The sequence below is a fragment of the Alsobacter soli genome, assembly GCF_003004785.1.
Taxonomy (GTDB): Bacteria; Pseudomonadota; Alphaproteobacteria; order Rhizobiales; family Beijerinckiaceae; genus Alsobacter; species Alsobacter soli.
Map to the genome: position 1 here is coordinate 1 of NZ_PVZS01000014.1, position 55,068 is coordinate 55,068.

Here is a 55,068-nt window from a genome sequence, read left to right on the forward strand (position 1 = left end):
GCGGGCCGGGGCGGGGGCGGCGGGGCTGCGCGCTCGGGCTGGACCGGCCTGGCGACAGGCTCGGGACGCGCCGGACGGGCCGGCTCGGGCCGCGCTTCGGCGCGCAGCACGGGCTCGGGCCGCATCGCGGGCTCGGGACGGAGGACCGGATCGGCGCGCAGGTCCGGCTCCGGGCGAATCACGTCGGGACGCCGCGGCGGGGGAGGCGGCGGATTGCGCTGAGGCTCGGGCGCAGGCCGCGGCGGCATGGCGGCGACGGGCGGCACGGGCGCGTTCGCGGCGACGGGCTGCGGCTCTGGCCGGGGCTCCGGACGGTGCTCCGGACGCTGGGGCTCGGGCCGGTGCGTCTCAGGGCGCGGCAGGTCCGGGCGAATCGTCTCGGGCCGCGGCAGATCGGGCCGCGTCGGCTCCGGCCGGGCCGGCTCGGGGAACATGTCGCGCGCCGCATGCCCGGCGCGCACAATGGTCGGCTCGATCACGAGGTCGTTCGGACCTCCGATCATCAGGAGGTGTTCCACGTTGTCCCGCCGGATGATCACCAACTGGCGCTGCCGGTCGAGATCATAGGCGTCAACCACGCCCAGGCGCGGCTGCCGGTTGCGGGCCACGCCGCCAGGCAGGTTCAGCCGGGCGCCTGCGACGCGCCGCAGCAGCAGCGCGAAGAGCGCCAGCAGGATGAAGATCACGACGAACGCCACGGCCCACACCGCCGGCGTCGGCAAGTTCATTCCGAATATCGATTGCAACGCTGAAACACTCCCAACACGCGCGCCTGCGGGGCCCCACCCGCAGCCTGAACATAACACGCATTTTTTCGCTTGCGTGCGTCAAGCCCCCAACACCCGCGCTCCACCGGAACTCGTTTACCGCCCATTAACCATGCGGGCGGCATTTTTTGCCCACCTGCCTCGGAGACCGCCATGAGCGGAATGGGACTGTCCCTCGTCGACCAGCTGAAAACGCGCATGCAGTGGCTGCAGACGCGGCAGAAAGTGCTGGCCGAAAACGTCGCGAATGCGGACACGCCGAATTTTCGTCCGAAGGACCTCAAACCGTTCGAGCTTTCCGCCGGGGGCGGCGGCGTCCGCCTGGAGGCGACCAGCCCGGGGCACCTCGGCGGCGCTGCGGGCGGCTCGGCGCCCGGCTCCCGCGGGGCGGCCAAGTTCGAGACCCGGCCTTCCGGCAACGCGGTCTCGCTCGAGGACGAGATGACCCGGCTCGCCGACACGCAGATGGACTACCAGACGGTGGCGAGCCTCTATTCGAAGAGCCTCGGCATGATCAAGATCGCCATCGGCAAGAAGGCCTGACGCATCATGGACTTCCTGCGCTCGCTCTCGATCGCCGCCTCCGGCCTCAAGGCCCAGGCCGGCCGCATCCGAATCATCTCCGAGAACATCGCCAACGCCGATTCGACGGCGCTGAAGCCCGGCGGCGAGCCCTACCGGCGCAAGATCCCCACCTTCGACCATCGCTTCGAGCGCGAGCTCGACGCGCAGACGGTCGCGATGGGGCGCGTCCGGCGCGACCCGAAGCCGTTCGAGGTGAAGCACGAGCCCGGGCACCCCGCGGCGGACCGCAATGGCGACGTGAAATACCCGAACGTCAACCCGCTGATCGAGCAGATGGACATGCGCGAGGCGCAGCGGAGCTACGAAGCCAACCTGAACGTCATCAGCAGTACGCGCCGCATGCTGGCGAAGACGCTCGAGATCCTGCGGGCGTAAGCGCCCGCGACCTGACGGAGACCCGCCATGGCCAGCCCCACCTTCGCGGCCGGCGCCTACGCCGCCACGCAGCGACTCGCGACCCCCACGGCCGGCAAGGCCGTCGCCGGCGCCCAGGGCGGAAGCTTCGCGGACGCGCTCACCAACGTGCTGCAGACGGTGGCCGACGCCGGGAAACAGGCCGACCAGCAGGCCGCCAAGGCCGCGGCGGGCAAGGCCGACATGGTGGACGTCGTCACCGCGGTGGCCGAATCGGAGACCGCTCTCGAGACGCTGGTGGCCGTGCGCGACCGCGTGATCTCCGCCTACGAGGAGATCATGCGGATGCAGATCTAAGGGGCTCGAGCCTCTCCCCGGGCGGGGAGAGGAAGACGCAGACGCCTCGCCGTCATCCCCGGGACTTTCCCGCGGATTGACGCGGGCGGCGGGGCGTGGATGGCCGGGACAAGCCCGGCCATGACGGGAGAGGTTCTTCGCCGTGTTCGTCGTCCCTGCGATTGTCGAGGGATCCACGCGGTCGGCGCGGGCGCGGATGGCCGGGACAAGCCCGGCCATGACGGAGAGAGGTTCTTCGCCGTGTTCGTCATCCCCAGGCTTGTCCCGGGGATCCACGCGGTCGGCGTGGGCGTGGATGGCCGGGACGAGCCGGCCATGACGGAGAGAGATCGAGTGCGGTTTGCGCCGTCATCCCCGGCCGGAGCCGCGGAGCGGCGGAGGGGAAGGGGATCCAGGGGCAACCTGGCGCCCCCTCTTCGGTGACGAGAGCCCGGCAGGCCCCCGCGCTGTCCTGCAAGGGCGGAACCGGGCAAGCCCGGCGCGGGCGGCCCTGGATCCCCTTCCCGGCGCTTCGCGCCGCCGGGGATGACGGGGAGAGGGCTGAGAGGCGTGTGCGAGAAGACGAAGCGGGTCTTGGGGCCCAAGAGAGCGGGGGCGCAGTGACGGGACCGGAAGTTCTGGATGTCGCGCGGGACGGCATCTTCACGTTTCTCAAGGTGGCGAGCCCGCTGATGCTCGTGGCGTTGGCCGTGGGCGTGGTGATCTCGCTCGTGCAGGCGCTGACGCAGATCCAGGAGCAGACGCTTGTCGCGGTGCCGAAGATCATCGTGCTGGGGCTCGCGATGCTGCTGCTTCTTCCGTTCATGGGCGACGCGCTGGCGGGATACATGACGCGGGTCGCGGCGCGAATCGCAACAGGCGGTTAAGGTGACCGCCGTCGCGCAGGCGGGATGGGGCCCGCCGCTCCCAGCCGGGACTGCGCGGGGCGGGGCTTGGATGTCGTTCACCTTCGGGCCGGGGATCGCGGCCCTGTTCATGATCGTGTTCGCGCGCGTCGGCGTCCTCGTGATGCTGATGCCGGCGCTGGGCGAGCGCATGGCCCCGGCGCGGGTGCGGCTGGCGCTGGCGATCTTCCTGTCGCTCGCCATGACGCCGACGGTGCGCGCCGCCCTGCCGCCGCAGGCGACGCAGGGCAATGCGGTGTTCACGACGCTTTTCCTGGAGCTCGCCATCGGGCTGATGATCGGGCTGTGCGCCCGCATCGTGGTGGCGAGCCTGCAGACGGCGGGCAACTTCGTGTCCCAGGCGCTCGGGCTCGGCTTCGCCGAAACGGTGGACCCGTCCCAGGGCGGCCAGGCGGCGGCGCTCGGCAACCTGCTCACCATGCTGGGCGTCACGCTGCTGTTCGCCACGGACGGGCACCACGTGGTGATCGCCGCCATCGGGGGCAGCTACGCGGCGCTGCCGCCCGGCGCGCCGCCGCCTCCCGGGGACGCGGCCATGCTGGCGCTCTCCACCATGGGCAAGGGCTTCGCCATCGCCGTGCAGGTGGCGGCGCCGTTCATCGTGTTCGGGGTGATCATCAACCTGGGGCTGGGCGTGCTGTCCCGGCTCATGCCGGCGCTGCAGGTGTTCTTCCTGGGCATGCCGGCGACGATCCTGATCGGCTTCGTCATCCTGCTCGCGTCCATCGGGCTGATGATGGGCATCTTCCTGCGGGAGGTCTCCGACTTCCTGGTCCCGTTCGCGACGCCGGGGTGACGCATGGCGGACACCGACCAGGAAGACCGCACAGAAGAGCCGTCCCTCCGGCGCCTGCAACAGGCGATCGAGCGCGGCGACGTCGCCAAGAGCCAGGAGATCAACACCTGGTTCGTGCTGGCCGGCGGCACGCTGGCGCTCGCCGCCGTGGGGGACACGGCGGCCGGGTCGCTCAAGGGCATGCTGCAGGGGCTGCTCTCCCAGGCGGGGAACGTGCCGGCGGAGCCGGGGGCGCTCAAGGCCTACGGGACATACGCCCTGTGGGCCGGGCTGTCGGCGCTGGCGCTGCCGCTGGGCGTGATCCTCTTCGCCGGGCTCGCGGGCGCCATGGCGCAGCACCGGCCGATGATCACCACGGAGCCGCTGGCGCCGCAGCTGTCGCGCATCTCGCCCATGGCGGGGTTCAAGCGCGTCTTCGGCAAGGAGGCCTTCGTCCAGTTCCTGAAGGGGCTGCTGAAGATCGGCGTGGTGGGGGCGGCGATCTACATGGCGGTGTGGCCGGAGATCGCCCGCATGGAGAGCTTCGCCACCCTGGACGTGGCGCTGCTGCTGCCGGCCGTGAAGGCCGAGGCGCTCACGCTGATGAAGGCGGTGCTGATCATCTACGCGGTGATCGCCGGGGGCGACTACGTCTACCAGCGCATCAGCTGGTACAACCGCCAGCGGATGACCAAGCAGGAGCTCAAGGAAGAGCACAAGGAGACGGAGGGCAATCCCGAGGTGAAGGCCAAGCTGCGGGCGCTGCGCGCCAAGCAGGCGCGCCAGCGCATGATGGCCAAGGTGCCCCAGGCCACGGTGGTCGTCATGAACCCGACCCACTTCGCGGTGGCGCTGCAATACGAACCCGGGATGCAGGCGCCGCAGTGCGTGGCCAAGGGCCTCGACGCGGTCGCGCTGCGCATCCGCGCGCTGGCGGAGGAGAACGGAGTGCCCGTCGTTGAAAATCCGCCGCTCGCCCGCGCGCTTTACAAGGCGGTTGAACTCGATCAGGACATCCCGGTCGAACACTACAAGGCCGTGGCCGAAGTGATCGGCTACGTGATGCGCCTGCGCCGGAGGCGCGCATGACGGCGGCGGACGGATGGACCATGGCTTCACGTGACCGGGCAGGACAGGACGCGATGATCGCAGGCGCGCCCGCCGCCGGGGCGGACCGGCCGCAGCGCTCCGGCAGCGCCGTGATGCTGCTGGCGCTCGCCGGCGTGCTGGTGGGCGCGGCCATCGCGCTGTCGCTGGTGGCGAGCGAGAAGGCGCAGCCGCTGATCATGGGGCTGCTCGCGTTGCTCGCCGTGGTGGGCGTCTTCGCCCTCTTCGCCGGGGCGGTCGGCATCGTGGAGTTCGCCGGCAAGACCAGCCGCAACGACCTGACCAAGTCGGTCGCCGACAGCGCCGCCGAGGGCCTGCTGGTGGTGGAGGCGGACGGGCGCGTCGCCTACGCCAACGGCGCCTACCTGCGCTTCGCCGGGGCGCGCAGCGCCGACGCGGCGCTCACCGCGGAGCGGCTGTTCACCGGCTCCGCGGACGTGTCGGAGGCCATTTACCGCCTGGCCCAGGCGGCGCGGGAGAGCAAGAGCGCCTCCGAAGAGATCCGCCTCTCGCCCCCGCTCGGCGCCCTGGAGGGCGTGGCCTGGTACCGCGTTCGCGTGCGCCCCGTGGACCGCCCCACTGGCCGGCGCGCCACGCTGTGGACCATCGCGGACGTGACCCGCGAGCGCGAGCGGCAGGAGAACGTCTTCCAGGAACTCCAGCACGCCATCGACTACCTGGACCACGCGCCGGCGGGCTTCCTGTCCGTCGACGCCGCCGGCGACGTCATCTACATGAACGCCACACTGGCGGGGTGGCTGGACTACGACCTCGCCCAGTTCGGCTCCGGCGGGCTGAAGCTGTCGGACCTGGTCCCCGGCGACGGCGGCGCGCTGCTCACCGGCGTGATGGGCGGCGCCGGCGAGGTGCGCACGGAGATCCACGACCTCGACCTGCGGCGCCGGGGCGGCCAGTCCCTGCCGGTGCGGCTGTTCCACAGCGTGGCCTACGCGTATGACGGCACGCCCGGCCCCTCGCGCACGCTGGTGCTCAACCGCTCCGCCGGCGAGGACGTGGCCGAGGGCCAGCGCGCCGCCGAGGTGCGCTTCGCGCGCTTCTTCAACAACACGCCGCTCGCCATCGCGACCATCGACCGGCACGGCCGCATCGCGCGCACCAACGGGCCCTTCGCCAAGCTGTTCGGCGGCGCCTTCAAGGGCCACGACGCCGCGGAGGCGCGCACCATCCAGGCCGTGGTGGCGGACCGCGACCGCGAACAGCTCACGGCCGCCATCGCGTCCGCCGCCCAGGGCCGTGGCGACATCGCGCCCATCGACCTGTCGCTCGCCGGGGAGGGCACCCGCTCGGCCCGCTTCTTCGTCACCGCGGTGGAGCACGAGGCCGAGGACGGCGAGGCGGGGATCGTCTACGCGCTCGACACCACCGAGCAGCGGGCGCTGGAAGCGCAGTTCGCCCAGGCGCAGAAGATGCAAGCGGTGGGCGAGCTCGCCGGCGGCGTGGCGCACGACTTCAACAACGTGCTGCAGGGCATCATGGGCTACGCCGACCTGCTGCTCGTGAACCACCGGCCGACCGACCCGTCCTTCCAGGACATCATGCAGATCAAGCAGAACGCCAACCGGGCGGCCGGCCTCGTGCGCCAGCTGCTGGCGTTCTCGCGCCGCCAGACCCTGCGGCCGCAGGTGATGCATTTCGGCGAGGTGCTCTCCGACCTGGGCATGCTGCTGAAGCGCCTCCTTGGGGAGCGTGTGGAGCTCGACGTGCGCCACGGCCGCGACCTGTGGCCGGTGCGGGCCGACCTCACCCAGTTCGAGCAGGTGATCGTCAACCTGGCCGTGAACGCGCGCGACGCGATGCCCGAGGGCGGGCGCCTCGCCATCCGCACCAGCAACGTGCACGCCACCGAGCCGGTGGCGGCGGGCGAGCAGGTGATGCCGGCGGCGGACTACGTGCTGATCGAGATCCAGGACAGCGGCACCGGCATCCCGCAGGAGATCATCGAGAAGATCTTCCAGCCGTTCTTCACCACCAAGGAGGTGGGCAAGGGCACGGGCCTGGGGCTCTCCATGGTGTACGGCTTCGTCAAGCAGTCGGGCGGCTACATCTTCTGCGACAGCGAGGTCGGGCGCGGCACCACGTTCCGCATCTACCTGCCCCGCCACAGCGGCGAGGAGCACGCCGAGGAGGCCCCGGCCGCCGCGGCCGGCGCCAAGGGCGACGCCAAGGCGGTCGCCCCGGCCAAGCCGAAGCCCAACGCCGACCTCACCGGCAACGGCACCGTGCTGCTGGTGGAGGACGAGGAGGCCGTGCGCGCCTTCGGAGCCCGCGCGTTGGCCCAGCGCGGCTACACCGTGCTGGAGGCCGCCTCCGGCGTGGAGGCTCTGCAGGTCTTCGACGAGCAGGGCGGCGCGATCGACCTCGTGGTCTCGGACGTGGTCATGCCCGAGATGGACGGCCCCTCGCTGCTCCGCGAGCTGCGCAAGCGCGACGGCAAGGCCAAGGTGATCTTCGTGTCCGGCTACGCCGAGGAGGCCTTCAACAAGAACCTGCCGGACGGGGAGGATTTCTCCTTCCTGCCCAAGCCCTTCACGCTGAAGCAGCTGATCGAGGCGGTGAAGACGGCGCTGGGGTGAGGCGGCGCACGCCCTCCCCGCGCGGGGCGAAGGTGGCGCGAACTCCCGGGCCGCGCCCGTAACGCTTTCATGCTTCCCCTCCACCGTCATCCCCGGGCTCGTCCCGGGGATCCACGCCTTCGGGCAGGACATGGATGGCCGGGACGAGCCCGGGGATGACGGCGGCGGCAGGTCCATGCGAGATCCGCGCCGAAGTTCCGTGCGAGTTTCATGCAATCCCGCCACCGTCATCCCCGGGCTCGTCCCGGGGATTTACGCCCTGGGGGCAGGGCGTGGATGGCCGGGACAAGCCCGGCCATGACGGCGGCGGCAGGTCTATACGAGATCCGCGCCGAAGTTCCGTGCGAGTTTCATGCAATCCCGCCACCGTCATCCCCGGGCCCGTCCCGGGGATTTACGCCCTGTGGGCAGGGCGTGGATGGCCGGGACAAGCCCGGCCATGACGGCGGCGGCAGGTCGATACGAGATCCGCGCCGAAGTTCCGTGCCGGCTCCATGCAATTCCCCCGTCATCCCTGGGCTCGTCCCGGGGATCCACGCCCTCGGGCAGTGCGTGGGTGGCCGGGACAAGCCCGGCCATGACGGCGGCGGCAGGTCGATACGAGATCCGCGCCGAAGTTCCGTGCGAGTTTCATGCAATCCCGCCACCGTCATCCCCGGGCTCGTCCCGGGGATTTACGCCCTGTGGGCAGGGCGTGGATGGCCGGGACAAGCCCGGCCATGACGGCGGCGGCAGGTCTATACGAGATCCGCGCCGAAGTTCCGTGCCGGCTCCATGCAATTCCCCCGTCATCCCTGGGCTCGTCCCGGGGATCCACGCCCTCGGGCAGTGCGTGGGTGGCCGGGACAAGCCCGGCCATGACGGCGGCGGCAGGTCGATACGAGATCCGCGCCGAAGTTCCGTGCCGGCTCCATGCAATTCCCCCGTCATCCCTGGGCTCGTCCCGGGGATCCACGCCCTCGGGCAGTGCGTGGGTGGCCGGGACAAGCCCGGCCATGACGGCGGCGGCAGGTCGATACGAGATCCGCGCCGAAGTTCCGTGCCGGCTCCATGCAATTCCCCCGTCATCCCTGGGCTCGTCCCGGGGATCCACGCCCTCGGGCAGTGCGTGGGTGGCCGGGACAAGCCCGGCCATGACGGCGGCGGCAGGTCGATACGAGATCCGCGCCGAAGTTCCGTGCGGGCTTCATGCAATCCCGCCACCGTCATCCCCGGGCTTGTCCCGGGGATCCACGCCCTGGGGCAGTGCGTGGATCCCCGGGACAAGCCCGGCCATGACGGGCTAGAGCAGCGAGGATCCTGGTCAGCGACGCCAGCGTGGCGCGGGTTCCGCAGCATCGGGCGGGTGGAGTCATGGTTGTAGTGGGTAGAACAAAAAAAGAACTTGCGAGCGAGAACAAAGCGTGATCAGATCGGCTTGTCTCGGTTGAGACTCGTTTCTCGCTCGTGCCATAAGGATCGCCTGCAATGTCGCAACCCTCTCTCCGACTCGTCGAAGGGCAATCCATGGACAAGGCCAAGGCGCTGGACGCAGCGCTCTCGCAGATCGAACGCTCCTTCGGCAAGGGGTCGATCATGCGGCTGGGCAAGAACGAGAAGGCGGTCGAGATCGAGACCGTCTCCACCGGCTCGCTCGGCCTCGACATCGCGCTGGGCGTCGGCGGCCTGCCGCGTGGCCGCGTGATCGAGATCTATGGCCCGGAATCGTCGGGCAAGACGACGCTGGCGCTCCACACGGTGGCCGAGGCGCAGAAGCGCGGCGGCGTGTGCGGGTTCATCGACGCCGAGCACGCGCTCGACCCGGTCTACGCCCGCAAGCTCGGCGTCAACCTGGAGGACCTGCTCATCTCCCAGCCGGACACCGGCGAGCAGGCTCTGGAGATCACGGACACGCTGGTGCGCTCGGGCGCCATCGACGTGCTCGTGGTCGACTCGGTGGCCGCGCTGGTGCCGCGCGCCGAAATCGAGGGCGAGATGGGCGAGGTGCAGCCGGGCCTGCAGGCGCGCCTAATGAGCCAGGCCCTGCGCAAGCTCACGGCCTCCATCTCCCGCTCCAACTGCATGGTCATCTTCATCAACCAGATCCGCATGAAGATCGGCGTCATGTACGGCTCGCCCGAGACGACCACGGGCGGCAACGCGCTCAAGTTCTACGCCTCCGTGCGCCTCGACATCCGCCGCGTTGGCTCCATCAAGGACCGCGAGGAGGTGATCGGCAACACGACCCGCGTCAAGGTGGTGAAGAACAAGGTGGCCCCGCCGTTCAAGCAGGTCGAGTTCGACATCATGTACGGCGAGGGCGTGTCCAAGGTGGGCGAGCTCATCGACCTCGGCGTCAAGGCCGGCATCGTCGAGAAGTCCGGCGCCTGGTTCTCCTATGACAGCCAGCGCCTCGGCCAGGGCCGCGAGAACGCCAAGGGCTTCCTGAAGCAGAACCCGGACGTGGCCGCCAGGATCGAGGCCCAGATCCGCCAGAACGCCGGCCTCCTGGCCGAGCGCATCCTCGACAGCGTCAGCCCGACGGCCGAAGACCTGGACGAAGGCGAGGCCTGAGAAACCGCCGTCCGGGCGATCCGCCCGCCCGAGCCCGCACGGCGCCGCTTCCCCCGAGCGGCGCCGGTTTTCGTTTGGAGAACACGCCTTTCCACCGTCATTGCGAGGAGCGCAGCGACGAAGCAATCCAGGCGCCGGATCCGATGAGCGACATAGCAGAGCGTTCAGGAGAAGTTCTGGATTGCTTCGCTTCGCTCGCAATAACGGTGAAGAGCGGCGCCGAGGCTCACCCTCCCCTTAAGGGGGAGGGTCGGCCCGCAGGGCCGGGGTGGGGTGAGGCAGGGCGTGGAGAGCAACGCTGCAGGTCCGGTCGCGCTCGCCAGGCGCAGGCCACCCCACCCCGCCGGACTGGGCCCGACGACCCTCCCCTCGAGGGGAGGGTGGGCACACGGCCCGTCCGGGCAGGAGCGTCCTCACCGAAAACCCTTGATCTTTCCGGCATTGCGGCCACGAAACCGGTTTCCATTGTGGCGGCGCATGCACTACAAACGCGGCGAGATCAGTCCAGCGGCCCGACGGCCGCCCACTTCGAGCGACACATGAGCGGCGTCAACGAGATCCGATCCACCTTCCTGGACTACTTCGCCAAGAACGGCCACGAGATCGTGCCGTCGAGTCCGCTCGTGCCGCGCAACGACCCCACCCTGATGTTCACGAACGCCGGCATGGTTCAGTTCAAGAACGTCTTCACCGGGGTGGAGAAGAGGCCTTATTCGCGCGCGGCCACGTCGCAAAAGTGCGTGCGCGCCGGCGGCAAGCATAACGACCTCGACAACGTGGGCTACACCGCCCGGCATCACACCTTCTTCGAGATGCTGGGCAACTTCTCCTTCGGCGACTACTTCAAGGAGCGGGCCATCGAGCTCGCCTGGAACTTGGTCACCAAGGAATACGGCCTCCCGGTCGAGAAGCTCATGGTCACCGTGTACCACGAGGACGACGAGGCCCACTCGCTCTGGAAGCGCATCGCCGGCCTGCCGGACTCCAAGATCGTCCGGATCCCGACCTCGGACAACTTCTGGGCGATGGGCGACACCGGCCCCTGCGGGCCGTGCTCCGAGATCTTCTACGACCACGGCGACAAGATTCCCGGCGGCCCTCCCGGCTCGCCGGACGAGGACGGCGACCGCTTCATCGAGATCTGGAATCTCGTGTTCATGCAGTATGAGCAGGTCGCGCCCGGAGAGCGCCTGCTGCTGCCCAAGCCTTCCATCGACACCGGCATGGGCCTGGAGCGCATCTCGGCCGTGCTGCAGGGCACGCACGACAACTACGAGACCGACCTCATGCGCGCGCTCATCCGCGCCGTCGCCGAGGCGACGGGCGTGGAGCCGGGCCGCGCCAGCCACAAGGTCATCGCCGACCACCTGCGCGCCTCGGCGTTCCTGGTGGCGGACGGCGTGCTGCCCTCCAACGAGGGCCGCGGCTATGTCCTGCGCCGTATCATGCGCCGCGCCATGCGGCACGCCGAGCTGCTCGGCGCCCGCGAGCCGCTGATGTACCGCCTGGTCCCCGCCCTGGTGCGCGAGATGGGCCACGCCTATCCGGAGCTGGTGCGCGCCGAGCCGCTGATCACCGAGACGCTGAAGCTGGAGGAGACCCGCTTCCGCAAGACGCTGGAGCGCGGCCTCGCCATCCTGGACGAGGAGACCCGCAACCTCGGGGCAGGCCAGAGCCTCAAGGGCGAGGTGGCCTTCACGCTCTACGACACCTATGGCTTCCCGCTCGACCTGACGCAGGACGCGCTGCGCTCGCGCGACATCGGGGTCGACGTGGAGGGCTTCAACGCCGCCATGGAGCGCCAGCGCGAAATGGCGCGCGCCGCCTGGGCCGGCTCGGGCGAGGCCGCCACGGAGGCCGTCTGGTACTCCGTGAAGGAGAAGGTCGGGGCGTCCGAGTTCCTGGGCTACGACACGGAGACCGCCGAAGGCGTGGTGACCGCGCTGATCCGCGACGGCCAGCCGGTCGACGCGCTCGAGGCCGGCCAGGACGGCGTCGTGCTCCTGAACCAGACGCCGTTCTACGCCGAATCCGGCGGCCAGGTGGGCGACACCGGCCGCATGCACTCGGCGGACGTCTCGGTCGTCGTGAAGGATACGCAGAAGAAGCTTGGGGACGTGTTCGCCCATTCGGTGACCGTGCAGAGCGGGACGCTGCGGGTGGGCGAAGCGCTGGAGCTCGAGGTCGACCACGACCGCCGGGGCGCCATCCGGGCGAACCACTCGGCCACGCACCTGCTCCATGAGGCGCTGCGCCAGGTGCTGGGCGACCACGTCGCCCAGAAGGGCTCGCTGGTGACGCCCGACCGCCTGCGCTTCGACTTCTCGCACCCCAAGCCGATCAGCGAGGAGGAACTCGACCAGGTCGAAGCCATCGTGAACCGCGTGGTGCGGGAGAATGATCCCGTGGTCACCCGCCTGATGGGCGTGGACGAAGCGATCGAGTCGGGCGCCCGGGCGCTGTTTGGCGAGAAGTATGGTGACGAGGTGCGCGTGGTCTCCATGGGCGGCCCGCGTCATCCCGGCTCCAACGCGCCGGCCTTTTCGGTGGAGCTGTGCGGCGGCACCCATGTGCGCCGTACGGGCGACATCGGCGTGGTCAGCATCGTGTCCGAGGGCGCGGTCGCGGCCGGAGTGCGGCGCCTGGAGGCCATGTCGGCCGAAGGAGCCCGCCGGCATCTCGTGGACGACAGCAAGCGCCTGAAGGGAATCACGGGGCTTATCAAGGCGCCGGCCGCGGAGGCGACGGACCGCCTCGCAGCGCTCCTGGACGAGCGCCGCAAGCTGGAGCGCGAGCTGGCCGAGGCCCGCAAGGCGCTCGCCATGGGCGGCGGCAAGGCCGGCGACGCGGCCGTGAAGGAGGTCAACGGCGTCAAGCTGATGGCCCGCGCGGTGGCCGGCGTCGAGATGCGCGACCTCAAGGGCCTCGCCGACGAGGGCAAGAAGCAGGTGGGCTCCGGCGTCGTGGCGCTGGTCGCCACGGCCGAGGACGGGAAGGCCGGCGTGGTGGTGGCGGTGACGCCCGACCTCACGGGCCGCTTCAACGCCGTGGACCTCGTGCGCATCGCCTCCGAGAAGCTCGGCGGCAAGGGCGGCGGCGGCCGGCCGGACATGGCCCAGGCGGGCGGCCCGGACGGGTCCAAGTCTGGTGAGGCGCTCGCCGCCATCGAGGCGGCGATCGGCGCGGCTTGAGGGCGCTTCGGCGTCATTCCCCCAAGGCCCGCCTCGCGCGGGCGCGCCACCGCGCCTACGAGATCCTGGAGCAGGCGGTCCCCGGCGACCGCCTCGCTTCCGCGGCGCACGCCTTCATCATCGCCTGGATCGTGGCGAGCGTCGCCTCCGTGGTGCTCGAGTCCGTGCCGCGCCTGCGGGCGGGCTACGAGCCGATCTTCGTAGCCGTCGAGTTCTGCTCGGCGCTCGTGTTCACCGTGGAATACGCCCTGCGGCTCTGGGCCTCGGCGGAGCATCCCGCCCTGCGGCACCTGCCTCACTGGCGGGCGCGCCTCCGGCATGCGCTGACGCCGGCTGGGGTGATCGACCTCCTGGCGATCCTGCCGTTCTACCTGGCCTATTTCGTCGCCGCGGATTTCCGCGTGCTAGTGGTGTTCAGGCTGCTGCGCTTCCTCAAGCTGATGCGCTACTCGCCGGGCATGCGCTCGCTGACGGAGGCGATCTACGCCGAGCGGCGGGCGCTGGCGGCGTGCCTGGTGATCCTGGGCAGCCTGGTGATCACCACGGCCGCGGTGATGCATCTCGCCGAGGCGGACGCGCAGCCGGACAAGTTCGGCACCATCCCTGACGCGATGTGGTGGGCGGTGATCACCCTGGCCACGGTGGGTTATGGCGACGTGGTGCCGATCACGCCGCTCGGCAAGCTCATCGCGGCGGTGACCGCTCTCATGGGCCTCGTGATGCTGGCGCTGCCGGTGGGCATCGTGGCGACCGCCTTCGCGGAGGTGATCCACAGGCGCGAATTCGTGGTGACGTGGGGCATGATCGCCCGGGTGCCGCTGTTCTCGGACCTGTCGGCCGAGGAGGTGGCGGCCGTGATGCGGCTGCTGCGCTCCAAGACGGCGCAGCCGGGCGAGGTCATCGTGAGCCGGGGCGAGGTCGGCCACAGCATGTACTTTATCGCCGGCGGGCAGGTGGAGATCGAGACCCAGCACGGCAAGCGGCACCTGCTGGGGGAGGGGCAGTTCTTCGGCGAGATCGCCATCCTGCGCAACGCGCGCCGCACGGCCACCATCCGGGCCGTGGTGCGCTCGCAGTTGCTGGTGCTGGACGCCGCCGATCTGCGCAAGCTCATGGACAATCGACCCGATATCGCTGCGCGCATCCGCCAGATCGCCAGCGATCGCGCCGCACAGGCCGAGGCCGCCCCGGGCAACCTGTCGGAGCATCCGTTCCACGACGTTTAGGCGTCGCTGCCCCGGACGATCCGCTCGCGATGATGGAGCTTCGCCCAGAAAAAAGGGAGCGCGTCGCCGCGCTCCCTTCGGATTCGGCCTGGACCTGAGGGTCAGGCGGCCATGGCCTTCTGGAGGTTCTCGTCGATCTTGTCCAGGAAGCCCGTGGTGGATAGCCACTTCTGGTCGGCGCCGACCAGCAGGGCGAGGTCCTTGGTCATGAAGCCGGCCTCGACGGTGTCGACGCAGACCTTCTCGAGCGTGCTGGCGAAGCGGGCCAGCTCGGCGTTGTCGTCGAGCTTGGCGCGGTGCGCCAGGCCGCGGGTCCAGGCGAAAATGGAGGCGATCGAGTTGGTCGAGGTCTCCTTGCCCTTCTGGTGCTCGCGGTAGTGGCGGGTCACGGTGCCGTGGGCGGCCTCGGCCTCCACGGTCTGTCCGTCCGGCGTCATCAGCACGGAGGTCATCAGGCCGAGCGAGCCGAAGCCCTGGGCCACGATGTCGGACTGCACGTCGCCGTCGTAGTTCTTGCAGGCCCAGACATAGCCGCCGGACCACTTGAGGGCCGAGGCCACCATGTCGTCGATCAGGCGGTGCTCGTAGGTGAGGCCGAGCGCGTCGAACTTCGCCTTGAACTCGTTCTGATAGATCTCCTCGAAGATGTCCTTGAAGCGGCCGTCATAGGCCTTGAGGATCGTGTTCTTCGTGGAGAGGTAGACCGGATACTTGCGCATCAGGCCGTAGTTCAGCGAGGCGCGGGCGAAGTCGCGGATCGAGTCGTCGAGGTTGTACATCGACAGCGCGACGCCGGCGCCCGGGAACTTGAAGACCTCCTTCTCGATCACCTGGCCGTCGTCGCCCTCGAACTTGATCGTGAGGCGGCCCTTGCCGGGGACCTTGAAATCGGTGGCGCGGTACTGGTCGCCGAAGGCGTGGCGGCCGACGACGATCGGCTGGGTCCAGCCCGGCACCAGGCGCGGCACGTTCTTGCAGATGATCGGCTCGCGGAAGATCACGCCGCCCAGGATGTTGCGGATGGTGCCGTTGGGCGACTTCCACATCTCCTTGAGGTTGAACTCCTTCACGCGCGCCTCGTCCGGCGTGATGGTGGCGCACTTCACGCCCACGCCGACCTTCTTGATGGCGTTCGCGGCGTCGACCGTCACCTGGTCGTTGGTGGCGTCGCGGTTCTCGACCGAGAGATCGTAATACTGGAGGTCGATGTCCAGGTAGGGGTGGATCAGCTTGTCCTTGATGTACTGCCAGATGATCCGGGTCATCTCGTCGCCGTCGAGTTCGACGACCGGGTTCGCCACCTTGATCTTCGCCATCGTGGAAAGCCTTTCCTCAACCTAGGGCGTGCGCGGAAAACGGCGGCCCGCCCGCAGGGGCCGGCCGGGTCGGCGCACCTCATAGCACCGCGACCCGGGGCGGCAAAGCGCGCCTTTGGTGGGGAATGGGCGCTGTTTGCAACTGGGCCGTGCGCCTGTGAGCCTGGGGGAAAAGGCCGGTTCAGGCTGGCCCTGCCTCCCTCCCCACAGGGGGAGGGGGAAGTCGCGGCGAGCGGCCTCGACTTGTTCTCGATTGTTTAAGGTAGGCGCTCGATGCCGGTTCGGTCGAGGCTGGCCAGGGCCTCCGCCACGCGCACGCCATCCACGGTCAGGTCCGGTGCGATCTCGGCCAGGGGGACCAGCACGAAGGCCCGCTCCAGCATGCGCGGGTGGGGCAGGGTGAGGTCCGGGCCGTCCTGCCGCACGCCCTCGTAGGCCAGCACGTCCACGTCGATGAGCCTCGGCCCCCAGCGCTCGGCGCGGATGCGGCCCATGTCGCGCTCCACCGCGAGGGCCAGGGCGAGCAGGTCGGCGGGGGCGAGATCGGTCTCAACCTCCGCGCACGCGTTCACGAACCAGTCCTGCGCCACCGGGCCCCAGGGCGGGGTGCGATAGTCCGACGAGCGGGCGACCAACCGGGCGCCGCGCGCCTCCAGGCGCCCCAGCGCCTCCGCGACCGCGGCGCGCTTAGCGGCGGCGTCCGGCCCGATATTGGCGCCGAGGCTGAGCCAGGCCCTAGCCACGGCGGCGCTCGATCTCGACCGACACGGTGTCGAGGATGTGCTGCACGGGCGCCTCGGGCTTCTCGACCTTCACGGTCACAGCCTGGACGCGGGGTTGGGCGGCCAGCACCTCGGCGGCGATGGCCTCCGCCAGGCCCTCGATGATGCGGAAGCGGCGCTGGGTGGCGATGCCGACCACGAGGTCCGCCAAGGCGCCGTAGCAGACCGCCAGGCTGTAGTCGTCCGCTTCGCCGGCCGCACGCAGGTCGAGCTCGCACACGAGCGTGATGAAGAAGCGCTGCCCCAGCCGCTCCTCCTCGGGCAGCACGCCGTGGCGGGCGTAAACCGCGAGGCGGGACAGGGTGATGCGGTCGGTCATCGGTCGGTTCCTCGAGAGCGGTCCGGGCTGTTGGCCTTTTTCGTCCTTGCGAGGAGCGGAGCGACGAAGCCATCCAGGGAGCCTAGCGGCCAACCCTGGATTGCTTCGCTGCGCTCGCAATGACGGTGGAGAGACATGGCGCGGTCTGTTTCACGCCGACGCGCGCCAGAGCGCGTCCAGGGTGCGGATGGCGTCCACGTGGGCCTTCACGTCGTGGGCGCGGATGATGTCCGCGCCGCCCGCCACGGCGGCGGCGTGGGCGGCGAGGGTGCCGAAGAGGCGGTCCTTGGGGGCGATGTCCTCACCGAGGACGCGGCGCAGGAACGATTTGCGCGAGGCGCCGACGAGCACGCGGAAGCCGAAGGCCTTCAGCTCCGCGACCCGGCGCAGGGCGTCCATGTTCTGCTCCCAGCTTTTGCCGAAGCCGATGCCGGGATCCAGCACCAGACGGTCCTCGCGCAGGCCGGCCGCCTGGGCGAGGGCGATCGTGCGATCGAAGAAGCGGCGGAACTCGTCGATGATGTCCAGGGAGGCGTCGATCGACTCGCGGTTGTGCATGGCCACCACGTCACAGTCGTGGTCCGCGGCCACGCGGGCCATCTCGGGGTCGCGCTGCAGGCCCCAGACGTCGTTGATGATCCGGGCGCCCGCGGCGAGAGCCTTGCGGGCCGTGTCTGCCCGGTAGCTGTCGATGGAGATCGGGACGGGCAGGGACGGGGCCAGCGCCTCGATCACGGGCAGCACGCGGCGCTGCTCCTCCTCCGGGCCGACGGGCTGGTGGCCGGGGCGGGTGGATTCGCCCCCGAGGTCGACGATGTCGGCGCCCTCGGCCGCCAGCTGCTGGGCGTGGCGGATCGCGACGGCGGGATCGAAGAAGTCGCCGCCGTCCGAGAAGGAGTCCGGCGTGACGTTGACGATGCCCATGATGAGGGTGCGGCCGGGGCGTCGGGCCGGGGCGGCGGGGGTCGGCATGGCTGTCCCAAGTGGCGTTCGGGCGGCTGCTTATCGGCTCAATCGGCGTTCCTGTCGAGAAGGACGCGCAAAACGGGCTCCCCTGAGGGCGTCCTCATCCTGTAAAGGCTTGCCTCGCCTGCCGCTGACGAGACCCCGACATGCCCGGAGCCGGAACCGACCACACCCGCCAAGCCCTCTCGGGCGGGCCCGCCATCATCCTGGTGGAGCCGCAGCTCGGCGAGAACATCGGCATGGCGGCCCGCGCCATGGCGAATTTCGGCCTGTCCGAGATGCGCATCGTCCGGCCGCGCGAGCGCTGGCTGAACCAGAAGACCCGCGCGGCGGCCGCGGGGGCGGAGTTCCTGCTGGACCAGGCGCAGGTGTTCGGGTCCCTGCAGGAGGCCGTCGCCGACCTCCATTTCACCTACGCCACCACGGCCCGCGAGCGCGGGCAGGGCAAGGAGGTGGTGGGACCGGCGCAGGCCGGGCCGGTCCTGCGCGGGCGCGTGGCGGACGGGCAAAAGGTCGGAATCATCTTTGGGCGGGAGCGCACCGGTCTCGAGAACGACGACATCGCGCTCGCGGACGCGATCCTCACTTATCCGGTGAACCCGGGCTACGCGTCTCTCAACCTGGCCCAGGCCGTGCTGCTGGCGGGCTACGCCTGGATGGCGGGCGCGGAGGCGCCGCTGCCGTTCGAGCGCAAGGAGAAGTGGGGTCCGGCCTCGCGCGACATGCTGCTCAGCTTCTTCGAGTACCTGGAGGACCAGCTCGAGGAGCGCGGCTTCTTCCGCCCCGCCCACAAGCGGCCGGTGATGAGCCGCAACCTGCGCAACATCTTCCACCGCATGCAGCTCTCCGAGCAGGACGTCCGGACGCTCCGCGGCATGGTAGTGCGCCTGGTGGAAGGCCCGCGCGAGCCGCAGACGAAAAAGCGCCGCGGCCCGAAGCAGACGCCGAAGGGGACGAAGCCGGGCACACCCGAGGCGCGGGGGGAATAGGGCGGCGCGGACGCAGGTCCCGGACCCCGGGAAAGTTCATGCTTCGGCATTCCGCTCTCAGCCGTCATCCCCGGCCGGAGCGCCGAAGGCGCGGAGGGTGAAGGGGATCCAGGGCGGCGCGCGGCGTGCTCCCCCGCTGCTACCTTCAAACGCTCGCGTCGGGGTGACCCGGTTCACGGCCGAATTTTTGGATCAGCCCCCTGGATCCCCTTCCCGGCCTGCTGCGCAGGCCGCCGGGGATGACGGTGGAGAGGTGGCAGGCTGGCGTCTGAAAGGCTTTCGCCCGTCATCCCCGGGCTTGTCCCGGGGATCCACGCGGAGCGGCCGGGCGCGGACGGCCGGGACCAGCCCGGCCATGACGGAGAGATTCGGCGCCGGACATTTTGGGGCGCCGGGAGGCTTTCGCCCGTCATCCCCGGGCTTGTCCCGGGGATCCACGCGGGACGGCCGGGCGTGGATGGCCGGGACAAGCCCGGCCATGACGGAGAGAATCGGCGCCGGACATTTTGGGGCGCCCGGAGGCTTTCGCCCGTCATCCCCGGGCTTGTGCCGGGGATCCACGCGGGACGGCCGGGCGTGGATGGCCGGGACAAGCCCGGCCATGACGGAGAGAATCGGCGCCGGACATTTTGGGGCGCCCGGAGGCTTTCGCCCGTCATCCCCGGGCTTGTCCCGGGGATCCACGCGGAGCGGCCGGGCGCGGATGGCCGGGACCAGCCCGGCCATGACGGAGAGGGGCACGCTGGAGGGTCTCGTTACCGCCCGTTAACGCGCGCCGGTTGTACTGGCTTCACCAACGAGCGTGGGCGCCATGCGGGTCGATCTTTGGGCGGGAATTCAGTATCACGGCGTCGCCATGTCCCCGCCGCGCGCGCCCACCATCCTCATCTTCGATTCTGGCCTCGGCGGACTCACGGTTTTCCGGGAAGTGCTGAAGGCGCGTCCTGACGCGCGGTTCGTCTACGCGGCGGATGACGCGGGCTTTCCGTATGGCCGGCTGGACGAGGCGACGCTGGTGGCGCGCGTGGTCGCCGTGATCGAGCGCCTTCTGGCGACCCACCAGCCGGACCTGGTCGTGATCGCCTGCAACACGGCGTCCACCCTGGTCCTGCCGGCGCTGCGGGCCCGGTTCCCGATCCCGTTCGTCGGGACCGTGCCGGCCATCAAGCCCGCAGCGGAGCGATCGCGGACGCGGCACATCGCCGTGCTGGCCACGCCCGGCACGGTGAAGCGGGACTACACCCAGGCGCTGATCGACGAGTTCGCCGGGACCTGCCGGGTGACGCTGGTGGGGTCTGTCGCGCTTGCGGCGCTGTGCGAGGCCGTCCTGAAGGGCGAGGACGTGCCTGACGCGGCGCTCGCGGCGGAGCTGGCGCCGTGCTTCCCGGAAGGCGATCCGCGCACCGACGTGGTCGTGCTGGGCTGCACCCATTATCCGCTGGTCCGGGATCGCCTGGAGCGCCTGGCGCCATGGCCGGTCACCTGGATCGACCCGGCGCCCGCCATCGCGCGGCGCGTCGTGCAGCTCATCGGCGCCCCGCTGCTCGCCCACGAGAGCGAGGACGACGCCACCATGGTTCTGACCGGCGGACACGGCGTGACCGCCGCGCTGCGGCAGGCGCTCGAGGCGTTCGGGCTGCCGCGCGTCGAGGTGGAGCCGATGCCGCTGGCCGGGGTGGCGTGAGGCTTCGGGCCAGCCACGGTAAAGCTGGAGGCGCGCAGGCACGCCTGAAATCCGTCATTGCGAGCGGAGCGAAGCAATCCAGAGCGGCGCCAAGCCCCCTGGATTGCTTCGTCGCTTCGCTCCTCGCAAGGACGAGGCGGGTTTGACTCGGCCAGCAGCTTTCTGTATCAGCACCCCCGTGACGCGGGCCGGGTTTGGCCCGCGTTGCTTTTGACGCACCCGTGGTCCTGCGCGAACGCTCGCAAGGGGCCTGTCGGCCGAGCCGCAAGGCGAGGCAGAGGAGGGCGCGTTCCTCATCCAACACCAACACCAAGAGGAACCGCGATGACGAAGCGCGTTCAGGCCAAGTACAAGATCGACCGCCGCCTCGGCCAGAACATCTGGGGCCGTCCGAAGAGCCCCGTGAACCGCCGCGAGTACGGCCCCGGCCAGCACGGCCAGCGCCGCAAGGGCAAGCTCTCCGACTTCGGCACGCAGCTGCGCGCCAAGCAGAAGCTGAAGGGCTACTACGGCAACATCTCCGAGAAGCAGTTCCGCAAGTACTACGAGGAGGCGCTTCGCCTGAAGGGCGACTCCGGCGAGAACCTGATCGGCCTGCTCGAGCGCCGCCTCGACGCGGTGGTGTTCCGCTCCAAGTTCGTCGCCACCCCGTTCGCGGCTCGCCAGTTCGTCAACCACGGCCATGTGCGCGTGAACGGTCGCCGCGTCAACATCGCCAGCTACCAGGTCAAGGTCGGCGACGTGATCGAGGTGAAGGAAGCTTCGAAGCAGCTCGCGATCGTGCTGGAAGCCAGCCAGCTCGCCGAGCGCGACGTGCCGGACTACATCGAGGTCGACCACTCCAAGATGACCGCCAAGCTCTCCCGCATCCCGGGCCTCGCCGAGGTTCCGTACGCGGTGCAGATGGAGCCGAACCTGGTCATCGAGTTCTACTCGCGCTGATCTCCGATCCATCCGGATCAGGAAGGGCCGCCGCTTGGCGGCCCTTTTTGTTTTGATGCGCGCAATTTGAGGGGATGTGCAAACGGGGGTTTCAAGGCCTCTGGTTATGCAAGCTTAGATTGTATTTCGGAGCTGGATCATGCCCCCCCGTTCCCCCAGGCTCGCCCTTGCCGCGCTGATCGCCACGCTGGCGATTCCCTTCGGCGCCATGTCGGCGCGGGCCGAAACCGCGTGCCCCGAGCTCACCGCCGACCTGCGCGGGATGACGCTGAAGTACCAGCGCATCATGACCGACATGCAGGACGCCCGGCGCGCGCTCGCCTACCTGCCCCGCGGCGAGGAGGCCGTCATCCGGGCCGTGGGGCGCTTCGCCTCGCTGACGTCGGCGGCCCGGGCCGAGCGGGAGCGGATCCTGGCGCTGTATCGCACGGCCGTGAGCCAGGAGTGCTGGCAGTTCGAGCAGGCCAGCCTGGAGCAGACGCAGGAGACCTTCGCGCGCGCCACGGCCGGCGAGGAGGAGACCCTCACAGGCACCCGGCGCGTCCTGTCCGGGGTGGCGAACGTCATCAAGTAGGACGACCGCTCGCCACCGAAGATTACACGGCAGGCGCTGCGCCCGCGAAACGTTTGTCGAATGCGACCGGCTTCGAAGGCGTTTCCGCAACGGGCGGCGCGGTATGACACGGCGTATCCAGAACGGAGCCGGCGTCATGAAGTGGTTGGTTGTCGCATCTCTCCTCGTCGCAGGGACAGGCGTCGCGCGGGCGGAGGATTGCGTGTCCCATGGCGGGGCCATCCGGCGGGAAACGCTCGAATACCTGGCCAGGATGGGCGACCTGCGCAGCCAGGGCCTGGCTGCGGCGCCCGGCGACGCCGGCAAGGCGATGCGGGGGATCGCCCGGTTCGGGGCGGCGCACATCGACGTGGAATTGCGCCGCAGGCGCATCCTGGCGCTCTACGAGCGCATGGTCGCGCTGGAGTGCCCGCGTCACACCGAGGCGGGGCTGGAGCTCACGCGCAAGCATTTCGAGGAGCTCAGGGCGCAGGAGCGCGCCGCGCTCACGCCGTTGCTCCCCGAAGCTCAGAACCGCTGGACCTCCGGCGCGCCGGCGCCCTCGAACTCCAGGCTGTAGCGCGCGCCCGCGGCGTCCGTCGCCTGGCAGTCCAGGGTGCGCTTGCCGCCGGCCTCGCCCGCCAGCTTGCAGGAGCCCTTGGCCTCGATGTGGGGCGCGTTGGGATCCGAGCCGACATACACGCGCGACACGCGCAGGTTGGCCAGGGGCTCCGCATCGCCCTTCGGGCCTTCGCCCACGAAGGTGAGGGCCGACTTGCCGTCGGCCATGCCGATCATCACCAGCGTGCGGTTGTTCTTGAGCCGAGTCACGAGGACGCCGCCCTTGGGGTTGCAGGCGCCGGGCTTGCCGGCGATCGTCAGGGCCGTGCAGCGGCCCTGCAACGCGGCGATGAGGTCAAGCTTGACGTCGTCCGAGCCCCGGGCGGGCTGCCAGGCCGCGAGGCTCGCCGATCCCATGGCCAGCATCGCGGCCGCGGTGGAGGCGAGGGTCTTCATCATCGTTGTCCTTCCGGCGCGGATTGCGTGCGCCATCCTGTGGACCGATTCCCCCTGAAACTGCATAGTCAAGGTTGTGCTCCGGCGGTTTGTCCCCCGCTATGCGTCTGCGGCCGTGTCGTGGCGACCACATCCGCCCGCGGGGACCAAATGGCGCCGACCGCGGTGCGGTTCGGTGCGCCTTCGCACAAGCCGGCTGAACGAGGCGCCAGCTTCGTGCTAGACAACGCGCAAGGGTTCCGGGAGTGGCGCCGATGAAGCTACTTGTGATCGAAGACGATGTTGAAATGGCGGAAGACGTCGCTTCGCGCCTGCGCGAGCTCGGCCATTCGGTCGAGGTGGTGACAGACGGAAAGCAGGGCCTCGCGGCCGCCTTCGCCGAGCCCTACGACGCCCTGATCGTGGACCGCATGCTGCCCTCGCTGGACGGGCTGTCGCTGGTGCGGACCCTGCGCAAGGACGATGTGCGGACGCCCGTGCTGTTCCTGACCACGCTCGCCGGCATCGACGACCGCGTGGAGGGCCTGGAGGCGGGCGGGGACGACTACCTGGTCAAGCCCTTCGCCCCGGCGGAGCTGATCGCGCGGGTCAACGCGCTCGGGCGCCGCGCCAAGCTGGGCGCGGCCGAAACGCTGCTGAAGGTGGGCGACCTGGAGCTCGACCTCGTGAAGCGCACCGTTACCCGCGCGGGGCAGCGCATCGACCTGCAGCCGCGGGAGTTCCAGCTGCTGGAGTTCCTGATGCGGCACGCCGGGCAGGTGGTGACGCGCACGATGCTGCTGGAGAACGTGTGGGAGTTCCACTTCGACCCCCAGACGAACATCGTCGAGACCCATATCAGCCGCCTGCGCAGCAAGGTGGACCGGGATTTCCCGGGCATGCTGATCCAGACGGTGCGAGGAGCCGGATACCTGCTTCGTGACCCTGCCTAGGTTCACGCGAACCGCGGCGTTCCGGCTCGCGCTGCTCTATGCGGCGATCTTCAGCGTCTCGACGATCGCGCTGTTCGCGTTCACCTATTGGCGCGTGCAGGCCTTCGGCGCCGAGCAGATGCGATCCTCGCTGGCGACCGAGATGGCGGCGCTGGCCGAGGAGCACAGGCGCGCGGGCCTCGACAGGTTGCGCCAGGAGGTGGACGCCCGCGGCAACGCTGCAGAATCGCGGTCGAGCTACTACCTCCTGCAGGGCGCGGACGGCAGCCGGATCGCCGGAAACACCCAGCCCGGCCCGGCGCTGGAGGGGCTCTACGAACGCAAGGTGGCGCCCCTGCACCGGCGCGAGGCGAGCGGCGAGCCGCAGGAGCTCGCCCTGTTTCGGGGCGCCGTCCTGCCGACGGGCGAATACCTGGCGATTGGGCGCGTCCTCACGGACCTGCAGGACCTCGACACCCTGGTGCTGCGCGCGTTCCTGGGCTCCCTGGCGGTGACCGTGGTGCTGGCGCTCGCCGGCGGCCTGCTGCTCGGCGCGGGTTTTCTGCGCCGGATCGAGGCGATCAACCGGACGGCCCGGACCATCGTCAGCGGACGGCTGTCGGAGCGCATTCCGCTCCAGGGATCCGACGACGAGCTCGACCAGCTGTCCGGCAACCTCAACGTCATGCTGGACCGCATTCAGGACCTGATGGAGAGCATGCGGCAGGTCTCCAACGACGTGGCGCACGACCTGCGGACGCCCCTGGCCCACCTGCGCCGCCGGCTCGAGCGGCTCAACCGCATGGTGAAGGACCCCGCGCACCAGGACGAGGTGGAAGCGGCGCTGGCCGACATCGACAACATCCTGGGCACCTTCCAGGCCCTGCTGCGGATCGCGCAGATCGAGACGGGATCGCGCCGGGCCGGCTTCCGCACCTTCGACCTGTCCGCGGTGTTCGAAACAATCGGCGACGCCTACGGCCCCGTGGCCGAGGACCGCTCGCAGCGGCTGGTGACCCGGATCGCGCCGCGCCTGTCCTATGCGGGAGACCGCGAGCTCACGACGCAGATGCTGGCCAACCTCGTGGAGAACGCCATGCGGCACGCTCCCCCGGGCTCGACGATCGGGGTGGAGTTGTCACCCGGGGCGGACGGCAGGCCTGTGGGCGTCATCTTCGACGACGGCCCCGGCATTCCGGCGGATGAACGGGACAAGGTGTTCAGGCGGTTCTACCGCCTCGAGCGCAATCGCACCACGCCCGGAAGCGGGCTTGGACTCAGCCTTGTGGCGGCAGTCGCCGAACTGCATGGCATCCGGGTGACGCTGGAGGACAACCGGCCGGGGCTGCGGGTGATGCTGCGCTTCTGACGCTCACGCCGGCCGAGCCGCCCTTTGGCCGACGGCCAACTCCAGCGCCTCCGCCAAAGCGAGAGCCGTGGCGTTCTGGCTCTCGTTCGGACCGGAGCGGATGATGGACGCTATCGCCTGGCCGTGACCTTGCGCCAGCCCGCCCGCTCCCGGACCCGAGAAGCCTCCGTCCAGCAAGCGCGCGAGGCTTGCGGCGATGCGGCTCGCGATCGGATACCCCAACTGGATGGCGTTGGCCTCGAAGTCTCGGGCGGCGCGACGCAGCGCGGCCAGCGTGCCCTGCTCTGGCCGGTCGACGAAGGTGTCCAAAGCCTGCAGGAGCTTGGCCAACTCATCCATGATCCAGCCGTGGAAATTTTCCTGGAGATCATCGAAGCGGTTTTGAGCCCGCGCCAGCGCGGCCTCGTCTGAACCTGGCTTCAGCGCGCGCAAGCGACGCGGGGCGAAAACCTGGTGAGTGGGTTTGGAGCGGTGGTCAGACATCGCCGGACAAGCTTCAATCACATTGACTGTTGTCAATTCAAATCCATAACATCTGGTGAATTTGTCAGATTTTGCTCTGCCCGTAGCCGCTTTCAACCAACAGTCTCGATAACGATACTTTCAGGTGTGAAATGATTGCAGTCTTTCTGAGGACAGGCGCGTACGCGCGTCTTGTCCTGACTCACTTGCCGATTCGGAGACTAAAAACCCTGGTGCGAGGCAGCGCCTCCTGCTTCTTGGCCGGCGGGAGGGTCTCGTGAACGAGCCGACGCGGGCCGCCGCGGCCGCGGCGGCGCTGAGCCTCGCGCTGAAGACGCCCGTGCTTCGCGTCTTTTCCCTGGATCAGCTCGTCTACGTGTCGCTAGAGCTTCGCCCGGCGAACCTGGCGCCGTGCGCCCGCATGCTGACGCCGGGACGCCCGTCCGGATGGTTCGAAGGTCCCGACGTGCTTATCGAGATCCAGGTGGCCGGCCGCGGCGAGTTCGTGGGCTTCGACCACCTCACGGGGCAACGCTTCGAGGTGGCGGTCGGGGGAGGATCGGCCGAAGTCTATGACGGCGCGTCGGGCCTAAGCTACGCCTTCACACGGTAGCAAGTCTCACTCCCCCGCCTGGGCCGACAGCTCGTTCTCGTCGCCGCGCGGGCGATCGACGGCGAGGCTTTCGCCGGTGACGAGGTAGTACACCGTCTCGGCGATATTTGTGGCGTGGTCGCCGATCCGCTCGACGTTCTTGGCTGCGAAGAGCAGGTGCGTGCAGAAGCTGATGTTGCGCGGGTCCTCCATCATGTAGGTGAGGAGCTCCCGGAACAGGGACGTGTAGAGGTTGTCGATGTCGCCGTCCCGCTGCCACACGGCCAGGGCCGCCTGGGGGTCGCGCTGGGTGTAGGCGTCGATCACGCTCTTGAACTGGTTGAGCGCCATCAGGCTCATGCGACCGATGCTGGCCAGCAGGGTGGGGGGCGGGAACTGCCCGTCCATGGCCAGGATGCGCTTGGCGATGTTCTTCACCAGGTCGCCGACGCGCTCTAGGTCGTTGGCGATGCGGATGGTCGCGATCACATCCCGCAGGTCCACGGCCATGGGCTGGCGGCGCGCGATGGTGAGGATGGCCTTTTCCTCCACGTCGCGCTGCAGGCGGTCGAGCTCCGGGTCGGCCGCGATGATCTTCTGGGCCAGGCGCACGTCCTGCTTCGCCAGGGCGTCGATGGCGTCCGACTGCATGGTCTCGGCGATGCCGCCCATGGCGGCGATCGTGCGCTGCAATTCCTTCAGTTCGAGATCGAAGGCGGCGACGGTGTGGTTGGCCATGGTGGTCCTCGTAGTGTCTTCCCGGCCGAAGCTTGTGAGAACCCGCCGGGCTGTGTGCGTTTGCCCCTGGATCCCCTTCCCGGCGCTTCGCGCCGCCGGGGATGACGGCGTGGTTCAGCCAAAGCGGCCGGTGATGTAGTCCTGGGTCGCCCTCTGTTTCGGGGCGGTGAAGATGCGGTCCGTCTCGTCGAATTCGATCAGCTCGCCCAGATACATGAAGGCGGTGTAGTCCGACACGCGCGCCGCCTGCTGCATGTTGTGGGTGACGATGGCGATGGTGTAGTGCGCCTTCAGCTCGTCGATCAACTCCTCGATCTTGGCCGTCGAGATGGGGTCGAGCGCCGAGCAGGGCTCGTCGAAGAGGATGACGTCAGGCTTCACCGCCACGGAGCGGGCGATGCAGAGGCGCTGCTGTTGGCCGCCCGAGAGGCTGAGGCCCGAGGCGCCGAGCTTGTTCTTCACTTCGTCCCACAGCGCCGCGCCGCGCAGGGCGGCTTCCACCCGGTCGTCCATCTCGCTCCTGGGCAGGTTCTCGTAGAGCCGGATGCCGAAGGCGATGTTCTCGTAGATGGACATGGGGAAGGGCGTTGGCTTCTGGAACACCATTCCGATGCGGGCGCGCAGGAGATTGAGGTCCTGCTCCGGGCCCAGGATGTTCTCGCCGTCGAGCAGCACCTCGCCCTCCGCCCGCTGCTTCGGGTAGAGGTCGTACATGCGGTTCAGCACGCGCAGCAGGGTGGACTTGCCGCAGCCCGACGGGCCGATGAATGCGGTGACCTTCCTGTCATAAAGCGGGAGATTGATGCCCTTGAGGGCGAGGTTCTGGCCGTAGAAGAACCGGAGGTTCTTCACGGAGACCTTTTCGGCGGGCGTCGCGGACATCAGGAATTCCTCGATCCGGACAGGCTGCGGGCGGTCACGCTCAGCGCAAGCACGGTCATGGTGATGATGATGGCCCCGGCCCAGGCGAGGCTCTGGGCGTCCTTGTAGGGGCTGGAGGCGAACTGGAAGATCACGTAGGGCAGGTTGGCCACGGGCCGGGTCATGTCCCACGAGAAGAACTGGTTGTTCAGCGCCGTGAAGAGCAGCGGCGCGGTCTCGCCGCTGATGCGGGCGACCGCCAACAGCACGCCGGTGACGATGCCGGACTTCGCGGCGGAGTAGATCACCTTCCGGATCACCAACGACCGCGGCATGCCGAGGGCGTAGGCCGCCTCGCGAAGGGCGGTCGGCACGAGGCGGAGCATGTCCTCCGTGGTGCGCAGAGTGACCGGGATGACGATGACGGCGAGCGCCAGGGCGCCGGCGATACCCGAGAAGCGCCCGATCGGGGCGACCGCGACCGTGTAGATGAAGAGCCCAATCACGATGGAGGGCGCGCTGAGCAGGATGTCGTTGATGAAGCGCACCACGCTCGCGAGCCGGGAGCCGGCGCTGTACTCGGCGAGCCATGTTCCGGCCATGATGCCGAGCGGCGCGCCGACCAGGACGCCGAGCGCGGTCATCATCAGGGAACCCACGATGGCGTTCAGCAGGCCGCCGGCGCTGCCGGGCGGGGGCGTCATCTCGGTGAAAACGCGCGGGGAGAGGCTGGTGAAGCCGTTCCAGAAGAGCGAGCCGAGGATCAGCGCCAGCATGCCGAGGCCGAGCGCGGTGGCGGCGACGGAGAGCGCCATCCAGATGGAGCTGGAGCGGGCGCGGACGCGGTACTTGGAGACGTCCTTCATGGGTCAGGCTCCCGCGCGGCGCTCGAGCCGCATCAGCATGAGGCGGGCGCCGGCCAGCACCACGAAGGTCACGAGGAAGAGCAGCAGGCCCAGCGTCATGAGCGACGAGGTGTAGAGGCCGGGCTCGGCCTCTCCGAACTGGTTGGCGATGGTGGCGGAGATGGTCGTGCCCGGGTCCAGCCAGTTGGGCGAGATGCGGTTGGCGTTGCCGACCACGAAGGTCACCGCCATGGTCTCGCCGAGGGCGCGGCCGAGGGCGAGCATGACGCCGCCGATGATCCCGACGCGCGTGTAGGGGATGACCACGCTGCGGATCACCTCCCAGCGGGTGCAGCCCAGGCCGTAGGCCGATTCCTTCAGCATGGGCGGGACGGTCTCGAAGACGTCGCGCGTGATCGACGAGATGAAGGGCAGCACCATGATGGCGAGCACCACGCCCGCGGTGAACAGCGAGAGCCCGGAGCCCAGAACGCCCTGCAGGAAGGGGTTCAGGACGAAGAAGCCCCACATGCCGTAGATGATGGAAGGGATGCCGGCGAGGAGCTCGATGGCGATGCCGACCGGGCGGCGCAGGGCCGGCGGGCAGAGCTCCGTGAGGAAGATGGCGACGCCGACGCCGACCGGGACGGCGATGAGCATCGCGATCACGGAGGTGACCAGCGTGCCGTAGATGGACGGCGCGGCGCCGAACTTCTCCAGCGGCGGGTTCCACGACTGCGACGTCAGGAAGCCCAGGCCATAGGCCTGGATTGTCGGCATGGCGCCGATGAAGAGCGACAGGATGACGCCGCTCAGGATAAGGAGAACCGTCAGGGCGCTGAGGCGCGTGACCCAGCCGAACACCGCGTCCGACAGCTTGAAGCGCGCGAGCGCCCGGGCGCGGCTGTCAGCCGCCTGGCTCTGCGCGGGGTTGGCCTGCATGGCGAAATCGACCATCGGTACGCCTCATGGGGCGGCAAAGAAATGTGCTCAGCGGTCATCCCCGGCCGGAGCGGCGAAGCCGCGGAGGGGAAGGGGGATCCAGGAGGAGCGTTCCTTGCCCTGGATCCCCTTCCCGGCGCTTCGCGCCGCCGGGGATGACGGCGCTCGAACCTAAGAGGTTCGCGCCTTTGCAGCCTTAGCCACGAGGCGCGAAGCCTTCGTCAGTGCCCGGCGGCGAAGACGGGCTTGCCGCCGGAGTCCTTGATGTTGTCCGCCCAGGTCTTCTCGACCATGCCGACGACGTTCTGCGGCATCGGGATGTAGTCAAGCTCCTCGGCCAGCTTGTCGCCCTTCTTGTAGGCCCAGTCGAAGAACTTCAGGGCGTCAGCGGCGGCGGCCGGGTCCTGGGGCTGCTTGTGGATCAGGATGAAGGTGGCGGCCGTCATGGGCCAGCTGTCGGCGCCCTTCTGGTTGGACAGGATCACGCCGTAGCCGGGCTGGCTCGACCAGTCGGCGTTGGCGGCGGCGGCCGAGAAGGTCTTCGTCTCGGGGGCGACCGTCTTGCCGTCGGCGTTGATCATCCGGGCGTGCGAGAGCTTGTTCTGCTTGGCGTAGGCGTATTCGACGTAGCCGATGGCGCCCTTGGACTGCATCACGTTGTTGGCGACGCCGTCATTGCCCTTGGCGCCCACGCCCACCGGCCACTCCACCGCGGTGGCGACGCCCACCTTGGACTTCCAGTCGGCGCTGACCTTGGCGAGGTAGTCGGTGAAATTGAAGGTCGTGCCCGAGCCGTCGGCGCGGCGGACGACGAGGATGTTGGAGGCCGGCAGCTTGACGTCCGGGTTCAGCTTGGCGATGGCCGGGTCGTTCCAGGTCTTGATCTCGCCGAGGTAGATCCTGGCGAGGGTCGCGCCGTCCAGCACCAGCTGGCCGGGGGCGACGCCCTCGAGGTTCACGACCGGCACGATGCCGCCCATGACCATGGGGAACTGCACGAGCCCGTTCTTCTCCAGGTCCGCGCCCTTGAGGGGGGCGTCGCTGGCGCCGAAGGTGACGGTCTTGGCCTGGATCTGCTTGATGCCGCCGCCGGAGCCGATGGCCTGGTAGTTCAGGCCGACGCCGGTCTCCTTTTTGTAGGCGTCGGCCCACTTGGCGTAGACGGGGTAGGGGAAGGTGGCGCCCGCGCCGGTGATGTCGGCGGCCAGCGCCGGGGCGGCCGCGGCCACGAAGGCGAGGCCGGCGGCGGCGAAGAGGGTCCTGGTCCTGGTCGCGAAAGTCATGGCGACGCTCCTGTCATGCCTGGGAGGGGCGACGCGTCCTGCGCCGCCGCGCCTCCGTCGCGCAGCCCGGGGCCGGCGACGGCCCTGAGCTATGACGCTTGCATGACAGGCGGATGACAGTGGGCGCGGGAACGTTTCGGAGGGTGACGTCCTCTCCGTCATGACGAGCGAAGCGAAGCAATCCAGCGCTGTCGGGCCGATCCTGGATTGCTTCGTCGCTTCGCTCCTCGCAAGGACGACGAGGCTTACGCCTCGCCGAAGACGCGGCGGAAGATCGTGTCGACGTGCTTCAGGTGGTAGCCGAGGTCGAACTTCTCCTCGAGCTCCTGGGCCGTGAGGGCCTTGGAGACGTCCGGGTCGGCCTTCAGGAGGGTGAGGAAGTCGCCCTCGCCGCGCCAGACGGGCATGGCGTTGCGCTGCACCAGCCGGTACGCGTCCTCGCGGGAGACGCCCTTCTGGGTCAGCGCGAGCAGCACGCGCTGGGAGTGGACCAGGCCCCCGAGGCGGTCGAGGTTCTTCCGCATGTTCTCAGGATACACCAGCAGCTTGTCGATCACGCCGGTGAGGCGGGCCAGCGCGAAGTCGAGGGTCACGGTGGCGTCCGGCCCGATCATGCGCTCCACGGAGGAGTGCGAGATGTCGCGCTCGTGCCAGAGGGCCACGTTCTCCATGGCGGGCAGCGCGTAGGCGCGCACCATGCGGGCGAGGCCGGTGAGGTTCTCGGTGAGCACCGGGTTGCGCTTGTGCGGCATGGCCGAGGAGCCCTTCTGGCCCTCGGAGAAGTATTCCTCCGCCTCGTAGACCTCGGAGCGCTGCAGGTGGCGGATCTCCACGGCGAGGCGCTCGATGGAGGAGGCGACGACGCCGAGCGTGGCGAAGAACATGGCGTGGCGGTCGCGGGGGATCACCTGCGTGGAGACGGGCTCCACGGCGAGGCCCATGGCCTCCGCGACATGCTCCTCCACGCGCGGGTCGATGTTGGCGAACGTGCCGACCGCGCCCGAGATGGCGCAGGTGGCGATCTCCCGGCGGGCCGCCACGAGGCGCTCGCGGCAGCGGCTGAACTCGGCGTAGGCCTCGGCCATCTTGAGGCCGAAGGTCACCGGCTCGGCGTGGATGCCGTGCGAGCGGCCGATGGTCGGCGTCATCTTGTGCTCGAAGGCCCGCCGCTTCAGCGCGGCCAGGAGGGCGTCCACGTCCGCGATCAGCAGGTCCGCGGCGCGCGACAGCTGCACGGCGAGGCAGGTGTCGAGCACGTCGGAGGAGGTCATGCCCTGGTGGATGAAGCGCGCGTCAGGGCCGACGAACTCGCCGAGGTGGGTGAGGAAGGCGATGACGTCGTGCTTCACCTCGCGCTCGATGGCGTCGATGCGCTCCACGTCGAATTGGGCGGCGCCGCCCTTCTCCCAAATGGTCTTCGCCGCCTCCTTCGGGATCACGCCGAGCTCGGCCAGCGCGTCGCAGGCGTGCGCCTCGATCTCGAACCAGATGCGGAAGCGGGTCTCGGGCGACCAGATGGCCACCATCTCGGGGCGGCTGTAGCGCGGGATCATGGGCGGGTCCTTTCCGTGTCGCCGCGCGCGTAACACGGGGAGGGGGCGCGGGCAATGCGGGCGGACCCGAAGCGGGCCCGGAGGCTCAGCCCCGCGCCTTCTCTCCCGCCGCGCGGATCGCCGCGATATTGGCCGCGTACGCTTCCGGCGAGCCGCCCTTGAACACGGCGGAGCCGGCCACCAGCACGTCCGCGCCGGCCTCGACCACGAGGGGCGCAGTGTCCGGGGTGATCCCGCCGTCGATCTCGATGTGGATCGGGCGGTCGCCGACCATCTTCGCCACCCGCCGGACCTTCTCGACGACCTCGGGGATGAAGGCCTGGCCGCCGAAGCCGGGGTTCACCGTCATCAGCAGAATCAGGTCGAGGTGCGGCAGCACGTATTCCAGCACGCTCTCGGGCGTGGCCGGGTTGATCGAGACGCCCGCCTTCTTGCCGTGGTTGCGGATGGCCTGCAGCGAGCGGTGCAGGTGCGGGCCAGCCTCGGCGTGGACCGTGACGATGTCGCAGCCGGCCTTGCAGAAGGCCTCGATGTAGGGGTCGGCCGGCGCGATCATGAGGTGCGCGTCGAACACCTTGTCCGAGTAGCGCCGGAGCGAGCGGATCACGTCCGGGCCGAAGGTGATGTTGGGCACGAAGTGTCCGTCCATCACGTCCAGGTGGATCCAGTCGGCGCCGGCGGCGGCCACGTCGCGGACCTCCTCGCCGAGCCTGGAGAAATCGGAGGCGAGGATCGAGGGAGCGATCAGGAGCGGCTTGGTCATGGGCCGCGCGTAGCATCGCGCGCGGCGGGTGGCAATGGGCGTGCGTTCTGGCGTCTGGAACCCTTCTGCCCTGATGCTGTGGGCCGATCTCCTCCGTCATCCCCGGCCGGAGCTGCGAAGCCGCTGAGGCGAAGGGGATCGGGGAGACTTGGCGCAAGGCTTCGAGCGGCGCGGACCGGGGAATCCGGCGCGCGCTGCGCCTGGATCCCCTTCCCGCGCCTTCGGCGCGCCGGGGATGACGGCTGAACGAGAGCCGATCTCGTCGGGAGTCACCCGTGCGCCGGTTCAGTTCGTTACGCCGCCGTGGACGAGCTCGCGCTCAGGGTGCGGCTGTAGGCCTGGATGGCGCGGGCGGCGAGGGCTTCCAGGTTGGGCTGGTGGGAGCGGACCAGGGACGAGCCGCGGCTGTCGCCGTTGCGGGTGGCGTCCAGGGCGGCCGTGATCTCGTCCTTGCTGATGGAGCCGTCGCCGTTGCCGTCGAAGCTCGCCATGAGCTGGTCGGTCAGCGATTTGCCGGAGCCGGCCTGGGCCTGCGAGGCCGCGTCGGCGTCGCCCGCCCGGGCGTGGCGGTGATTGCCGTGGCCCTTGCCGAGGGCGGACAACTCGTCGGACGAGAGCGAGCCGTCGCCGTTGGAGTCGAGCTTGCTGAAGAGCGTGGAGGCGACCTGGTCGGTCGAGGTCCCGGAGGCCTGGGCCTGGACGGCGAGCAGGCCGCCGTTCTGCTGGTCGAGGGACTGGAGGAAGCTGCCGAACTCCCCCTTCGAGACGCCGCCGCTCTTGTCCGAATCCATCTTGGCCAGGAGCGCCGCCGGGTCGAAACCGGCCTGGCCGGAATTGCCGGTCGGCACATTCTGCCCGGTCGAATCGGCGCCCGACGTCGCGCCGCTTTGCGAGCCGGAATGATGCTTCTTGTGGGGTTTGAACGCGTCCAGCAGGCTTGTGAGCCCGGATGCGGCCGCGGAAGCGGCGAGAATCGGTAGCGCCATGGCTTCGCCTCGTGGTCGCCGCCCCGGCTGGAGCGGCCTGTCGGGCGACAACCACGCAAAGGCGGCGCCAGATCACGCCGGCCGGCGCACCAGCCGGGCGAGGGGCGCCACGGCGAGCGGCGCGCAGTAGATCGGGAACTGCAGGAGCGAGAAGAATAGGAACGTGTCAGGCGGGCAGGCCGCCCCCATGGCGACGATCAGCAGGCCCGTGTTGCGCATGCCGGTGCCGAGCCCGAGCACGAAGGCCTCCGGCTTCCCGAGGGGGCGCAGCACCGCCATGGCGGCGGCCAACCCGACCACGCAACTCGCCGTGGCCACCGCGAGATAGAGCGCGACCTTCCCGGGCGCCGCCACTGCCGCGCCGATCACGCCGTCCATCGCCGCGATGGCGAAGACGAGGTAGAGGATCACGAAGATCCCGTCGAACTCGTGCTTCAGGGCGGCGATCCGCGCGGGCCCGAGCAGACGCCGCAGGACGAAGGCCCCCAGGAAGGCGCCGCCGAGCATCCACGACAGCCGAAGGCTGATCAGCACCGGATCGATCGGCACGACCGCGCCCGCGACGACGCTCGCCAGAGTCGGCGAGACCAGCGGCGTCACCACCATGGTGAGCACCAGAAGGGCCACGGGGACGCTGTTGTCCATGCCGAGCAGCGCCGTGTAGGCGGCGAAGCCCATCAGGGGCGGCGAGGCCGCCACCAGCGCCAGGCCCAGCAGCAGCCCGGGCTCGACGGAGGAGCGTCCCACAAGCGCAAGGCCCAGCAGCACCATCAGCGGCATGGCCGCCGTGATCCACAGCCAGGACAGCCCCAGGCGGCCCGGCTGGGCCAGGGCCTTCCGAACGCCGGCCAGATCGGCGCGAGCGAAGGTCAGCGTTACGAAGGCGAAGATCGAGATGGGCAGGATGGGACGCATGGTGGCGGCGAGGCCGGGCAGCGCCAGCCCGATGAAGATCGAAGCGGCGAAGCCGATCGTGCCGTAGCGGCCCATGAAGGCCAGGGCGCGGGACAAGGCGGCGAGGGCGGGGGACATGGGGGCGAGGCGGCTCTGGAACAAAGGTGAAGAATGTGCGGCGCGGTATTTGGTCGGCGCTGCAAAATTGCGCTACATGCGCGTGATCGGGTCCAAAGATGCAGCACCTTCGCGCAATCGGGCTCTAATTCTGTCGTGGGGCGGGCGGCGCGATCCTTGATGGGACGTCGTTCAACGCGGGGAGTGACGGGCCGGCTCGCGACCCTAACTCTCCATCAATCGAGCATGGGGCGTCAGAAAGAGCAATGCAGCGCGACGTGGTTGTGTTGGGCGCGGGGATCGTGGGTCTTGCCGCCGCCCTGAAGCTTCAGGAGAAGGGCCGCTCGGTGGCCGTCATCGACCGCGCCGGCGCGGGCGAGGGCACGAGCTTCGGCAACGCCGGCATCATCGAGCGGGCGTCGATCTTCCCCTACGCCTTTCCGCGCAAGCTGACGGACCTGATCCGCTACGGACTCAACTATACGCCCGAGGCCTATTACCACCTGTCTTTCCTGCCCAAGATGGCGCCCTGGCTAGCCCGCTACTGGTGGAACTCCTCGCCCGCCGGTCACATGCGGGCGATGCGCGGCGCGCTGCCGCTGATCGAGCGCTGCGTCGCCGAGCACGAGCCGCTGGTGGAGGCCGCCGGGGCGGAGCACCTGCTGCGTCGGACCGGCTGGATCAAGATGTTCCGCGGCGAGGCCAAGTACAAGGCGGCCGCCGAGGACGCCAAGAAGCTCGCGCCTTTCGGACTCTCGGTGGAGTTCCTGGACGAGGCGGGCCTGAAGGCGAAGGAGCCGCACCTGCAGGAGCGGGCCTATGGGGGCATTCACTTCAAGGACCCGGTTTGCATTTCCGATCCGGCCACCCTGTCCCGGTCCTACCTGCACCTTCTGGAGAAGCGCGGCGGGGCGCTGATGACGGGCGACGCCCGCACCCTTCAGCAGAATGGCGCCGGCTGGACGGTGAAGACCGAGGCCGGGGCCGTGCATGCGCGCGACGTGGTCGTGGCCCTGGGGCCGTGGTCGGACCTCGTCTTCAAGCCGCTGGGCTACAGCCTGCCGCTCGCGGTGAAGCGCGGCTACCACATGCACTACAAGCCCGCCGGCAACGCCGTGCTGAACCACACCCTGCTGGACGCCGACAACGGTTACGTGCTCGCGCCCATGGACCGCGGCATCCGGCTGACGACCGGGGCGGAGTTCGCCGACCGAGACGCGCCGCCCTCGCCGGTGCAGATCGGCCGCACCGAGCCGCGGGCGCGGCGCCTGTTCCCGCTGGGCGAACCGGTGGACGCGCATCCCTGGATGGGCTCGCGGCCCTGCACGCCGGACATGCTGCCCATCGTCGGCCCGGCGCCGCGTCACCAGGGGCTGTGGTTCGATTTCGGCCATGCCCACCACGGGCTGACGCTGTCGGCCGTCTCCGGCCGGTTGCTCAGCGAGATGATCACGGGCGAAACGCCGTTCACCAACCCGGAGCCCTACCGGGCCGAGCGGTTCCACTGAGCCTCAGGGTGTCACCATGATGCGCCCGAACCGGTCCTTCCAGGCCGGAAGGGCGCCGGGGAAGGGCAGGGCGCGGGCCTCGTAGACGCCGCGCGCCACGGCCCGGGCCAGGCAGTCCGCCGCCGCCACGGCGATCTCGTTCAGGGCGTAGACGGGCTCCGGCAACGGCCTGCGGCCGGTCGCAGCGGCGAAGACGAGGTCGCCGTCGAGCGGCGTGTGCGAAGGCCGGATGCTGCGGGCCAGGCCATCATGGGCGGCGTTGGCGATGCGCCTGCACTGCGCCTTCGTCAGCGCCGCGTCGCAGGCGACCACGGCGATCGTCGTGTTCTCGCCGACGCCGCCCTTCAGGCGCGGCCGGAGCGCTTCCTTCGGCACACGCACAGGCTGGCCAAGGCCGCCATACTCGCCCTCCTGCTCGTAGGGCGCGGCCCAGAACTGCGGTCCGTCGCCGATCGTGACGCTCCCCACCGCGTTGACGGCCACCACAGCGCCGACCGTGAACCCCGAAGGCGTCACCGTGCTGGCCGAGCCTAGCCCGCCCTTGAGCGTGGCCGTGGTGGCCCCGAAGCCGGCGCCTGCCGTTCCGAGCGCGAAATCGGGAGCTGCGGCTTCGACGGCCGCCATGCCCAGGTCGAAATAGGGCGGCTTGCGGCCCCAATGCTTGTCGCCCCCGTTGGCGAGGTCGAACAGGATCGCCTGGGGGACGATCGGGACCGTCAGGTCGCGGATGCGGAAGCCGCGGCCACGTTCGACCAGGACCGCCTGCACGCCGCCGGCCGCGTCGAGGCCGAAGGCGGATCCGCCCGACAGCACCAGGGCGTCCACGGCCTCCACGGTCATCTCGGGGTCGAGCAGCGCGGTGTCGCGCACGCCCGGGCCGCCGCCGAGAATGGACACGCTCGCGGCGGCGGGCGTGTTGAACAGCACGACGGTGACGCCGGTGGCGTGCGCGGCGGAATCGGCGTTGCCGACCAGGACGCCCGGCACGTCGGTGATCAGGTTCTTCATGGGCCGATCATGGGAGCGGGGCGAAGGGCGCGCAAGCGCGGCTTCGGCTCAGCTCCAGAGCTCGGCCTCGTGGGGATGCGCCAGGGCGCCGTCGAAGGGCGGCACGGCCCGCTCAGGACGGCTCAGGGACCAGCTGCGCAGGTCGTTGGGATGGATGAAGTCGTCCGAGAACCAGGGAAAGCGCGCCGGATCGAAGATGGACCGCAGCCAATCGATGAACAGGCGCACGCGCGGGACGTGCTGGATGTCGGGGTGAAAGGTGAGCCAGATGTCGACCGGCTCGCAGACGCCCACGTCGAGTGGCACGATGCGGGCGCCGAGCGGGATCGCGTAGGTCGGCAGGAAGCCGATGCCCACCCCCGACTCGACCGCGTAGAAGTGCGACGAGCTCAGGTTCGTGCGCAGCGCCACGATGCCCTCGATGCTGCGCAGGCCCAGGAGGCTGGCGAGCAGCCCTTCCGGCACCTGCGGGCTGACCTGGTCCACGAGGCGATGCTGGGCCAGTTCCTCCCGGGTTCGGGGGGCGCCGTAGATGTCCAGGTAGCTCTGGGCGGCGAACGGATAGGCGTGCAGGCGCCCGAGCTTGATCACCTTGAGGTCCGGCGCCTGCGGCCGGACCAGTTGCACGGCCACGTCCGACTCCAGCCTGAGCACGTCGCTGGGGTTCATGGTGCAGCGCAGGTCCACCAGCGTGTAGGGGTTGGTGCGCGCGAACTCGCTGAGCCTGGGCATCATCCAGAAGGTGCCGAGGCCCTCCGTGACCGCGCAGCGCACGATGCCTCGCACGGTGGGGCTGCGGTCGATGTGCCGGCGCAGGCCGATGGTCGCCTGCTCCATGCGGTTCGCCACGTCGAGCACGCCGGCCCCTTCGCGCGTGAGGCGCACCCCCTCCGGCAGCCGGTCGAACAGGCTGACGCCAAGGCGACGTTCGAGCCGCTCAATATGGCGAATGACCGTGGAGGAGCTCGTCTTCACCGCAGCGGCGGCCTTTCTGAAGCTCTGCGACCGTGCCGCGACCACGAAAATGCGGAGGTCGTCCCAGGAGACGTTTTCCAGGCCCATGACTGTGGGGCGATCCGTTTTTGGATCGCCCCGATGCGTGATTGGTTGCATACGCCGCGCCCCGGGAGTCCCTAATCTTGCGCCTGACCAGCGGATCTCGAGACGATAAAGCAACGTCGCCGGAAAAGCCCACAATCCTGAGTTGCTTTGCGTTCTGATTTTGGGGCGACCTGCGCTGTTGCTTCACCGTGGTCACCCGGCCGGGCGCCGCCCGGGCGGTGTCGGTCCAGGAGAAGGTGAACTCACGATGTCAGCACTTGGCCTTCGCGGGCGCAGCGAGCGGGAGGCCGGCGGGCGCCGGCCCGGTGGCAATGCGCCCGAGACCTCCATCCGCATCGCCCGCACCATGGCGGACATGATGCATGTCGTGTCCATCCGGTCCTCGGTCTACATGGCCGAGCAGGATTGCCCCTATGACGAGGAGTTCGACGGCAACGACCTGTGCGGCGCCCACCTGATCGCGTCCCTGGACGGGGAGCCCATCGCCTGCCTGCGGGCGCGCTTCTTCGCCGACTTCGCCAAGCTGGAGCGCCTGGCGGTGCGGGCCCAATACCGCAAGTCCACCGTGGCCTTCGAGCTGGTGCGGGCGGGGATCGAGCTATGCCGGCGCAAGGGCTACCGCCGGATCTACGGCCACGCGCAGGACCGGCTGGTGCCGTTCTGGAAGCGCTTCGGCGCCCGGCCGCTGCCGCGCTCGCGGCCGCTCTCGTTCAGCGACTTCAGCTACACCGAGATGCTGCTCGAGACGGAGGTCCATCCGAGCGCCGTGACGCTCGAGACGGATCCCTACGTGATCATCCGCCCGGAGGGCGAATGGGACCTGCCGGGCGTCCTCGACCGGTCGAGCGTCAGGGGCGTGACGAGCCCCCTGCACGATGTCCGCGCGGCTTGAGGAGCAGGCCCGGTCCGAGGGGCGCGCCCTGCTGGCGCGCTTCGCGGGGCGCACGCCCATCCTGGCGCTGGCCAGCGCCGACATGGGGCTGCTGCCGCAGCCGTGGGAGCCCGGCCCAAGCCGGGACCGGCTCGCGGCCCTCTTGCGCTGGGCGCGTTCCGAACCGCTGACCGTGGCCCATATGCGCCACAGGGCGGGGCCGGGGCGGGCCGCCTTCTGCGCGGATGCGCTCCGGCCACGGATCGACGAGCTGGTCTGCGAATACGCGGAGCCCTCGTTCTACGCCTGCGAGGCTTTCGGGCGCTTCCTCGCGGCCGTCGCCGCCCCGGTGCTGCTGGTGGTCGGCATGGGGCCGGTGGGGTGCCTTGCGCACACCATCCGGGAGGGCGCGCGGCGCGGGCACATCGTGATCGGGATCGCGGGGAGCTGGCTGGCGGTCCCGCCCCGCGCAGGCCGGAACCGGGACGAGGCCGCCCCTGCGGACGCCACGGGCGGCGGCGCGGGCAATTCCGCTCTGAAGGGAACTTGGAATGTCGAGCTTTGAAGACCTGAAGGAATCCGATGCGCTGCGGCGGATCGCACATCACTGCGTCGAGGCCCAGAAGATCGCCTGGGCCTGGGGCGAAGAGCCGATCCAGGCGCTGCTGATCGAGGCGCTGATCGCCGTTTCAGAGCGGCTGGGAGAGCTGACGCCCCTGCAGGAGCGCACCGCTCCGCCCAGGGCCGGCATGGGCCCGGACCTCGCGCTGCCCAGCGGCCTCGAGCCGCTGGTCTGCGCTGAAGGCGGGGATGGCGGCCCGGTCTAGGGGCTGGTTCAGCCCTGGGGCTGGCCGGACGGGGCCTGCTGCTGCTGGCGCTGCTGCTGCTTCTCCTTCTTGGCCTTGTGGTGGCCCACGGCGCAGCCTGCTGCGGCCCCGAGCTTGCCGTGGCCGGCCATGTGGCCGGCGATGCCGCCGACCACGGCGCCGGAGATGCACCCGGCCTGGGCGGCGCCGGCGGAGGCGCCGGCGACCGCGAGGCCGAGGGCGACGGCGAGAACCGGAACGGAGAGGCGCATGGAATTTCCCTTCTGAGGATGGCGAAGTCCCTGACATAACGGCGGCGGACCCGCCCGGTTGCCTCGGCGCGGCCCACTCCTCCCGACATCGGGAACAGCCCTCGTCTTGGCCGCGGCGGCGGATGGGGGTACGAGAGCGCATGACCGACGTCTCGCTTCCGGCCGCCGTCTTCGCCGGCCTGCTCAGCTTCCTCAGCCCCTGCGTGCTGCCGCTGGTCCCGCCCTATCTCTGCTTCCTGGCCGGCACGACCATCGAGGAGCTGGCGGAGGAGGGCGAGCGAGCGGCCCGTCGGGACGTGATGCTGGCGGCCTCGCTCTTCGTGCTGGGCTTCGCGACCGTGTTCGTGCTGATGGGCGCGACCGCGTCGGTGCTGGGCCAGGTCATCCGGCAATACGCCCAGGCGCTGTCGATCGTGGCGGGCGTCGCCATCATCTTGATGGGACTGCACTTCGTCGGCGTGTTCCGCTTCGCGATGTTGTACCGCGAGGCGCGGCTCAAGGTGGAGAAGCCCATCGGGCTCTGGGGCGCCTACGTGATGGGGCTCGCCTTCGCGTTCGGCTGGACGCCCTGCATCGGGCCGATCCTGGCGTCCATCCTGGCCGTGGCGGGTTCGGAGGACACGGCGGCGCGCGGGGCGACGCTGCTGGCCTTCTACTCGGCCGGGCTCGGCATCCCGTTCCTGCTCGCGGCGTTCGGACTGGAGCAGTTCACCGGATTCATGCGCCGCTTTCGCAAGCGCATGGGCCTGGTGGAGAAGGCCATGGGCGCGCTGCTGATCGTGACCGGCCTCGCCTTCCTGACGGGCTCGTTCACGGAGATCTCGTTCTGGCTGCTCGAGACCTTCCCGGCCCTGGGTCGGCTGGGCTAGCTCAAAGCTCCAGCTTCAGGCCTTCGTGGCTCGCCTTGAAGCCGAGCTGCGCGTAAAAGCGGAGCGCGTCCGCGCGCGTCTTGTCGGAGGTGAGCTGCACGAGGCCGCAGCCGCGTGCGCGGCACTGGTCGACCGCCCATTCGATCATCCGCCGGCCAAGCCCGCCGCCACGGTGCGAGGCGGCGATGCGGACGCTCTCGATCTGCCCCCGCCAGAGCCCGAGACGGGACAGGCCGGGGATGAAGCTGATCTGCAGGCAGCCGACGACCTGATCCCCATCCGTCACCACCGCAAGCAACTGGTTGTGGTCGCGCTGGATCGCCGCGAAAGCGTCGTCGTAGCGCCGGTCGAGGGGCAGTCCCGGCTTCTCGCGCGAGGCCCCGAGCGGGTCGCGCGCCAGCAGGGCGACGATGGCCGGCAGATCGGACGCCTCCGCGGGGCGGAAGGCGATCGAGGCCCCTTCGCTCACGCGCCCGTCGCTTCCGCGTCGCGGCCGCGCCTGCCTGAGCGGGCCCGGCCCGCCGCGGCCTTGGGCCGGGTGATGGGGCCGAGCGTCGCCTCGACGGCGTCCAGGCTCGGACGCTCGGCCGGGCTCAGGCTGTCCAGGGCCTGCCGCATGGCGGCGATGTGGGCCGGGGAGGTGCCGCAACAGCCGCCGACGATGCGGGCGCCCGAGGCCACCGCGAGGCGGGCGTATTCGGCCATCAACTCAGGCGTGCCGCCGTAATGCACATGGTCGCCGTGCAGCACCGGGATGCCGCAATTGCCCTTGGCGACGAGCACGTCGCCGGGCGCGGCGCCGCTCATGGCAAGCACCGAGGCGACGAGGTCGCCGGGGCCGACGCCGCAGTTCGCCCCGTAGGCGATCGGCTTGCGCGGCAAAGTCTGGGCCAGGGCTGCCAGGCTCTCGGGCGTCATGCCCATCATGGTGCGGCCGGCCGTGTCGAAGCTCGCCGTGAACACGTAGGGGAGGTCGGCCTCGATGGCGCCGCGGGCGGCGGCCTCGAGCTCCTCGGGCGCCGACATGGTCTCGATCCAGGCCACGTCCGCTCCGCCCGCCTTCAGGCCGCGGGCCTGCTCGGCGAAGGCCGCCACGGCGCTGGCCATGGTGAGCGCGCCAAGCGGCTCGAACAACTCGCCGGTCGGGCCCATGGAGCCGGCGACGACGACCGGGCGCCCGGCCCCATCGGCGACTTCCCTGGCGATGGCGGCTGCGATCCGGTTGAGCTCGGCGGCCTGATTCTCCAGGCCGTGCAGCTTCAGGCGGAAGCGGTTCGCGCCGAAGCTGTTGGTGAGGATGATGTCCGAGCCCGCCTCGACGAAGCGTCGGTGCAGGTCGGCCACCTTCCCGGGGCTCTCGGTGAGCCAGCTCTCGGGAGCCTCGCCCGACATCAGCCCCATCTCGAAATAGTTCGTGCCGGTGGCGCCGTCGGCCAGGAGCGTGCGGCGTTCGGCGAGGAGGCTGGACAGCAGGTCGGACATGGACGGGCCTTCATGGTTGCTGCGCTGCACGCGCGGCCAGCCACCCATAGCACCGGACCGACGTTTTACAAACCGGACAATTCGGGTGATTTGAGGAACGCTCGGCAGGGCCAGCCCCTGTCCGGGCGGCCGATGGCCCTCCCCTTGGTTCAGGGACGTGCCGCCGCGACCCTGGATTGCTTCGCTTCGCTCGCAATGACGGAGGGCGCAGTCCGCCATGTCGCCGTCATTGCGAGGAGCGAAGCGACGAAGCAATCCAGCGCGCTTGCGGCGCAGCTCTGGATTGCTTCGCTTCGCTCGCAAAGACGGCTGGGTATTCGGGGCTCCGCCCAACGAAAAGGGCGCCCGCGAGGGGCGCCCTTCCGGTCAGCTTGGAGGCCGATCTTACTTCATCTCGACGTAGCTGATCTTGCCGTCGCCCTGCTTTTTCCAGACATACATGGTGTAGTCCGGACGGGTGATGTCACCCTTCTTGTCGTAGGCGATGTCGCCGATCACGGTCTTGAACGGCTTGCCGGAGTGCATCACCTCGGCGACCTTCTTGGGGTCGAGAGACTTCGCCTGCTCGGCGGCCTGGGCCATGATCTGCACCGCGGCGTAGCTGTAGAGCGTGTACGCCTCGGGGTTGAACTTCTTCGCCTCGAACTTCTTGACGACGTCCTTGGCCTCCGGGCGGTTGCGCGGGTCCGGCGGGAAGGTCATCAGGGTGCCCTCGACGCCCGGGCCGCCGATCGTGGCGAACTCGTCGGAGGTGATGCCGTCGCCCGACATCAGGACCGCGTTCACGCCCTGGTCGCGCATCTGGCGCACGATGAGGCCACCCTCGGTGTGCAGGCCGCCCCAGTAGACCACCTCGGCGCCCGAGGACTTGATCTTGGAGACGAGGGCCGAGTAGTCCTTCTCGCCCGTGTTGACGCCCTCGTAGAGGACTTCCTTCACGCCGGCCTTGTTCATGGCCTTCTTGGTTTCGTCGGCGAGACCCTGGCCGTAGGTCGTCTTGTCGTGGACGACGGCGACCTTCTTGCCCTTCAGGTTCTTGACGATGTACTCGGCGGCCACCGCGCCCTGCTGGTCGTCACGGCCGCAGGTGCGGAAGACGTTCCAGAGGCCCTTCTCGGTGATCTTCGGGTTGGTGGCGGCCGGGGTGACCATCAACATGCCGTTCTCGGCGTAGACGTCCGAGGCCGGGTTGGTCACGCCGGAGTTGAAGTGGCCGACCACGAACTTGACGCCGTCGCCGACGAACTTGTTCGCCACGGAGACGCCCTGCTTGGGGTCGGACACGTCGTCGCCCGTCGACAGAACCAGCTTCTGACCCAACACGCCGCCCTTGGCGTTGATGTCCTCGACAGCCTGCTCGGCGCCGTTCTTCAGCTGGGCGCCGAAGGCGGCGTTCGGGCCGGTGATCGGACCGGCGACGCCGATCTTCATGTCGGCGTTCGCGACGCCCGACAGAGCCAGCATCGCGCCGAAAGCGATGCCGGTCATCAGCAGTTTCTTCATTGAACTTCCCCTCTGGTCGATGGTCCCGTGGGACCCGGTTTCCCGGACAGCTCCTCACTGGATCGCGCGATCATTGCGCCTTTTCCGGAAGGAGTCATCCGAAAAGCAAAGGTTGAGGCGGGCTTTAGGCTGCGACTTCAGACGGTTGCGCCGGAGCGCTCGCGCCATGAGAAAGGTCCGGTCTTCTCGTAAAGCCAGCGGTACTGGGTGGTCATCTGCTGGGCGCGCTTGTAGCGGTAGCCCAGCCCGCCAGCGACGAGCAGGATCACGATGTCGACGAGATAGTAGTAGGGCGAGAGCAGCGTGCCCTCGAACAGCGCGAAGTGAATGAAGCGGACCCCGAAGCCCAGGACGAGCATCGCAGGGATCAGCATCCAGGCCGGGCGCCAGGTCTGGGCGAGGGACTTGCCCGACGCCCAGGCGGCGGCGCCGCCCATCACGATCGACACGAGAATGAAGACGCCGATCGAGGATTCTTCGTGGAGGAGGCCTTGCATGGGTATCCTCGAAACTGGGTGCGCGGCGGTTAGTGGTGGCCGCCTTCGAGATAGGCGGCGCGGACCTGGGGATCCGCCAGGAGCTCGCGTCCCCCGCCCGACATGGTGATGACGCCGTTGACCATGACATAGCCCCGATGGGCGAGCTTCAGCGCATGGTAGGCGTTCTGCTCCACCAGGAAGACCGTCAGGCCCTCCTTGCGGTTGAGCTCGCGAATGGCGTCGAAGATCTGCTTCACGATCAGCGGGGCGAGGCCGAGCGACGGCTCGTCCAGAAGCAGCAGCTTCGGGCGCGCCATCAGGGCGCGGGCGATGGCCAGCATCTGCTGCTCGCCGCCCGAAAGCGTGCCCCCGCGCTGGCCGATGCGCTCCTTCAGGCGCGGGAAGAGCGCGAACATGCGCTCCACGTCCTCGTCGAAATGGGCGAAGTCGTTGATCGCCGCGCCCATCTGCAGGTTCTCGTAGACCGTCATGCGCGGGAACACGCGTCGGCCCTCGGGCGACTGGGAGATGCGCAACCTGGCGATCTCGTGGGTCGGCAGCTGGGTGATGTCCGTCCCGGCGAAGGTGATGCGGCCCTCGCGGGCCCTCGGCGAGCCGAAGATGGTCATCATCAGCGTCGACTTGCCGGCGCCGTTGGCGCCGATCAGCGTGACGATCTCGCCCTGGTTGACGTCCAGGTCGACGCCCTTCAGGGCGATGATGTTGCCGTAGTAGGTCTTGACGCCGCGGACGGAGAGCAGCGGCTGGCCGGCGCCCACGACCGGGGCCGGGGCTTCGGTGACGCGCACGCTCATGGGTTCTGCTCCGCCTCGACCTGTTCAACCACGGTCTCGACCTCGGCCTCGACCTCCTCGACCTCCTCGTCCTCGACGCCCAGGTAAGCGGCGATGACCTTGGGATCGCTCTGGACCTCCTTGGGGGTGCCGTCCGCGATCTTCGTGCCATAGTCGAGCACCACGACGTGGTCGGAGATCTGCATCACCACGGACATGTCGTGCTCGATGAGCAGCACGGCGGCCCCGTGGTCCTTGCGGATGGACTGCAGCAGCGCGTTCAGCTCGAGGCTCTCGCGCGGGTTCAGGCCCGCGGCGGGCTCGTCCAGGCACAGCAGGACAGGGTCCGTGCACATGGCGCGGGCGATCTCCAGCCGGCGCTGGTCGCCATAGGGCAGTTCGCCGGCGGCGTCGTCTGCGCGGTCGGTGAGGTCGATCTTGTCGAGCCAATACTTGGCGCGTTCGATCGCCTCCCTTTCCTTCGCCTTGTAGCCGCCGATGCCGAGCACCCCGAGCACGGTCATGCCGGAGGCCAGCATGAGCGGGTTGTGCTGCGCCACCAGGAGGTTCTCCAGCACCGTCATGCCCTGGAACAGCCGGATGTTCTGGAAGGTGCGGGCGACCTTGGCCTTCCAGTTGATCCGGAAGTCGGCCAGGCGCTCCAGCAGGAAGCTGGACCCATCCGGGTGGGTGAGGGTGATCATGCCCTCGGTCGGCTTGTAGAACCCCGTGATGCAGTTGAACACGGTGGTCTTGCCGGCCCCGTTGGGGCCGATCAGGGCGGTGATCTCGGCGCGGCGGGCCTCGAAGCTGAGGTCGTTGATCGCCACCAGGCCGCCGAAGCGCATGGTGAGGTGGTCGACCTTCAGCAGGGGCGCCTGCGCGACCGCCGGGGTGGAGGAAGCCATGGAGGACATCAGCCGTGGCCCTCCTTCATGAGCGAACTCGACACGCTCTTGCGCTCCTTCAGGAAGGCGGTGGGCTCTCGGGTGGACACCAGGCCGCGCGGCTTCCACAGCATGATCAGGACCATGGCCAGGCCGAACAGCAGGGTGCGGTACTGGGTGGGGTCGAAGTTCTCGCCGAAGACCTGCTTCAGGAAATCAAGCTCGCGCAGGATCTCGAAGCCGCCGACGAGCGCGATGGAGGAGATCACCACGCCGACAAGGCTGCCGGCGCCGCCGAGCACCACGATGGCGAGCACCTGGGCGGACTCGATGAAGGTGAAGCTCTCCGGCGAGATGAAGCCCTGGCGGGCGGCGAAGAAGCAGCCCGCGAAGCCGCCGAACATGGCGCCGAGCGCGAAGGCGGTGAGCTTGGTGTTCGTGGTGTTGATGCCGAGCGACCGGCAGGCGATCTCGTCCTCGCGCAGCGCCTCCCAGGCGCGCCCCACAGGGAGGCGGCGCAACCGCAGGGTGACGTAGGCGGTGAGCAGCGCGAGCGCGAAGATCACGTAATAGAGGAAGATCGTTCGGTAGATCGGGCTGAACTCCAGCCCGAACACCGCCGCGAAGCCGTTGTCGGCCGCCGTGAACGGGATGCCGAAGAAGCTCGGCCGCGGGATCGTCGAGATGCCGGCGTAGCCGTTGGAGAAGTCCACCCAGTTGATCAGGACGAGGCGGATGATCTCGCCGAAGGCCAGCGTCACGATGGCGAGGTAGTCGCCGCGCAGGCGCAGGACCGGGAAGCCCAGGATGATGCCCCACAGGGCGGCGAGCAGGCCGGAGATCGGCAGGCAGACCCAGAAGGCCCAGACGCCGAGGGCGGGGAAGGTCTCCGGGATCACCTTGGTGGCGATCAGGGCGTAGCTGTAGGCGCCGACCGCGTAGAACGCGACGTAGCCGAGGTCGAGCAGGCCGGCGAGGCCCACCACGATGTTCAGGCCCCAGCCCAACATGATGTAGATGAGGATCTGGATGCCGAAGTTGTCGATCCACTTGATCGACCCGCCCTGGCCGGCGAGCGCCAGGGTGATCATCGGATAGGCGGCGATGAAGCCGAGCGCCACCGGGCCGGCGTAGCGGGTGAGGGCGGAGAGCCTGGCCCGGGTCGCGGGCGACACCGGGGAGCTCACTCCCGCCGTCTCGACTCGGCGCTCCCAGAGCAGGCCCAGGACCAGCAGCAGGGCGCCGACCGAGAACACGATCGCGGCGAAGCTGTCGAAGGCGGCGTTGACCGCCCGGCCCAGGCCGCCCAGCAAGGTGAAGCAGCCCAGGATCAGCAGGGTCTTGGTGAGCTTGTTGACGAAGAAGACCTGCACGAAGCGGGCGATGAACACCGCGATGCACAGCAGCGCCACCCAGCTCCAGCGGGGAATGAGCACGAGCTCATTCGCCATGTTCTGCTCGGTGCGCAGCGCCAGGATGGGGAAGGAGAGGCCCAGCGTCACCAGGGCGGCGAAGCCGCCTTCCCGGACGGCGCGCGTCAGGAGGGCGCCGGCCGCGGGGCGGGCCGGAGCGGAAGCGTCAAGGGTCGCGGCCATGGCTCACACCTTCTCGACTTCGGGACGGCCGAGGATGCCCGTGGGCAGGAAGATGAGCGTGATGGCGAGGATGGAGAACGCCGCCACGTCCTTGTAGTCGATGGTGAAGTAGGCCGACCACATGGTCTCGATGAGGCCGATGAGCAGGCCGCCGATCACCGCGCCGGGGAGGGAGCCGATGCCGCCGAGCACGGCGGCCGTGAAGGCCTTCACGCCCGGGACGAAGCCGTCGGCGAAGTTCACCACGCCATAGTACATCAGGTACATGACGCCCGCGACGGCCGCGAGGGCGGCGCCGATCACGAAGGTGATGGAGATGGTGCGGTCCACGTCGATGCCGAGGAGGGCGGCCATCTTGCGGTCTTGCTCGCAGGCGCGCTGGGCGCGGCCGAGCGGCGTCTTCTGCACCAGCCACCAGAACACGGCCAGCAGCAGCGCCGTCACCACCATGATGACGATCTGCTTGTAGGCCAGCACCACGGTGTTGGAGCCCTCGCCCATGACCGTGATGGTGCCCTGGATCATCGGCGGCAGCGGCTTGTTGCGCGGGCCCTGGATCACCTGCACGAGGTTGGACAGGAAGATCGACATGCCGATGGCGGAGATCAGCGGCGCGAGGCGGAAGGAGCCGCGCAGCGGGCGGTAGGCGACCCGCTCGATGGTCCAGTTCCAGAGGCCCGTCAGCGCCATGCCGCAGACCAGGACCAGGATCAGCGCCGGGATTACGGCGACGCCGAGCCAGGCGGTAATGAGCATGAAGAGGATGAGGGCGATGAAGCCGCCCACCATGAAGACGTCGCCATGGGCGAAGTTGACCATGCCGATGATGCCGAAGACCATCGTGTAGCCGATCGCAATCAGGCCATAGATGGACCCCAGCGTCAGCCCGTTGATGAGCTGCTGGAGAAACACTTCCATGTAAAACGCCACTCCCCTCTGTCGCCCCATTCGCTCTGTCGGCGCTGTCGGGGCGGCTCGGACCGGCAAGCAAGGCGCATGCCCGGGCCCGGTCTTATCGTGACCAAACTCTTAGCAAGACCCCCGCACGCCGACAATGATCGGCGGTCACAATCCCGACAAAAAGCAGAAAGCGCTAAAACAAGCGCCGCCTGCAGCGGATTTTGCCGTCGGCAGCCTCTCGCGGCGGAATTGACGCAAGAGACTGCGAGTCGCCGCTCCCTCATGCGCCGGGCGCCGGGCTGCCATGTCAGCTGCGGTCCTTCACCTGGAACCCGTGCGCCAACGGGTCGCGGTCGTCGATGAAGATCGTGTTGTAGCCCGTCATGCGCGCCCAGCCCTCGATGGAGGGCACGATGGCGTCGTAGTCGCCCAGTTTCACGGCCTTCTCGACCCGCCCCTTGAACAGCGTGCCGATGATCGACTCGTGGACGAAGTCGTCGCCCACCTTGAGGCGCCCGAGCGCCGCCCACTGGGCCATGCGGGCCGAAGTGCCGGTGCCGCACGGCGAGCGGTCGATGGCCTTGTCGCCGTAGAACACCGCGTTCCTGGCGTGAGCCTCGGGGTTGGTCGGGGTTCCGGTCCATTGCACGTGGGATAGGCCGTTGATGGCCGGGTTCTCGGGGTGGACGAAGTCGTACTTGGCCCGGAACGCCGCGCGCACCTTCGGGCTCCAGCGCAGGATGTCGGACGGATTCACGTGCTCCAGGCCGGGGAAGTTCTTCTGCGGCTCGATGATGGCGTAGAAGTTGCCGCCATAGGCCACGTCCGCCACGATCTCGCCGAGGCCCTCCACGTCCGCGGTAAGCTCGCGCGAGTGGAGGAAGGACGGCACGTTGGTGATGCGGACGCTGTCCACATACTGCCCATTCTGCACAAAGCGCGCCTCCACGAGCCCGGCGGGCGTGTCGATGCGCAGCACGCCCGGCTCCCGCGGGGTCACCAGCCCGCGCTCCAGCGCCATGGTGACCGTGCCGATCGTGCCGTGCCCGCACATGGGCAGGCAGCCGGAGGTCTCGATGAACAGGAAAGCGATGTCGCAGTCCTCGCGCGTCGGCGGATAAAGGATCGCGCCCGACATCATGTCGTGGCCGCGCGGCTCGAACATCAGGCCGGTGCGGATCCAGTCGTATTCGGCCAGGAAGTGGGCGCGCTTCTCCACCATGGTGCGCCCCTCCAGCCGCGGCCCGCCGCCCGCGACCAGACGCACCGGATTGCCGCAGGTGTGGCCGTCGACGCAAAAGAAGGTGTGAGTGGCCATAGGGTTAGTCCTGAGCTTTGAGCTTGTGATTCAGGTTTAGGAAGCGCTGTCGCCGACGTTCGCCGTCATCCCCGGCGACCCGCGAAGCGGGTCGCGAAGGGGATCCAGGGGTGAGCGCGGCCGCCCTGGATCCCCTTCCCGGCGCTGCGCGCCGCCGGGGATGACGGCGCAAACTGGACGTCTCTGGTCGACATCAAAACCGCTGGGGGCTGAAGCGCGCAAGGTCTATGGCGGGGGCGCGGCCGGCGATCAGGGCCGCGACGAGATCGGCGGTGGCGGCGGACTGGGTGAGGCCGTAGTGCCCGTGGCCGAAGGCGTAGAGCACGTCCGGCGTCGCACGCGAGCGGCCGATTACGGGCAGTGAATCCGGGATGGAGGGGCGGAAGCCCATCCAGAGCGTGCCTGAGTCGAAGGCCGGGAGGTCGCGCAGGTAGCGGGTCGCCTTGGCGTAGAGGGCGCGGGTGCGGGCGTGGTTGGGCGGCAATTCGAGCCCGCCGAGCTCCACGGCGCCGCCGATGCGCAGGCCGCTGTCCAGCGGCGTCGCCACGAAGCCCTGGCCGTCGAAGGACACCGGCCGGTTGAGCAGGCCGGTGACGCCAGGGAAGCTGACATTGTAGCCGCGCTCGGTGTCGAGCGGCACGACGTCGCCCAGGGCGGCCGCGAGCGGCTTCGACCAGGCGCCTGCGGCCAGCACCACCTTGTCGGCGGTGCGCGATCCGCCGCCCGCGAGGCCGATGCGCACGGGGGAGCCCGGTTCGATGCGGGAGACCGCCGCCTTCTGGAACCGCACGCCGCGCTCCAGGGCCGCGTCGAACAGCGCCTGCGTGACTTCGCGCGGGTCTGTGACGTGGGCGGCGTCGGGGAAAAAGGCTGCGGCCACGATCCGGTCGGAGAGCGCCGGCTCCATCTGGCGCACCTCGACGGCGTCCAGGAGGTCGCAGGCGACGCCGAAGGCGCGCTGCTTCTGGAAATGTCCCTTGGCGCGCGCGAAGGCGTCCGCGTCATCGAAGACGAACAGGCCGCCGCGGCGGTGGATGAGGCGAGCGAGGCCGAGCTCGCCCGAGAGCTTCGTCCAGGCCGGCATGGCGAGGCGCTGCAGGGAGACGAGCGCCTCCACGGAGCGCGCCAGGTTGTCGGGGCGGGAGGCCCAGATGAGGCGCGTCAGCCAGGGCAGGATGGGGAGGAGGTAGCTCGGTCGGATCGCCAGGGGCCCCAGCGGGTCCAGCAGGAACCGCGGCACGCGCCGCAGCATCTTGGGCGAGGCGATGGGGTCGATGTCGGTGTGGGCGAGCCAGCCGGCGTTGCCCTGCGAGGCGCCCGCCGCCGGCCCTTCACGGTCCAGAACCGTGACGTCATGCCCTTCCGCGGCCAGCGCATGGGCGCTGGCGAGGCCGACGAGCCCGGCTCCGATGACGGTGATCTTCATGGTGTTTTCCCAGGCCGATGCCGCCGGCGACCCCTCATCCGGCGCTTCGCGCCACCCTCGGGTCAAGCCCGAGGGCAGGCTCTTCTCCCCGCGCCGGGGAGAAGGAAAGGTCGGCGCCGTCGCGCCCCCTCTCCCCGGCACGGGAGAGGGCTGGGGTGAGGCGAGCGCCTTACTCCGCGGCGAGCTTTGCGGCAGGCAGCTTCGGGCGATTGGCCATGGCCTTCTCCACGATGGCCTCCACGCGGGCGCGATCCTCGCCGACGAGCGGCAGGCGCGGGGCGCGGCAGCGGTCGTTGGAGTTGGTGACCAGCGCCTCGACCAGCTTGATGTTCTGGACGAGCCTGGACGACACGTCGAGGTCGAGCAGCGGCTGGAACCAGCGGTAGATCGCCAGCGCCTCGGCCATGCGGCCCTGGCGCGCCAGCTCGTAGATCGCGACCGTCTCGGCCGGGAAGGCGCAGACGAGGCCGGCGACCCAGCCCACGGCGCCCACCGCGAGGCTCTCCAGGGCGAGATTGTCGACGCCGGTGAAAACCTGGAAGCGGTCGCCCACGGCGTTGAAGATCTGGGTGACGCGGCGCACGTCGTCGGACGACTCCTTAATCGCCACAAACAGCGGATCGGCCGCAAGCTCGCCCAGCATCGTGGGCGTGATGTCGACGCCGTAGCTCACAGGGTTGTTGTAGATCATCACCGGCAGGCCACCGGCCTTCGCGACGGCGCGGTAGTGCGCCATGGTCTCGCTGGAATCCGACTTATAGGGCACGCCGGGCAGGACCATGAAGCCCTCGGCCCCCGCCTTGGCGCCGGCCTCGGCGAGCGCCTGGGCGCGGCGGGTCGAGCCCTCGACCACGGTGAGCAGCACCGGGACCTTGCCGCCGGCGACGCGCAGGGCGGTCTTGAGCACCTCGATCTTCTCGTCCGGCTCCAGCGTGGACGCCTCGCCCAGCGAACCGCAGACGATGAGGCCGTGCACGCCCGCGTCGAGCTGCAGGGCGAAGCAGCGCTCCATCTCGGCGACGTCGAGCCGGTCGTCCGCCGTGAACTTGGTGGTGACCGCGGGGAAGATCCCACTCCAGTTGGCGCCCTTGCTCATGGCCGTCTCCCTTGTGCTGCCGTTTGTATATCTGTAATATATCACAGCTGAAGGGGCGTCAACCGCCGTTGGAGAGTTCGGAGACAGCCTGCGCCAGCGCCTTGCCTCTGTCATCCCCGGGCTTGTCCCGGGGATCCACGCGGGCGGCGGAGGCGTGGATGGCCGGGACACGCCCGGTCATGACGGGGAGGTCAGTGTGTAGGGAGCGGCCATGGCTTGCGACTTCCGCCGTCATCCCCGGGCTTATCCCGGGGATCCACGCGGGCGGCGGAGGCGTGGATGGCCGGGACGAGCCCGGCCATGACGAGAGGGAGGGCGCAGACATTACTGGCGTCGCTCCGCCGTCATCCCCGGCCGGAGCCGCGCAGCGGCGGAGGGGAAGGGGATCCAGGGGCGACCTGCGCCGCTCCCAGAGCGGGCCGGTGAGATCGGCGCGCGCCGTCCTGGATCCCCTTCCCGGCGCTGCGCGCCGCCGGGGATGACGGCCGTGGGACGACAGACGGGGGCGGTCGCCGGGGGTGACGGCGGAGCGCGGGCCGGGTGAAACGAAGGACGCGGAGCGGACATGGACGCGGTTGAGGTTGAGACGCCAAGCGCGCCGGCGATCGGCGAGACCCTGGCCGATGCGGCCTATCGGCTGATCGAGGACGCCATCGTGCGGCTGGCGCTTGCGCCGGGGATGCGGCTGACCGAGCAGGAACTCGCCGCCCGCACGGGCCTGGGCCGCACGCCGGTGCGGGAAGCGGTGCAGCGACTCGTGGCCGACGGGCTGCTCGTGGTGTTCCCGCGCAAGGGCATGGCGGTGCCCGCCATCAACCCCATGGACGTGCTGCTGGCGCTCGACGTTCGCGCCGCGCTGGAGCGGGTCGCGGCGACAGCGGCCGCCCGGCGGGCGTCCGCGGCGCAAAGGTCCGAGCTGACGCGCCTTGCGGACGACATGCTGGCGGCGGCCGAGCGCGGCGACCCGGCCGGCTACATGCAGGCCGACCAGCGGTTCGACCACCTGCTGGGGGAGGCCTCGGGCAACCCCTTCGCGGCGCGCGCGCTCGCGCCGCTGCAGTCCATGGCGCGGCGGGCCTGGTACTACTTCCGGCGCGAGCAGGACCTGGCGTCGTCGTCGCGGCTGCATGTCGCAGTGGCCCAGGCGATCGCGGCCGGAGACCAAGCTCGGGCCGGCGAGGCCTCGGACGCGCTGATCGCCCATGTTCGGGACGGCCTGAAGCAGGGACTGGCCGAACTTTGACGCTTGTCAGGGCGAGTGACCCAAACTGGCGCCCCGGGGAGGCCCTGCGCGGGCGGCCCGCTGGCCCTCGCATTGCCTGTTAAGGACCGGGGCCCTATCTTGGGTCCTTGCGGAGCGCCGAGTTCATGACCCTTCCCCTGCGCGTCAATCCCGCTGGCGGCCCGGTCTCGACCGGGATCGACGCCAGCCTGGGCGCGGCTCCCCCGGGCTGCGACGAGCAATCGCTGATCTATCGCGAGGGCATGAGCCGGCTCGCGGCGGCGGTGAACATCGTGACCACGGACGGCCCCGCGGGCCTCGCCGGGTTCACGGCGACGGCCGTGGCGTCCATCTCGGACCGGCCGCCCTCCCTGCTCGTGTGCCTCAACCGGACCAGCGGCTCCGCGGCGCGGCTGATCGCCAACGGCGTGTTCTGCGTCAACACGCTCGCGGCCGAGCACAGGGCGCTCGCGGATGACTTCGCCGGCCGCACGGGCCTGCATGGCGAGGCCCGCTTCGCGCGCGGCGCCTGGGGCGCCCTGGAGACGGGCGCGCCCGTGCTCGAAGACTCCCTGACCTCCTTCGATTGCCGGCTCATGGAGGTGAAGGACGTCGCCACCCACCACGTGCTGGTGGGGGAGGTGGTCGCGGTCCGGCTGGGGGGCGAAAAAC

The 55,068-nt window shown here is 69.5% G+C and carries 55 protein-coding genes and 1 pseudogene (1 of these 56 only partly in view); 25 read left to right on the top strand and 31 right to left on the bottom strand.

What is annotated here, in order from left to right:
* Positions 1-728, bottom strand: a pseudogene (locus tag SLNSH_RS24900) (flagellar biosynthetic protein FliO); the annotation flags it as partial.
* 192 nt (positions 729-920) lie between these two features.
* Here SLNSH_RS24900 and flgB point away from each other — a divergent pair.
* The 10 genes from flgB to SLNSH_RS13850 all read left to right on the top strand — a co-directional run bounded on the left by flgB (position 921) and on the right by SLNSH_RS13850 (position 14,414).
* Complete coding sequence (gene flgB, locus SLNSH_RS13800) at positions 921-1,310, top strand: flagellar basal body rod protein FlgB (protein ID WP_106337595.1); 390 nt, start codon at positions 921-923, stop codon at positions 1,308-1,310.
* Positions 1,311-1,316: 6 nt separating this feature from the next.
* Complete coding sequence (gene flgC, locus SLNSH_RS13805) at positions 1,317-1,727, top strand: flagellar basal body rod protein FlgC (RefSeq protein WP_106337596.1); 411 nt, start codon at positions 1,317-1,319, stop codon at positions 1,725-1,727.
* A 27-nt stretch (positions 1,728-1,754) separates the two neighbouring features.
* On the top strand, positions 1,755-2,063 hold the full coding sequence (gene fliE, locus SLNSH_RS13810; protein ID WP_106337597.1) for a flagellar hook-basal body complex protein FliE: 309 nt from the start codon (positions 1,755-1,757) through the stop codon (positions 2,061-2,063).
* A gap of 599 nt (positions 2,064-2,662) precedes the next feature.
* On the top strand, positions 2,663-2,929 hold the full coding sequence (locus SLNSH_RS13815; RefSeq protein WP_106337598.1) for a flagellar biosynthetic protein FliQ: 267 nt from the start codon (positions 2,663-2,665) through the stop codon (positions 2,927-2,929).
* Positions 2,930-2,999: 70 nt separating this feature from the next.
* Positions 3,000-3,764 carry a flagellar biosynthetic protein FliR gene (gene fliR / locus SLNSH_RS13820; protein ID WP_106337599.1) on the top strand — a complete coding sequence of 255 codons (765 nt, stop codon included), beginning with the start codon at positions 3,000-3,002 and terminating at the stop codon, positions 3,762-3,764.
* A 3-nt stretch (positions 3,765-3,767) separates the two neighbouring features.
* Positions 3,768-4,832, top strand: a complete 1,065-nt coding sequence (gene flhB / locus SLNSH_RS13825; RefSeq protein ID WP_106337600.1) for a flagellar biosynthesis protein FlhB — start codon at positions 3,768-3,770, stop codon at positions 4,830-4,832.
* Between the two features lie 20 nt (positions 4,833-4,852).
* Positions 4,853-7,444, top strand: coding sequence for a cell cycle histidine kinase CckA (gene cckA / locus SLNSH_RS13830; protein WP_106337721.1), 2,592 nt, complete (start codon positions 4,853-4,855; stop codon positions 7,442-7,444).
* A gap of 1,467 nt (positions 7,445-8,911) precedes the next feature.
* Positions 8,912-9,997: a recombinase RecA gene (recA, locus tag SLNSH_RS13840; RefSeq protein WP_106337602.1), complete on the top strand. Its 1,086-nt coding sequence runs from the start codon at positions 8,912-8,914 to the stop codon at positions 9,995-9,997.
* Between the two features lie 539 nt (positions 9,998-10,536).
* Positions 10,537-13,188, top strand: coding sequence for an alanine--tRNA ligase (gene alaS, locus SLNSH_RS13845; RefSeq protein ID WP_106337603.1), 2,652 nt, complete (start codon positions 10,537-10,539; stop codon positions 13,186-13,188).
* The gene (locus tag SLNSH_RS13850; RefSeq protein WP_106337604.1) at positions 13,185-14,414 is read left to right on the top strand and encodes a cyclic nucleotide-gated ion channel; all 1,230 of its coding nucleotides are present in this window, start codon (positions 13,185-13,187) and stop codon (positions 14,412-14,414) included. The genes alaS and SLNSH_RS13850 overlap by 4 nt, the downstream gene beginning before the upstream one ends.
* Before the next feature lie 101 nt (positions 14,415-14,515).
* Here the strand turns inward: SLNSH_RS13850 and SLNSH_RS13855 are convergent, their stop codons facing one another.
* The 4 genes from SLNSH_RS13855 to folP all read right to left on the bottom strand — a co-directional run bounded on the left by SLNSH_RS13855 (position 14,516) and on the right by folP (position 17,803).
* Positions 14,516-15,730 carry an NADP-dependent isocitrate dehydrogenase gene (locus SLNSH_RS13855; RefSeq protein ID WP_106337605.1) on the bottom strand — a complete coding sequence of 405 codons (1,215 nt, stop codon included), beginning with the start codon at positions 15,728-15,730 and terminating at the stop codon, positions 14,516-14,518.
* A 257-nt stretch (positions 15,731-15,987) separates the two neighbouring features.
* Positions 15,988-16,473, bottom strand: coding sequence for a 2-amino-4-hydroxy-6-hydroxymethyldihydropteridine diphosphokinase (gene folK, locus SLNSH_RS13860; protein WP_106337606.1), 486 nt, complete (start codon positions 16,471-16,473; stop codon positions 15,988-15,990).
* Complete coding sequence (gene folB, locus SLNSH_RS13865) at positions 16,466-16,831, bottom strand: dihydroneopterin aldolase (RefSeq protein ID WP_106337607.1); 366 nt, start codon at positions 16,829-16,831, stop codon at positions 16,466-16,468. Before folB ends, folK begins: the two co-directional genes overlap by 8 nt.
* Before the next feature lie 150 nt (positions 16,832-16,981).
* A complete protein-coding gene (gene folP, locus SLNSH_RS13870) occupies positions 16,982-17,803 on the bottom strand; it encodes a dihydropteroate synthase (protein ID WP_106337608.1) in 822 nt (273 codons plus the stop codon).
* Positions 17,804-17,943: 140 nt separating this feature from the next.
* Here folP and SLNSH_RS13875 point away from each other — a divergent pair, with 140 nt between their 5' ends.
* The 5 genes from SLNSH_RS13875 to SLNSH_RS13895 all read left to right on the top strand — a co-directional run bounded on the left by SLNSH_RS13875 (position 17,944) and on the right by SLNSH_RS13895 (position 22,545).
* A complete protein-coding gene (locus SLNSH_RS13875; protein WP_106337609.1) occupies positions 17,944-18,786 on the top strand; it encodes an RNA methyltransferase in 843 nt (280 codons plus the stop codon).
* An 811-nt stretch (positions 18,787-19,597) separates the two neighbouring features.
* Positions 19,598-20,470: a glutamate racemase gene (gene murI / locus SLNSH_RS13880; RefSeq protein ID WP_106337610.1), complete on the top strand. Its 873-nt coding sequence runs from the start codon at positions 19,598-19,600 to the stop codon at positions 20,468-20,470.
* Positions 20,471-20,794: 324 nt separating this feature from the next.
* Positions 20,795-21,412, top strand: a complete 618-nt coding sequence (rpsD, locus tag SLNSH_RS13885) for a 30S ribosomal protein S4 (RefSeq protein ID WP_106337611.1) — start codon at positions 20,795-20,797, stop codon at positions 21,410-21,412.
* Between the two features lie 139 nt (positions 21,413-21,551).
* Positions 21,552-21,986, top strand: coding sequence for a hypothetical protein (locus tag SLNSH_RS13890; RefSeq protein ID WP_106337612.1), 435 nt, complete (start codon positions 21,552-21,554; stop codon positions 21,984-21,986).
* A gap of 136 nt (positions 21,987-22,122) precedes the next feature.
* Positions 22,123-22,545, top strand: a complete 423-nt coding sequence (locus SLNSH_RS13895; RefSeq protein WP_106337613.1) for a hypothetical protein — start codon at positions 22,123-22,125, stop codon at positions 22,543-22,545.
* On the opposite strand, the gene SLNSH_RS13900 is transcribed toward SLNSH_RS13895, so the two are convergent.
* Positions 22,494-22,982, bottom strand: a complete 489-nt coding sequence (locus tag SLNSH_RS13900) for a hypothetical protein (RefSeq protein WP_146140264.1) — start codon at positions 22,980-22,982, stop codon at positions 22,494-22,496. The two genes, SLNSH_RS13895 and SLNSH_RS13900, sit on opposite strands and share 52 nt — an antisense overlap.
* 254 nt (positions 22,983-23,236) lie before the next feature.
* Between SLNSH_RS13900 and SLNSH_RS13905 the strand changes: the two genes are divergently transcribed.
* Both SLNSH_RS13905 and SLNSH_RS13910 read left to right on the top strand, forming a co-directional pair.
* On the top strand, positions 23,237-23,914 hold the full coding sequence (locus SLNSH_RS13905) for a response regulator transcription factor (protein WP_106337615.1): 678 nt from the start codon (positions 23,237-23,239) through the stop codon (positions 23,912-23,914).
* Positions 23,901-25,262: a sensor histidine kinase gene (locus SLNSH_RS13910; RefSeq protein ID WP_106337616.1), complete on the top strand. Its 1,362-nt coding sequence runs from the start codon at positions 23,901-23,903 to the stop codon at positions 25,260-25,262. Before SLNSH_RS13905 ends, SLNSH_RS13910 begins: the two co-directional genes overlap by 14 nt.
* Positions 25,263-25,265: 3 nt before the next feature.
* Here SLNSH_RS13910 and SLNSH_RS13915 read toward each other — a convergent pair whose 3' ends face one another.
* Complete coding sequence (locus tag SLNSH_RS13915) at positions 25,266-25,841, bottom strand: hypothetical protein (protein ID WP_146140265.1); 576 nt, start codon at positions 25,839-25,841, stop codon at positions 25,266-25,268.
* A 160-nt stretch (positions 25,842-26,001) separates the two neighbouring features.
* Here SLNSH_RS13915 and SLNSH_RS13920 point away from each other — a divergent pair, with 160 nt between their 5' ends.
* Entirely contained in the window at positions 26,002-26,337 is a 336-nt protein-coding gene (locus tag SLNSH_RS13920; protein ID WP_106337618.1) for a hypothetical protein, read from the top strand.
* Positions 26,338-26,343: 6 nt separating this feature from the next.
* On the opposite strand, the gene phoU is transcribed toward SLNSH_RS13920, so the two are convergent.
* The 9 genes from phoU to SLNSH_RS13965 form a co-directional block, all read right to left on the bottom strand.
* Positions 26,344-27,054: a phosphate signaling complex protein PhoU gene (phoU, locus tag SLNSH_RS13925; RefSeq protein WP_106337619.1), complete on the bottom strand. Its 711-nt coding sequence runs from the start codon at positions 27,052-27,054 to the stop codon at positions 26,344-26,346.
* 114 nt (positions 27,055-27,168) lie between these two features.
* Complete coding sequence (gene pstB, locus SLNSH_RS13930; protein WP_106337620.1) at positions 27,169-27,936, bottom strand: phosphate ABC transporter ATP-binding protein PstB; 768 nt, start codon at positions 27,934-27,936, stop codon at positions 27,169-27,171.
* The gene (gene pstA, locus SLNSH_RS13935) at positions 27,936-28,781 is read right to left on the bottom strand and encodes a phosphate ABC transporter permease PstA (RefSeq protein ID WP_106337621.1); all 846 of its coding nucleotides are present in this window, start codon (positions 28,779-28,781) and stop codon (positions 27,936-27,938) included. The genes pstB and pstA overlap by 1 nt, the downstream gene beginning before the upstream one ends.
* 3 nt (positions 28,782-28,784) lie before the next feature.
* The gene (gene pstC, locus SLNSH_RS13940; RefSeq protein WP_106337622.1) at positions 28,785-29,717 is read right to left on the bottom strand and encodes a phosphate ABC transporter permease subunit PstC; all 933 of its coding nucleotides are present in this window, start codon (positions 29,715-29,717) and stop codon (positions 28,785-28,787) included.
* A 206-nt stretch (positions 29,718-29,923) separates the two neighbouring features.
* Positions 29,924-30,985, bottom strand: a complete 1,062-nt coding sequence (gene pstS / locus SLNSH_RS13945) for a phosphate ABC transporter substrate-binding protein PstS (RefSeq protein WP_106337623.1) — start codon at positions 30,983-30,985, stop codon at positions 29,924-29,926.
* A 245-nt stretch (positions 30,986-31,230) separates the two neighbouring features.
* The gene (gene purB / locus SLNSH_RS13950; protein WP_106337624.1) at positions 31,231-32,538 is read right to left on the bottom strand and encodes an adenylosuccinate lyase; all 1,308 of its coding nucleotides are present in this window, start codon (positions 32,536-32,538) and stop codon (positions 31,231-31,233) included.
* 85 nt (positions 32,539-32,623) lie between these two features.
* Complete coding sequence (gene rpe, locus SLNSH_RS13955) at positions 32,624-33,301, bottom strand: ribulose-phosphate 3-epimerase (RefSeq protein WP_106337625.1); 678 nt, start codon at positions 33,299-33,301, stop codon at positions 32,624-32,626.
* A gap of 293 nt (positions 33,302-33,594) precedes the next feature.
* The gene (locus SLNSH_RS13960; RefSeq protein WP_106337626.1) at positions 33,595-34,287 is read right to left on the bottom strand and encodes an EF-hand domain-containing protein; all 693 of its coding nucleotides are present in this window, start codon (positions 34,285-34,287) and stop codon (positions 33,595-33,597) included.
* A gap of 72 nt (positions 34,288-34,359) precedes the next feature.
* A complete protein-coding gene (locus SLNSH_RS13965; RefSeq protein ID WP_106337627.1) occupies positions 34,360-35,319 on the bottom strand; it encodes a hypothetical protein in 960 nt (319 codons plus the stop codon).
* A gap of 245 nt (positions 35,320-35,564) precedes the next feature.
* Between SLNSH_RS13965 and SLNSH_RS13970 the strand changes: the two genes are divergently transcribed.
* Positions 35,565-36,806 (top strand): NAD(P)/FAD-dependent oxidoreductase, encoded by a 1,242-nt coding sequence (locus SLNSH_RS13970; protein WP_106337628.1) that lies wholly within the window; start codon positions 35,565-35,567, stop codon positions 36,804-36,806.
* Positions 36,807-36,809: 3 nt separating this feature from the next.
* Here the strand turns inward: SLNSH_RS13970 and SLNSH_RS13975 are convergent, their stop codons facing one another.
* Both SLNSH_RS13975 and SLNSH_RS13980 read right to left on the bottom strand, forming a co-directional pair.
* A complete protein-coding gene (locus SLNSH_RS13975) occupies positions 36,810-37,814 on the bottom strand; it encodes a P1 family peptidase (RefSeq protein WP_106337629.1) in 1,005 nt (334 codons plus the stop codon).
* 48 nt (positions 37,815-37,862) lie between these two features.
* Entirely contained in the window at positions 37,863-38,876 is a 1,014-nt protein-coding gene (locus SLNSH_RS13980) for a LysR family transcriptional regulator (protein ID WP_158266760.1), read from the bottom strand.
* 247 nt (positions 38,877-39,123) lie between these two features.
* Between SLNSH_RS13980 and SLNSH_RS13985 the strand changes: the two genes are divergently transcribed.
* Genes SLNSH_RS13985 through SLNSH_RS13995 form a run of 3 tightly spaced genes read left to right on the top strand, consistent with a single transcriptional unit; the run spans position 39,124 to position 40,574 of the window.
* Entirely contained in the window at positions 39,124-39,768 is a 645-nt protein-coding gene (locus SLNSH_RS13985) for a GNAT family N-acetyltransferase (RefSeq protein WP_106337631.1), read from the top strand.
* Entirely contained in the window at positions 39,752-40,312 is a 561-nt protein-coding gene (locus SLNSH_RS13990) for a hypothetical protein (RefSeq protein ID WP_106337632.1), read from the top strand. The genes SLNSH_RS13985 and SLNSH_RS13990 overlap by 17 nt, the downstream gene beginning before the upstream one ends.
* Positions 40,299-40,574: a hypothetical protein gene (locus tag SLNSH_RS13995; protein WP_106337633.1), complete on the top strand. Its 276-nt coding sequence runs from the start codon at positions 40,299-40,301 to the stop codon at positions 40,572-40,574. The genes SLNSH_RS13990 and SLNSH_RS13995 overlap by 14 nt, the downstream gene beginning before the upstream one ends.
* 8 nt (positions 40,575-40,582) lie before the next feature.
* On the opposite strand, the gene SLNSH_RS14000 is transcribed toward SLNSH_RS13995, so the two are convergent.
* Positions 40,583-40,825, bottom strand: a complete 243-nt coding sequence (locus SLNSH_RS14000; RefSeq protein ID WP_106337634.1) for a hypothetical protein — start codon at positions 40,823-40,825, stop codon at positions 40,583-40,585.
* Positions 40,826-40,965: 140 nt separating this feature from the next.
* On the opposite strand from SLNSH_RS14000, the gene SLNSH_RS14005 reads away from it, so the two are divergent.
* Complete coding sequence (locus SLNSH_RS14005) at positions 40,966-41,694, top strand: cytochrome c biogenesis CcdA family protein (RefSeq protein WP_106337635.1); 729 nt, start codon at positions 40,966-40,968, stop codon at positions 41,692-41,694.
* A gap of 1 nt (position 41,695) precedes the next feature.
* Here the strand turns inward: SLNSH_RS14005 and SLNSH_RS14010 are convergent, their stop codons facing one another.
* The 12 genes from SLNSH_RS14010 to SLNSH_RS25590 form a co-directional block, all read right to left on the bottom strand.
* Positions 41,696-42,163, bottom strand: a complete 468-nt coding sequence (locus SLNSH_RS14010; RefSeq protein WP_106337636.1) for a GNAT family N-acetyltransferase — start codon at positions 42,161-42,163, stop codon at positions 41,696-41,698.
* The gene (gene bmt / locus SLNSH_RS14015; RefSeq protein ID WP_106337637.1) at positions 42,160-43,176 is read right to left on the bottom strand and encodes a betaine--homocysteine S-methyltransferase; all 1,017 of its coding nucleotides are present in this window, start codon (positions 43,174-43,176) and stop codon (positions 42,160-42,162) included. The genes SLNSH_RS14010 and bmt overlap by 4 nt, the downstream gene beginning before the upstream one ends.
* A 384-nt stretch (positions 43,177-43,560) precedes the next feature.
* Positions 43,561-44,679 (bottom strand): branched-chain amino acid ABC transporter substrate-binding protein, encoded by a 1,119-nt coding sequence (locus tag SLNSH_RS14020; RefSeq protein ID WP_106337638.1) that lies wholly within the window; start codon positions 44,677-44,679, stop codon positions 43,561-43,563.
* Positions 44,680-44,816: 137 nt separating this feature from the next.
* Positions 44,817-45,176, bottom strand: coding sequence for a DUF6867 family protein (locus SLNSH_RS14025; RefSeq protein WP_106337639.1), 360 nt, complete (start codon positions 45,174-45,176; stop codon positions 44,817-44,819).
* A gap of 29 nt (positions 45,177-45,205) precedes the next feature.
* Positions 45,206-45,973: an ABC transporter ATP-binding protein gene (locus SLNSH_RS14030; RefSeq protein ID WP_106337640.1), complete on the bottom strand. Its 768-nt coding sequence runs from the start codon at positions 45,971-45,973 to the stop codon at positions 45,206-45,208.
* Positions 45,970-46,869: an ABC transporter ATP-binding protein gene (locus SLNSH_RS14035; RefSeq protein WP_280954474.1), complete on the bottom strand. Its 900-nt coding sequence runs from the start codon at positions 46,867-46,869 to the stop codon at positions 45,970-45,972. The genes SLNSH_RS14030 and SLNSH_RS14035 overlap by 4 nt, the downstream gene beginning before the upstream one ends.
* Positions 46,869-48,434 carry a high-affinity branched-chain amino acid ABC transporter permease LivM gene (gene livM / locus SLNSH_RS14040; protein WP_106337641.1) on the bottom strand — a complete coding sequence of 522 codons (1,566 nt, stop codon included), beginning with the start codon at positions 48,432-48,434 and terminating at the stop codon, positions 46,869-46,871. The genes SLNSH_RS14035 and livM overlap by 1 nt, the downstream gene beginning before the upstream one ends.
* A 3-nt stretch (positions 48,435-48,437) precedes the next feature.
* Positions 48,438-49,352 (bottom strand): branched-chain amino acid ABC transporter permease, encoded by a 915-nt coding sequence (locus tag SLNSH_RS14045; protein ID WP_106337642.1) that lies wholly within the window; start codon positions 49,350-49,352, stop codon positions 48,438-48,440.
* Positions 49,353-49,641: 289 nt separating this feature from the next.
* Positions 49,642-50,652, bottom strand: a complete 1,011-nt coding sequence (locus SLNSH_RS14050) for a 4-hydroxyproline epimerase (protein ID WP_106337643.1) — start codon at positions 50,650-50,652, stop codon at positions 49,642-49,644.
* Positions 50,653-50,845: 193 nt separating this feature from the next.
* On the bottom strand, positions 50,846-52,078 hold the full coding sequence (locus SLNSH_RS14055; RefSeq protein WP_106337644.1) for an NAD(P)/FAD-dependent oxidoreductase: 1,233 nt from the start codon (positions 52,076-52,078) through the stop codon (positions 50,846-50,848).
* Positions 52,079-52,247: 169 nt separating this feature from the next.
* Positions 52,248-53,174, bottom strand: a complete 927-nt coding sequence (locus SLNSH_RS14060; protein ID WP_106337645.1) for a dihydrodipicolinate synthase family protein — start codon at positions 53,172-53,174, stop codon at positions 52,248-52,250.
* Positions 53,175-53,232: 58 nt separating this feature from the next.
* Complete coding sequence (locus SLNSH_RS25590) at positions 53,233-53,355, bottom strand: hypothetical protein (protein WP_280954475.1); 123 nt, start codon at positions 53,353-53,355, stop codon at positions 53,233-53,235.
* A gap of 384 nt (positions 53,356-53,739) precedes the next feature.
* Between SLNSH_RS25590 and SLNSH_RS14070 the strand changes: the two genes are divergently transcribed.
* Together SLNSH_RS14070 and SLNSH_RS14075 are read left to right on the top strand one after the other, a co-directional pair.
* A complete protein-coding gene (locus SLNSH_RS14070; protein WP_106337647.1) occupies positions 53,740-54,417 on the top strand; it encodes a GntR family transcriptional regulator in 678 nt (225 codons plus the stop codon).
* A gap of 125 nt (positions 54,418-54,542) precedes the next feature.
* Positions 54,543-55,068, top strand: the 5' portion of a protein-coding gene (locus tag SLNSH_RS14075) for a flavin reductase (RefSeq protein WP_106337648.1). Its footprint extends 41 nt past the window's final position; 526 of the gene's 567 nt are visible here — the first part of the coding sequence; it begins with the start codon at positions 54,543-54,545; its stop codon lies off the right edge, out of view.

Excerpts from the sequence above, each read along its gene's own strand:
- flgB (WP_106337595.1), top strand. The coding sequence starts at position 921 with ATGAGCGGAATGGGACTGTCCCTCGTCGACCAGCTGAAAACGCGCATG.
- flgC (WP_106337596.1), top strand. The coding sequence starts at position 1,317 with ATGGACTTCCTGCGCTCGCTCTCGATCGCCGCCTCCGGCCTCAAGGCC.
- fliE (WP_106337597.1), top strand. The coding sequence starts at position 1,755 with ATGGCCAGCCCCACCTTCGCGGCCGGCGCCTACGCCGCCACGCAGCGA.
- fliR (WP_106337599.1), top strand. The coding sequence starts at position 3,000 with ATGTCGTTCACCTTCGGGCCGGGGATCGCGGCCCTGTTCATGATCGTG.
- flhB (WP_106337600.1), top strand. The coding sequence starts at position 3,768 with ATGGCGGACACCGACCAGGAAGACCGCACAGAAGAGCCGTCCCTCCGG.
- cckA (WP_106337721.1), top strand. The coding sequence starts at position 4,853 with ATGGCTTCACGTGACCGGGCAGGACAGGACGCGATGATCGCAGGCGCG.
- recA (WP_106337602.1), top strand. The coding sequence starts at position 8,912 with ATGTCGCAACCCTCTCTCCGACTCGTCGAAGGGCAATCCATGGACAAG.
- alaS (WP_106337603.1), top strand. The coding sequence starts at position 10,537 with ATGAGCGGCGTCAACGAGATCCGATCCACCTTCCTGGACTACTTCGCC.
- SLNSH_RS13855 (WP_106337605.1), bottom strand. The coding sequence starts at position 15,730 with ATGGCGAAGATCAAGGTGGCGAACCCGGTCGTCGAACTCGACGGCGAC.
- folB (WP_106337607.1), bottom strand. The coding sequence starts at position 16,831 with ATGACCGACCGCATCACCCTGTCCCGCCTCGCGGTTTACGCCCGCCAC.
- folP (WP_106337608.1), bottom strand. The coding sequence starts at position 17,803 with ATGCCGACCCCCGCCGCCCCGGCCCGACGCCCCGGCCGCACCCTCATC.
- SLNSH_RS13875 (WP_106337609.1), top strand. The coding sequence starts at position 17,944 with ATGCCCGGAGCCGGAACCGACCACACCCGCCAAGCCCTCTCGGGCGGG.
- murI (WP_106337610.1), top strand. The coding sequence starts at position 19,598 with ATGCGGGTCGATCTTTGGGCGGGAATTCAGTATCACGGCGTCGCCATG.
- rpsD (WP_106337611.1), top strand. The coding sequence starts at position 20,795 with ATGACGAAGCGCGTTCAGGCCAAGTACAAGATCGACCGCCGCCTCGGC.
- SLNSH_RS13890 (WP_106337612.1), top strand. The coding sequence starts at position 21,552 with ATGCCCCCCCGTTCCCCCAGGCTCGCCCTTGCCGCGCTGATCGCCACG.
- SLNSH_RS13895 (WP_106337613.1), top strand. The coding sequence starts at position 22,123 with ATGAAGTGGTTGGTTGTCGCATCTCTCCTCGTCGCAGGGACAGGCGTC.
- SLNSH_RS13900 (WP_146140264.1), bottom strand. The coding sequence starts at position 22,982 with ATGAAGACCCTCGCCTCCACCGCGGCCGCGATGCTGGCCATGGGATCG.
- SLNSH_RS13905 (WP_106337615.1), top strand. The coding sequence starts at position 23,237 with ATGAAGCTACTTGTGATCGAAGACGATGTTGAAATGGCGGAAGACGTC.
- phoU (WP_106337619.1), bottom strand. The coding sequence starts at position 27,054 with ATGGCCAACCACACCGTCGCCGCCTTCGATCTCGAACTGAAGGAATTG.
- pstB (WP_106337620.1), bottom strand. The coding sequence starts at position 27,936 with ATGTCCGCGACGCCCGCCGAAAAGGTCTCCGTGAAGAACCTCCGGTTC.
- pstA (WP_106337621.1), bottom strand. The coding sequence starts at position 28,781 with ATGAAGGACGTCTCCAAGTACCGCGTCCGCGCCCGCTCCAGCTCCATC.
- pstC (WP_106337622.1), bottom strand. The coding sequence starts at position 29,717 with ATGGTCGATTTCGCCATGCAGGCCAACCCCGCGCAGAGCCAGGCGGCT.
- pstS (WP_106337623.1), bottom strand. The coding sequence starts at position 30,985 with ATGACTTTCGCGACCAGGACCAGGACCCTCTTCGCCGCCGCCGGCCTC.
- purB (WP_106337624.1), bottom strand. The coding sequence starts at position 32,538 with ATGATCCCGCGCTACAGCCGCCCCGAGATGGTGGCCATCTGGTCGCCC.
- rpe (WP_106337625.1), bottom strand. The coding sequence starts at position 33,301 with ATGACCAAGCCGCTCCTGATCGCTCCCTCGATCCTCGCCTCCGATTTC.
- SLNSH_RS13960 (WP_106337626.1), bottom strand. The coding sequence starts at position 34,287 with ATGGCGCTACCGATTCTCGCCGCTTCCGCGGCCGCATCCGGGCTCACA.
- SLNSH_RS13965 (WP_106337627.1), bottom strand. The coding sequence starts at position 35,319 with ATGTCCCCCGCCCTCGCCGCCTTGTCCCGCGCCCTGGCCTTCATGGGC.
- SLNSH_RS13970 (WP_106337628.1), top strand. The coding sequence starts at position 35,565 with ATGCAGCGCGACGTGGTTGTGTTGGGCGCGGGGATCGTGGGTCTTGCC.
- SLNSH_RS13975 (WP_106337629.1), bottom strand. The coding sequence starts at position 37,814 with ATGAAGAACCTGATCACCGACGTGCCGGGCGTCCTGGTCGGCAACGCC.
- SLNSH_RS13980 (WP_158266760.1), bottom strand. The coding sequence starts at position 38,876 with ATGGGCCTGGAAAACGTCTCCTGGGACGACCTCCGCATTTTCGTGGTC.
- SLNSH_RS13985 (WP_106337631.1), top strand. The coding sequence starts at position 39,124 with ATGTCAGCACTTGGCCTTCGCGGGCGCAGCGAGCGGGAGGCCGGCGGG.
- SLNSH_RS13990 (WP_106337632.1), top strand. The coding sequence starts at position 39,752 with ATGTCCGCGCGGCTTGAGGAGCAGGCCCGGTCCGAGGGGCGCGCCCTG.
- SLNSH_RS13995 (WP_106337633.1), top strand. The coding sequence starts at position 40,299 with ATGTCGAGCTTTGAAGACCTGAAGGAATCCGATGCGCTGCGGCGGATC.
- SLNSH_RS14000 (WP_106337634.1), bottom strand. The coding sequence starts at position 40,825 with ATGCGCCTCTCCGTTCCGGTTCTCGCCGTCGCCCTCGGCCTCGCGGTC.
- SLNSH_RS14005 (WP_106337635.1), top strand. The coding sequence starts at position 40,966 with ATGACCGACGTCTCGCTTCCGGCCGCCGTCTTCGCCGGCCTGCTCAGC.
- bmt (WP_106337637.1), bottom strand. The coding sequence starts at position 43,176 with ATGTCCGACCTGCTGTCCAGCCTCCTCGCCGAACGCCGCACGCTCCTG.
- SLNSH_RS14020 (WP_106337638.1), bottom strand. The coding sequence starts at position 44,679 with ATGAAGAAACTGCTGATGACCGGCATCGCTTTCGGCGCGATGCTGGCT.
- SLNSH_RS14025 (WP_106337639.1), bottom strand. The coding sequence starts at position 45,176 with ATGCAAGGCCTCCTCCACGAAGAATCCTCGATCGGCGTCTTCATTCTC.
- SLNSH_RS14030 (WP_106337640.1), bottom strand. The coding sequence starts at position 45,973 with ATGAGCGTGCGCGTCACCGAAGCCCCGGCCCCGGTCGTGGGCGCCGGC.
- SLNSH_RS14035 (WP_280954474.1), bottom strand. The coding sequence starts at position 46,869 with ATGTCCTCCATGGCTTCCTCCACCCCGGCGGTCGCGCAGGCGCCCCTG.
- livM (WP_106337641.1), bottom strand. The coding sequence starts at position 48,434 with ATGGCCGCGACCCTTGACGCTTCCGCTCCGGCCCGCCCCGCGGCCGGC.
- SLNSH_RS14045 (WP_106337642.1), bottom strand. The coding sequence starts at position 49,352 with ATGGAAGTGTTTCTCCAGCAGCTCATCAACGGGCTGACGCTGGGGTCC.
- SLNSH_RS14050 (WP_106337643.1), bottom strand. The coding sequence starts at position 50,652 with ATGGCCACTCACACCTTCTTTTGCGTCGACGGCCACACCTGCGGCAAT.
- SLNSH_RS14055 (WP_106337644.1), bottom strand. The coding sequence starts at position 52,078 with ATGAAGATCACCGTCATCGGAGCCGGGCTCGTCGGCCTCGCCAGCGCC.
- SLNSH_RS14060 (WP_106337645.1), bottom strand. The coding sequence starts at position 53,174 with ATGAGCAAGGGCGCCAACTGGAGTGGGATCTTCCCCGCGGTCACCACC.
- SLNSH_RS25590 (WP_280954475.1), bottom strand. The coding sequence starts at position 53,355 with ATGACCGGGCGTGTCCCGGCCATCCACGCCTCCGCCGCCCGCGTGGAT.
- SLNSH_RS14070 (WP_106337647.1), top strand. The coding sequence starts at position 53,740 with ATGGACGCGGTTGAGGTTGAGACGCCAAGCGCGCCGGCGATCGGCGAG.